The sequence below is a fragment of the Candidatus Electrothrix sp. genome (assembly GCF_052785085.1).
On sequence record NZ_JALAAI010000017.1, the window covers coordinates 1 to 43,384 of the forward strand.

At 47.5% G+C, this 43,384-nt stretch carries 41 protein-coding genes, 1 tRNA gene, 1 pseudogene and 1 riboswitch; of the genes and pseudogenes, 27 read left to right on the forward strand and 16 right to left on the reverse strand.

Features of this window, described 5'->3' with window-relative positions; translation table 11 throughout:
* Positions 1 to 207: 207 nt before the first annotated feature.
* Positions 208 to 549 (forward strand): annotated as a pseudogene (locus L2082_RS04595) (formylglycine-generating enzyme family protein); the annotation flags it as partial.
* Positions 550 to 611: 62 nt separating this feature from the next.
* On the opposite strand, the gene L2082_RS04600 reads toward L2082_RS04595, so the two are convergent.
* Entirely contained in the window at positions 612 to 773 is a 162-nt protein-coding gene (locus L2082_RS04600; protein ID WP_446008713.1) for a hypothetical protein, read from the reverse strand.
* A gap of 701 nt (positions 774 to 1,474) precedes the next feature.
* Between L2082_RS04600 and L2082_RS04605 the strand changes: the two genes are divergently transcribed.
* Both L2082_RS04605 and L2082_RS04610 read left to right on the forward strand, forming a co-directional pair.
* The gene (locus L2082_RS04605; protein WP_446008696.1) at positions 1,475 to 1,951 is read left to right on the forward strand and encodes a hypothetical protein; all 477 of its coding nucleotides are present in this window, start codon (positions 1,475 to 1,477) and stop codon (positions 1,949 to 1,951) included.
* 298 nt (positions 1,952 to 2,249) lie between these two features.
* A complete protein-coding gene (locus tag L2082_RS04610) occupies positions 2,250 to 4,334 on the forward strand; it encodes an SUMF1/EgtB/PvdO family nonheme iron enzyme (RefSeq protein WP_446008697.1) in 2,085 nt (694 codons plus the stop codon).
* Between the two features lie 84 nt (positions 4,335 to 4,418).
* Here L2082_RS04610 and trkA read toward each other — a convergent pair whose 3' ends face one another.
* Positions 4,419 to 5,846 (reverse strand): Trk system potassium transporter TrkA, encoded by a 1,428-nt coding sequence (gene trkA, locus L2082_RS04615; protein WP_446008698.1) that lies wholly within the window; start codon positions 5,844 to 5,846, stop codon positions 4,419 to 4,421.
* A 377-nt stretch (positions 5,847 to 6,223) separates the two neighbouring features.
* Here trkA and rpmH point away from each other — a divergent pair, with 377 nt between their 5' ends.
* From rpmH to hflC, 15 genes are all read left to right on the forward strand, one after another.
* Positions 6,224 to 6,361 carry a 50S ribosomal protein L34 gene (gene rpmH, locus L2082_RS04620; RefSeq protein WP_446008699.1) on the forward strand — a complete coding sequence of 46 codons (138 nt, stop codon included), beginning with the start codon at positions 6,224 to 6,226 and terminating at the stop codon, positions 6,359 to 6,361.
* A gap of 14 nt (positions 6,362 to 6,375) precedes the next feature.
* Positions 6,376 to 6,738, forward strand: coding sequence for a ribonuclease P protein component (gene rnpA / locus L2082_RS04625; protein ID WP_446008700.1), 363 nt, complete (start codon positions 6,376 to 6,378; stop codon positions 6,736 to 6,738).
* A gap of 92 nt (positions 6,739 to 6,830) precedes the next feature.
* Positions 6,831 to 7,067 (forward strand): membrane protein insertion efficiency factor YidD, encoded by a 237-nt coding sequence (yidD, locus tag L2082_RS04630; RefSeq protein ID WP_446008711.1) that lies wholly within the window; start codon positions 6,831 to 6,833, stop codon positions 7,065 to 7,067.
* Positions 7,068 to 7,134: 67 nt separating this feature from the next.
* On the forward strand, positions 7,135 to 8,871 hold the full coding sequence (yidC, locus tag L2082_RS04635) for a membrane protein insertase YidC (RefSeq protein ID WP_446008701.1): 1,737 nt from the start codon (positions 7,135 to 7,137) through the stop codon (positions 8,869 to 8,871).
* A 114-nt stretch (positions 8,872 to 8,985) separates the two neighbouring features.
* The gene (locus tag L2082_RS04640) at positions 8,986 to 9,900 is read left to right on the forward strand and encodes a Jag family protein (RefSeq protein ID WP_446008702.1); all 915 of its coding nucleotides are present in this window, start codon (positions 8,986 to 8,988) and stop codon (positions 9,898 to 9,900) included.
* A gap of 12 nt (positions 9,901 to 9,912) precedes the next feature.
* Positions 9,913 to 11,313 carry a tRNA uridine-5-carboxymethylaminomethyl(34) synthesis GTPase MnmE gene (gene mnmE / locus L2082_RS04645; protein ID WP_446008703.1) on the forward strand — a complete coding sequence of 467 codons (1,401 nt, stop codon included), beginning with the start codon at positions 9,913 to 9,915 and terminating at the stop codon, positions 11,311 to 11,313.
* A gap of 215 nt (positions 11,314 to 11,528) precedes the next feature.
* On the forward strand, positions 11,529 to 11,738 hold the full coding sequence (gene thiS, locus L2082_RS04650) for a sulfur carrier protein ThiS (RefSeq protein ID WP_446008704.1): 210 nt from the start codon (positions 11,529 to 11,531) through the stop codon (positions 11,736 to 11,738).
* Between the two features lie 147 nt (positions 11,739 to 11,885).
* The gene (locus L2082_RS04655) at positions 11,886 to 12,695 is read left to right on the forward strand and encodes a HesA/MoeB/ThiF family protein (RefSeq protein WP_446008712.1); all 810 of its coding nucleotides are present in this window, start codon (positions 11,886 to 11,888) and stop codon (positions 12,693 to 12,695) included.
* A 60-nt stretch (positions 12,696 to 12,755) separates the two neighbouring features.
* Complete coding sequence (locus tag L2082_RS04660) at positions 12,756 to 12,983, forward strand: sulfurtransferase TusA family protein (protein ID WP_446008705.1); 228 nt, start codon at positions 12,756 to 12,758, stop codon at positions 12,981 to 12,983.
* A 190-nt stretch (positions 12,984 to 13,173) separates the two neighbouring features.
* Positions 13,174 to 14,346, forward strand: a complete 1,173-nt coding sequence (gene sucC / locus L2082_RS04665) for an ADP-forming succinate--CoA ligase subunit beta (RefSeq protein ID WP_446008706.1) — start codon at positions 13,174 to 13,176, stop codon at positions 14,344 to 14,346.
* Positions 14,347 to 14,372: 26 nt separating this feature from the next.
* Positions 14,373 to 15,674: an Lcl C-terminal domain-containing protein gene (locus L2082_RS04670; protein WP_446008707.1), complete on the forward strand. Its 1,302-nt coding sequence runs from the start codon at positions 14,373 to 14,375 to the stop codon at positions 15,672 to 15,674.
* A 25-nt stretch (positions 15,675 to 15,699) separates the two neighbouring features.
* A complete protein-coding gene (sucD, locus tag L2082_RS04675) occupies positions 15,700 to 16,572 on the forward strand; it encodes a succinate--CoA ligase subunit alpha (protein WP_446008708.1) in 873 nt (290 codons plus the stop codon).
* 44 nt (positions 16,573 to 16,616) lie between these two features.
* Complete coding sequence (locus L2082_RS04680) at positions 16,617 to 17,567, forward strand: rhomboid family intramembrane serine protease (RefSeq protein WP_446008709.1); 951 nt, start codon at positions 16,617 to 16,619, stop codon at positions 17,565 to 17,567.
* A 179-nt stretch (positions 17,568 to 17,746) separates the two neighbouring features.
* Positions 17,747 to 18,856, forward strand: a complete 1,110-nt coding sequence (gene hflK, locus L2082_RS04685) for an FtsH protease activity modulator HflK (RefSeq protein WP_446011483.1) — start codon at positions 17,747 to 17,749, stop codon at positions 18,854 to 18,856.
* Between the two features lie 215 nt (positions 18,857 to 19,071).
* Entirely contained in the window at positions 19,072 to 20,010 is a 939-nt protein-coding gene (hflC, locus tag L2082_RS04690) for a protease modulator HflC (RefSeq protein WP_446008286.1), read from the forward strand.
* Positions 20,011 to 20,710: 700 nt separating this feature from the next.
* Here the strand turns inward: hflC and L2082_RS04695 are convergent.
* From L2082_RS04695 to L2082_RS04740, 10 genes are all read right to left on the reverse strand, one after another.
* Positions 20,711 to 20,992 (reverse strand): type II toxin-antitoxin system RelE/ParE family toxin, encoded by a 282-nt coding sequence (locus L2082_RS04695; protein WP_446008285.1) that lies wholly within the window; start codon positions 20,990 to 20,992, stop codon positions 20,711 to 20,713.
* A complete protein-coding gene (locus tag L2082_RS04700) occupies positions 20,989 to 21,216 on the reverse strand; it encodes an addiction module protein (RefSeq protein ID WP_446008284.1) in 228 nt (75 codons plus the stop codon). Before L2082_RS04700 ends, L2082_RS04695 begins: the two co-directional genes overlap by 4 nt.
* A 123-nt stretch (positions 21,217 to 21,339) precedes the next feature.
* Entirely contained in the window at positions 21,340 to 21,600 is a 261-nt protein-coding gene (locus L2082_RS04705; RefSeq protein ID WP_446011484.1) for a DUF2442 domain-containing protein, read from the reverse strand.
* Positions 21,601 to 21,670: 70 nt separating this feature from the next.
* On the reverse strand, positions 21,671 to 22,078 hold the full coding sequence (locus L2082_RS04710) for a PIN domain-containing protein (RefSeq protein ID WP_446008282.1): 408 nt from the start codon (positions 22,076 to 22,078) through the stop codon (positions 21,671 to 21,673).
* A complete protein-coding gene (locus L2082_RS04715) occupies positions 22,059 to 22,310 on the reverse strand; it encodes a hypothetical protein (RefSeq protein ID WP_446008281.1) in 252 nt (83 codons plus the stop codon). Before L2082_RS04715 ends, L2082_RS04710 begins: the two co-directional genes overlap by 20 nt.
* A gap of 256 nt (positions 22,311 to 22,566) precedes the next feature.
* Entirely contained in the window at positions 22,567 to 22,731 is a 165-nt protein-coding gene (locus L2082_RS04720; RefSeq protein ID WP_446008280.1) for a hypothetical protein, read from the reverse strand.
* A 93-nt stretch (positions 22,732 to 22,824) separates the two neighbouring features.
* Positions 22,825 to 25,455, reverse strand: coding sequence for an efflux RND transporter permease subunit (locus tag L2082_RS04725; RefSeq protein ID WP_446011485.1), 2,631 nt, complete (start codon positions 25,453 to 25,455; stop codon positions 22,825 to 22,827).
* A gap of 25 nt (positions 25,456 to 25,480) precedes the next feature.
* Positions 25,481 to 25,765, reverse strand: a complete 285-nt coding sequence (locus L2082_RS04730; protein ID WP_446008277.1) for an ArsR/SmtB family transcription factor — start codon at positions 25,763 to 25,765, stop codon at positions 25,481 to 25,483.
* A 177-nt stretch (positions 25,766 to 25,942) separates the two neighbouring features.
* On the reverse strand, positions 25,943 to 27,037 hold the full coding sequence (gene mqnE, locus L2082_RS04735) for an aminofutalosine synthase MqnE (RefSeq protein ID WP_446008276.1): 1,095 nt from the start codon (positions 27,035 to 27,037) through the stop codon (positions 25,943 to 25,945).
* Positions 27,038 to 27,204: 167 nt separating this feature from the next.
* Complete coding sequence (locus L2082_RS04740; RefSeq protein ID WP_446008275.1) at positions 27,205 to 28,524, reverse strand: sigma-70 family RNA polymerase sigma factor; 1,320 nt, start codon at positions 28,522 to 28,524, stop codon at positions 27,205 to 27,207.
* Between the two features lie 223 nt (positions 28,525 to 28,747).
* Between L2082_RS04740 and malQ the strand changes: the two genes are divergently transcribed.
* The 5 genes from malQ to L2082_RS04765 all read left to right on the forward strand — a co-directional run bounded on the left by malQ (position 28,748) and on the right by L2082_RS04765 (position 33,785).
* A complete protein-coding gene (gene malQ, locus L2082_RS04745; RefSeq protein WP_446011486.1) occupies positions 28,748 to 30,340 on the forward strand; it encodes a 4-alpha-glucanotransferase in 1,593 nt (530 codons plus the stop codon).
* A 41-nt stretch (positions 30,341 to 30,381) separates the two neighbouring features.
* Positions 30,382 to 30,456: transfer RNA gene (locus L2082_RS04750), tRNA-Glu, on the forward strand.
* Positions 30,457 to 30,626: 170 nt separating this feature from the next.
* A complete protein-coding gene (locus L2082_RS04755; RefSeq protein ID WP_446008274.1) occupies positions 30,627 to 31,127 on the forward strand; it encodes a hypothetical protein in 501 nt (166 codons plus the stop codon).
* 54 nt (positions 31,128 to 31,181) lie between these two features.
* A complete protein-coding gene (recJ, locus tag L2082_RS04760; RefSeq protein ID WP_446008273.1) occupies positions 31,182 to 32,981 on the forward strand; it encodes a single-stranded-DNA-specific exonuclease RecJ in 1,800 nt (599 codons plus the stop codon).
* A 75-nt stretch (positions 32,982 to 33,056) separates the two neighbouring features.
* On the forward strand, positions 33,057 to 33,785 hold the full coding sequence (locus tag L2082_RS04765) for a glutaminyl-peptide cyclotransferase (RefSeq protein ID WP_446008272.1): 729 nt from the start codon (positions 33,057 to 33,059) through the stop codon (positions 33,783 to 33,785).
* A 108-nt stretch (positions 33,786 to 33,893) separates the two neighbouring features.
* On the opposite strand, the gene L2082_RS04770 is transcribed toward L2082_RS04765, so the two are convergent.
* From L2082_RS04770 to L2082_RS04785, 4 genes are read right to left on the reverse strand one after another with little or no spacing between them, the layout of a single operon-like run.
* Positions 33,894 to 35,861, reverse strand: a complete 1,968-nt coding sequence (locus tag L2082_RS04770) for an amylosucrase (RefSeq protein ID WP_446008271.1) — start codon at positions 35,859 to 35,861, stop codon at positions 33,894 to 33,896.
* 6 nt (positions 35,862 to 35,867) lie between these two features.
* The gene (locus tag L2082_RS04775) at positions 35,868 to 36,740 is read right to left on the reverse strand and encodes a PfkB family carbohydrate kinase (protein ID WP_446008270.1); all 873 of its coding nucleotides are present in this window, start codon (positions 36,738 to 36,740) and stop codon (positions 35,868 to 35,870) included.
* A gap of 16 nt (positions 36,741 to 36,756) precedes the next feature.
* Complete coding sequence (locus L2082_RS04780) at positions 36,757 to 37,635, reverse strand: HAD-IIB family hydrolase (protein WP_446008269.1); 879 nt, start codon at positions 37,633 to 37,635, stop codon at positions 36,757 to 36,759.
* Positions 37,628 to 39,793: an HAD family hydrolase gene (locus tag L2082_RS04785; RefSeq protein ID WP_446008268.1), complete on the reverse strand. Its 2,166-nt coding sequence runs from the start codon at positions 39,791 to 39,793 to the stop codon at positions 37,628 to 37,630. The genes L2082_RS04780 and L2082_RS04785 overlap by 8 nt, the downstream gene beginning before the upstream one ends.
* A gap of 606 nt (positions 39,794 to 40,399) precedes the next feature.
* A riboswitch (cyclic di-GMP riboswitch) is annotated at positions 40,400 to 40,479 on the forward strand.
* Between the two features lie 32 nt (positions 40,480 to 40,511).
* Between L2082_RS04785 and L2082_RS04790 the strand changes: the two genes are divergently transcribed.
* The 4 genes from L2082_RS04790 to L2082_RS04805 all read left to right on the forward strand — a co-directional run bounded on the left by L2082_RS04790 (position 40,512) and on the right by L2082_RS04805 (position 43,268).
* Positions 40,512 to 41,057 (forward strand): hypothetical protein, encoded by a 546-nt coding sequence (locus L2082_RS04790; protein ID WP_446008267.1) that lies wholly within the window; start codon positions 40,512 to 40,514, stop codon positions 41,055 to 41,057.
* 253 nt (positions 41,058 to 41,310) lie between these two features.
* Positions 41,311 to 41,778 carry a tRNA (cytidine(34)-2'-O)-methyltransferase gene (locus L2082_RS04795; protein ID WP_446011487.1) on the forward strand — a complete coding sequence of 156 codons (468 nt, stop codon included), beginning with the start codon at positions 41,311 to 41,313 and terminating at the stop codon, positions 41,776 to 41,778.
* A 30-nt stretch (positions 41,779 to 41,808) separates the two neighbouring features.
* Positions 41,809 to 42,891 carry a 3-phosphoserine/phosphohydroxythreonine transaminase gene (gene serC, locus L2082_RS04800; RefSeq protein ID WP_446011488.1) on the forward strand — a complete coding sequence of 361 codons (1,083 nt, stop codon included), beginning with the start codon at positions 41,809 to 41,811 and terminating at the stop codon, positions 42,889 to 42,891.
* Between the two features lie 215 nt (positions 42,892 to 43,106).
* Entirely contained in the window at positions 43,107 to 43,268 is a 162-nt protein-coding gene (locus tag L2082_RS04805; RefSeq protein ID WP_446011489.1) for a hypothetical protein, read from the forward strand.
* Positions 43,269 to 43,384: the final 116 nt, after the last annotated feature.

Genomic DNA, 43,384 nt, shown 5'->3' on the forward strand with positions numbered 1-43,384 from the left:
GCCCGGAACCGAGACAACAAAGAATATATGACGCTCTTGGCCTGCCACATCATCCTGGCAGGATTATCAAGAGGACGATTCCGGCAAAATAAAAATTTGTAGTGCCATAGGAATAGTCAAAAAATAAGCAACTTGTTGTTTTTGCATAACTTTGACTTTTTATGTCACGAACTTGGGTTAAGTCAAGAAATCGGCCAGACCTATCGCTTGCCCACCGAAGCCGAGTGGGAATACGCCTGCCGGGCAGGGAGTGAGTCGGCATATTGTTTTGGGGACGATGAGAAGTTGCTGGGCGAGTATGCTTGGCATGAGAAGAATTCTGGGGGAAAGACACACCCGGTAGGCGAAAAGCTTGCCAATGGCTGGGGTCTGCACGATATGCACGGCAATGTCTGGGAATGGTGTCAGGATTGGTATCGCAACAAATACTATGCCCAATGTCAGAAGAGAGGGATGGTGAAGAATCCGCAGGGTGCCCGAAGGCCCGTCGAGTACCGTGTCGTACGCGGCGGCTCTTGGTTCGGCACGGCGGGGCGCTGCCGTTCCGCCTGCCGGTTCAGGTACGAGCCTGTCTCCCGCTACGTCGATTTCGGCTTTCGCTGTGCCCGAGTTCAGGGTGAGCTGGCCGGAGGGCCTGTTAAGGAGGAAAGTGCCAGACGTACTTTTCCGTCGCAGAGCAGCAGGACAGCACCGTCGCAGCACCATTCCGCCCGGCGTTGAAACACCGGGCTATTTTCTGCCGTCCCTTTGGGACTTTTGTCCCGGAGGGACATTCGATCATAGCCCAGTGATTTATCGCTGGGCAGCCTGGGGCAATTCGTGCTCTATATTGCCCTTTCAGGGCATCGAACCCTGCGATCAGCCACCAACCCGTAGGGCGCGAACCCCTGTGTTCGCCCTGAAACATTGATGCCGGAGGCCTTATCAGTATCGAATCATCATCCTACGGCATGTCAGAACGATGCTGCAACGCTGTAGAGCCTTCCTGCACCGTTGACGAATGATGCAAAGACACATAAGAACGACCCTGCGACGGTGCAGAATGATCCTGCGGAAGCTACGAACGTTCCGGTACCGATGACGGAAGCCTCGTCACCATCGCAGAATGATCCTGCAATAGGGGATAGTCTTGCGTCACAAGGGGATAATCCTTCGTACATGGGGGATAGCCTTCCGTCACAAGGGGATTGCTCTGCGTACATGGGGGATAGCCTTCCGTCACAAGGGGATTGCTTTGCGTCACAGGGGGATTGCTCTGCGTACATAGGGGATAGCCTTGCGTCACCGGGGGAGAACTCTTCGTATCCGGGGGAGCTGCACCATCCCTTAAATCCTGTTGATCAATCATCGGGAAGGATCTTGCCATCTTGCCATTGTTAAGTATTTTATGTTATGCTTTACAGCATTAATTGTCATGTTGCCGTTTGCAATTCATCTTTACTCTTCCCAAATACCAAAAAGAAGGAGAAAGTACATGAAAAAGTATCAAATGTTGTTCCGAGGAACCTCCCTGTTTATCGCAGCTGTAGTCCTGTTCTGCACCACCTCCTGTGGAACGATCATGTATCCCGAACGCCGTGGTCAGTCGGCAGGCCGGATAGATGTCGGGGTCGCAGTATTGGACGGTATAGGCCTGCTGTTCTTTTTTGTTCCCGGCGTTGTTGCCTTTGCGGTCGATTTCGCAACCGGTGCCATCTATCTGCCCTACGGCTCTTCTGATCTCGACCTCTCACCGACCGACCTGAAGAACGCAGAGGTTGTTCAGGTTGAGCCGACCTCGTTAAGCCGCTCTGAGATTGAGTCCATAGTCAAGGAGAAAATCGGCAAAGATGTGGAATTGACCTCCCCTGCAACACGAGTGGCCAAGGTCGTTCCAGGAGATGAGCTGGCCTGGACCGGCATTGCGGAAGTACTGACACCTCAGCAGCTGGCAAACTTTGAAAACAACTGAATCCTGAGAGCAACAAGGGGTTGGCAACTCTTCTTTAGCTGGCAAGGTCCGCTTGAGTGCAACGAAGTCAGGAGAGAGTCTTGCGCCACAAGGGGATAATGATAATTTGATTATCCCTTCCTATAAAAAAGAAATAACCAGTGGAGCCAAAATCCCATTCAGGTTACTCTACAAAACAGCCTGTCCTTTAAAAGGACAGGCTGTTCATCGTATACTGGGCAGGAAGGGTAAGACCCTTTTGTTCGTGCAGGCAACCAGCTTGAAATCACCCTAATCTGTTATCATGTAAAGAAAACCTATGGGACTGTGGCCGGACTCGTTTTCCTTTGTCAATATTGAGTGGACCAGGCAGCTATACAGGCAGTTGAATCAACTCACCGGAGATAAGGCACAGGAGTTGAATCGGTTAAGGGATGATTTTGCTGATCCGCTGGAGCTGGCTCGTTTCTATGTTGAACCCTGTCTTCAGGCCTGTCGTCCGGTCACGTCCCGCAACGGAGTACCCCTTCCTGTCCCCTGCCAACCAGCTTTTTCCCTGCTCAATCGTTTCTTGGCCAGTGGTCGTTCAGATAACCGGGATGGAAGCCATCAGCTGTTCCTTCTTGGGGAGCCTGGTGCTGGCAAGAGTTCCCTCCTTCTGATTATCAAACTGATGCATCTTGCCGGTTTTTGGCCCCAGGATTATGATTGCCAGCTTTTCCTTTTGGATGAACACACGCTGGATTTGGTGGAGGATATAGGGGATAAGAGGCGAACAGTGCTCCTTATTGATGCCTTGAATCAGGATAAACAGGCCAGAAATCATCCCCTGAACCGCCTGTTTCCTCTGTTGCAGGCTGGCGAGCCCTTTTACCGGGTGATTATTTCCTGCCGCAGTCATTTTTTTCCAGCAGTGATACCAGATAGTACAGGACGACTGCGGATCAGGGCCTTGGCAGGCTATAACTACCCTATTCTCTATCTCTCTCCGTTTGATTCCCAGCAAATGGACCAGGTTCTGCAAAAACGATTGGCCCGTAATATGTCAGATTTTATTGGCTTGCAGCGTTTCGGGATGGGGCAACAGCGGAAAAAGGCGGCTCTGTTTCTGACCAGGGCTGGTGAGCTGGGCCAACGGCCTCTTATTCTCCAGCATATTGCCACCCTGCTGAATATTGAAGAAAGCCGGATTCGTAATGCCTATATGATATATGAGTCCCTGATTTTCTACTGGCTGGATCGTCAACTTGAAGCCCTGAAAGACTGCGGCTGTCGTTGTTTACCAGAGCGCTATGAACTTTTCAAAGCCTATGGTCGTCTTGCCCGTTGGATGGAAAAGCGGGGTGTCAGGGAGATCAAGGAAAAGACATTGCAGGAGATTTTTTGTGAAAAGGCAGAGATTTGCCAATTTGCCCATTGTCAACCTGATCCGGCTTTGTTACGAATGACAACCCGGCATACCTATTGTTTTACCCATGCTACCTATCAGGAATTTCTTCTTGCCCATGCCCTTATTTATGACAGCATGCCTTTTACCGCCCCGTTGCGGGCTACTGATCAGGTTGTTCGTTTTCTTGATCTGGCCCATAGTATCAATGAGTATATCGGTCGCCTGAACCTGGTTGAGTTTAATCCCTTTCGTTATACTGAGACCTACAGGACCATGTTTTCATGGCATGACAGGTTAGGCCGATCTCGTAATAAGGTGCTCAGGGGACCGGAGATGATCATGGTGCCAGGGGGGCGATTCAGAATGGGAGATATTCAGGGAGACAGTTCCAGTGATGCCCGGCCAGTGCATGAGGTGGAGCTGGATGATTTTGCCTTGAGTCGTTATCCTGTAACCTTTGAAGAGTATGATCTCTTTTGCAGAGCTACCAACAGCCGCAGGCCTGCGGATAATGGTTGGGGCCGGGGGCAGCGTCCGGTGGTGGATATCAGTTGGCAGGATGCAAACAATTACTGCGATTGGCTGAGTATGGTCACCGGGCGACCCTATCGTTTGCCCACAGAGGCTGAGTGGGAGTATGCCTGTCGGGCAGGGAGTGAGACAGTGTATTTTTTTGGCAATGATGCCATTTTTTTGGGTGAATATGCCTGGTATGCAGGGAATGCTGGCAGTAGAATCCATCCGGTTGGCCGCAAAAAGCCCAATGAATGGGGGTTCTATGATATGTATGGCAATACCTGGGAGTGGTGCGCTGATAGCTATCTGGAAAATTATTACACAGAATTGCCCATGAGTAATCCTACTGGTGCTGATCAGGGGGCAGGTCGGGTCTTGCGGGGCGGATCCTGGGACAGTGGCAAGCGCTTTATCCGTTCTTCCTTTCGTTTTCGCCTTTCTCCTGGCTTGCGCATTATCCGGGTGGGTTTTCGGGTTGCCCAGGGGTATCGGGAGTAATCCCTTTGTCGGGGCTGCGTAGAGGGGCTGGTCTCTGTACCAGCCCGGTATGAAAGGTGATGCCTGTCATAATGGGTGCTGTGATTACGCCGTAAACATTTTTCGTACTTCTTTGAGGTAATCAGAATTACAGATCACAATGGCCCGATTCCCTTCCTGAATATGGGTGGATCCCACCGCAGTATGCCAGGCTCCGTCACGAAAAACACTACCAATGATGATATGACCTGTAAAAGAGGGATCCAGCTTGGCTAAGGGTTTACGGGTCACCGGAGCACCTGGAGCTGCTATCAGGTCAACGACCTCAGCATCAAACCCGTGCATATGCATCACAGAAAGCAGTTCATTACGGCTGATATAGGTGAGGATTTCGTTTCCAGCCAGGATTTTTTTATTCAGGACAATATCTGAGCCACTGGTGGAAGCTAAGACCATGTAATCCGTATTATTGACCATGCATATGGTTTTTTTCAGATTACGCAACGAGTTGTCTGTTTCCGCTGGCTCCATAAGCTGTTTTGCCAGCAGGCAGCTCATAATATTGGTTTCATTCTGGCCTGTGGTGGCAATAAAGGTATCCATGTCCGGTAAGCCAGCCTCTTCCAGAACATATTTGTCTGACCCGTTGCCGTGCAGGATTTCCGTATGGGGAAGCAGGGAAGAAAGCTCGGTGGCCCGTTGTTCATCCTGTTCAATCAGGCGGACATGGACCTCTTTGCCCAGGAGTTCTGCCAAACGGCACCCGACCAGGCCACCACCGAGAATCATGATGCGATTTCTTCGCTGTTGCTGAATGCCAGCCAGATCAATAAGGCGAGGCAGGTCATCCTTATTGGCCATAACCAGGATCTGATCATGGGGCAGAATTTCGTGTTCACCTCCAGGAATAATAGTGGTGATTCCCCGGGAGATTGCAATTACCCGAAAAGGAAATTCGTTATAGCTCTTTGCAATCTCAATAAGGGTTTTATTGGCCAGAGGAGAATCATCATGTATCCGGGCCGCCAGCACCTGCATCTGGCCCAGGGCAATGTCAATAATTTCATCACCAGCAGTCCGTTTGATCAGGCGGGCAATCTCCTGAGCAGCCAGCTCTTCCGGGTGGATGAAAAGGTCAATTTTTAAATCATCCCCTTGGAGCAGGGCATCTTTATTACCGAAATCCAGGGACCGTACCCTGGCTATTTTGCAGGCAATGCCGAATTTGTCGGCAATCATGGAGGTCATCATGTTGACCGCATCATTATCTGTTACTGCGATCATATAATCCATCTGATCAGCAGCAGCTTCCTGCCAACAGTCAATACTCATTGCACTCCCGTTGATAATACGGGCATCCAGATTATCATCAGCATGTCGAACCAGATCCGGGTCTGATTCAATGACTGTGACCGAATACTCTTCATCCAGGAGTCGGGTTGCCAGATGGTACCCAATGCCTCCCAGACCGAGAATGAGGAAGTTTTTTGATTCTGCAGGTTTTTTTTTAAGCTTTTTCAGTGCATTCAGCATGGTAAAAAGAATTTTAAAAGCAATGATTCGCGATTAATGGTTTAGCCCGTCTGGATCTTTTTACCCCAGCCCAAAGGGTTGGGAAAGAAGGTAGAGGCAGATGCTGGTACATGGAATTGACCTGCTTCTGCTGTTCCGGCGGGAAATGATTTGACAGTAAGGGGGCCTGTGATTAAAATACCTCCTTTTTGGAAATAAATGACCGGCTTTCATTTATCGCTGTTTTGTCTCTTGATGCTGCTGGAATCTGTTATACTGTCCTCTGATTTTTAATTGTCATGTCCTGAATACCAGACAGGTGAGTATAAGCAAAGGGAAAATAGAGATAATGTTACGGTTTAACTGGTTTACAATAAGAGAGATAAAGGAATTATACCATGAGTAAGAGAACATTTCAGCCCAGTAATCTGAAGCGCAAACGGAACCACGGTTTTCGGGTACGTATGAAAACCCGTTCCGGGCAGGCAATCATTAAGCGTCGTCGGGCCAAAGGACGGAAGAGCCTTTCAGCCTGATTTGCTGGATTCGTATGCAACGGTTCGGACAGAGGAACTCTGTACGTCTCAGGCAAACCAGAGACTTTAACAGGGTGTACCGAAACGGGGACCGGTTATACGGAAAAGGATTCACCCTTATCTATTTGGGGGGTGAGCAGAAAGACAGTTGTTTTACCGGGAGCCGATTAGGAATCTCTGTACCGAAAAAGGTTGGGAATGCCGTACAGCGCAACAGGATAAAACGGATTATTCGTGAGGCGTTTCGCCTGCACAGGGAGGTGTTCCCCCAAGGCAGCGATATAGTGTTTGCTGTGCGACCGGGGTTCCCTCTCACCGGGTTGCAGGCTGTCCGTGATGCGGTTGCCAGTATGACCGGGGCTGAAGGTGCTGAGTAATGTGTGGTTGTTCTCATGATCAGCATAATCAGCATAACCGGCATGAGCATTCTGAGCCATTACAGGCAGAAGACCTGGGGATGGTGGAGGTGATGCAATCCCCAAAAAAGACAGGTCTTGCGGCGTTTCTTTTGCTTTTCCTGGTAAAAGGGTACCGTTACGGTATCTCGCCGCTCTTCCCACCCAGCTGTCGCTATGTACCGACCTGTTCGGAATATGCTGTTGAGGCCATTGCCCGGTACGGTGCGCTACGTGGGGGATGGCTTTCTCTTTCCCGTATTCTGCGTTGTCATCCCTTTGTCGCTGGCGGCTATGACCCGGTTGAATAGTTTTTGTACTCTCCGTTCTCAATAATTCCTCTCTCTGGAACCTACCTATTTCAAGGAAAAATTTTTCATGGACATGCAACGGGCCTTTTTGGCTATTATTATTTCATTTGTTATCCTGATAGGGTATCAATCGTTCTTTATGCCCCCGGCGCCACCAGTTGCTCCGGGGCAGCTTGAGCAGCAGGGAAATACAGGTACAAGAGATACTACTGGTACGGTGCAACAGGGTGAGAGCGCAACCAGTGCGGTTGTATCGACTGACTCTGTTCCTGGAGGTCAGGCAGGACAAGCTTCGGTAATGCAGGCTCAGGCAACACAGAATGTTGTTGTAAATCTTGATGCCCGTGAGATTGTCGTTGAGACTCCTTTGTATACAGCTGTTTTTTTTGAGCAGGGCGGTGGTCTGAAAAGTTTTGTCCTGAAAAAATATCAGACAGCAAAGGCAGAAGATGCACCTCCGATGGAGATGATTACAACCAGTAATCCTGCTGAATTTCCTATGGTCTTTTCTCTGGACAACGGGGCAGGCCAGGATCTCTTATTTTTTCAGGCTGAGACAGATTCTGTCCGGGTTGATGAAGGAGGAACCGGCAAGTTAATCATGACTGCGGACCAGGACAACGGGATAGAGATTGAACGGCATCTCACTTTTACTTCAAACACCTATCTCATTGATAGCAGGTATGTGATCAGAAATACTGGCGCAGTACCGCTTCAGATAAGTCCGGCCCTGGCAATGACCAATGCCCCGTTTTCTTCTGGTGCTGCTGGTGGTGGCCTGGCTGGTGCTTCTGCTGGCGTGTTTAACGGACCCAGTGCCTACATTAATGGTGAACTGGAGGAGATTGATAGAGACGACCTGATTGACAGACCGTTTTTAATGCAGGGAGATCTGAGTTGGGCCGCCCATGTGGATAGTTATTTTATGTGCGCCCTGATCCCTGCCAAAGGAAATATTGGTTCTTTTACTGCTGTGGGCCAGGAAAAGGTTCGTACTGTCCTGGCAGGCGGTATTACGAAATTGCTCCCTGATGAAACCAGGGAGTTTCACTATGAGGGATATTTTGGTCCCAAAAAATTAGCATATTTAAAGGAAACCGGCTATAAGCTTGCAGAGGCAATTAATTTTGGCTGGTTTGATATTCTGGCTAAGCCAATGTTGTACCTCCTGAACTTTTTTCATTCTATTCTGGGAAACTACGGTATTGCCATTATCCTTTTAACCTGTCTGATTAAGGGCACTTTCTGGCCTATTACTCAGAAAGGGATGAAGTCCATGAAGAATATGCAGAAGTTGCAGCCCAAGGTTGCAAAGCTCCGGGAAAAACATAAGGATGATCCGGCCAGGATGAATCAGGAAATGATGGCCTTATATAAAACCTATAAGGTTAATCCCGTGGGTGGCTGTTTGCCCATGCTGATTCAGATTCCTTTTTTCTTTGCACTCTATCGGGTATTGATGGCAGCCATTGAATTACGTCATGCTCCCTTTATGCTGTGGATTAATGACCTGTCAGCACCGGATCGTTTGATGATAGGCTTTGATATTCCAGTGTTACACGGGATCCCGGTGCTGACGATTTTGATGGGTGCTTCTATGTATTTACAGCAGAAGATGACACCAACAACAGCTGATCCGACCCAGGCCAGGATTATGCAGTTCTTGCCAATTATTTTTACTGTGATGTTTATTAATTTTGCATCAGGTCTGGTTCTGTATTGGTTTGTTAATAACCTGCTTTCAATTCTTCAGCAGCAGTTGATTAATCGACAGACAGGCAAAGGAGCCGTCGCAACTGGCTAAGAGAATATTCTATTTCGCTTTTCAGTCTTACTGATTTGGGACATGAGAAGGTGAAATAAGCAGATGACGTGGTCGGGGTTTCCCAGCCATTTTCATAGAAGAGGAACCGTTTACATGGTACAAGGAAAAGATTTTTACGGCGGCACTGTTACAGATGCTATTGCCGAGGCTTGTCAACAGCTTTCGATTTCTCAGGATGCATTGGATATTGAAATCCTGGAAACCGGATCGTCAGGAATTTTTGGACTATGTCGTAAAAAAGCGCATATCCGGGTAACAAAGAGGGAAGAGCAACAGGATGTTGCTGAGCAGGAACAAGCACAAGAGGCCCGAACGCAATCTGGGCAGAAGAGCAGGCAAAAGACAGCAGAACAGGCTGAAAGTGCAGATCCCACTGTTCGTAAAGACAGTGGACGTAAAGAAAGTGGCTCGAAAGAAGATGGTAAGAAAACAGCACCACGGTCTGCACGGCATGCAGAGGCTGATCAGCCTCCGCCTGAACTTCCTTCTGAAGAACGTATGGCAGAGATTCAGGAAGACATCTCAACCATGCTGGAGCTGATGGGGTTTCCCTCAACAGTGACTGTTATTCTGAAAAAATACACTGTTGCCTGCCATATCAGTGAGGAGTATGAGGAAGAGCTTGTGGGCAGAGAGGGCAGGACCCTGGACAGCCTGCAATATTTGTTGCGCAAAATGACCTCCAGACATCTGCCAGACCGGATTATGCTCTCCCTTGATGTGGGTACCTATCGGGAGCGTCGGGCTGAGGAGCTGAAAGAATTGGCTCTGGAGCTGGCAGCACAGGTCAGGGAAGAAGGCAAGACTCAGGCTATACCGGCTTTAAATCCTTCAGAGCGACGGGTAGTGCATATGGTGCTACAGGAGGATAAGACCATTCGTAGTCGTTCTGTGGGAGCAGGCCTGTTTAAAAAAGTGCTGATTTATAAGCCTGGGAAAAAGAAATCCTTTCCTCGCAAGGGAAAGGGAAAAAAGGGACAGCAGGCTGAACGTACTTCAGAAAGCTGACGATACCGTCTGATGATACCGTCTGACGATACCATAGCAGCCATTGCCACAGCTCCTGGGGTCGGCGGTATTGGGGTGGTTCGTATCAGTGGGTCTGCTGCTGGTGCGATTTTACGCAGGCTTTTTCAGCCCCACCGGCCAGAAAATCTGCATGCTGCTGGTTCATTGCCCAGTCATAAGCTCTGTTACGGTACAGTACAAAGTCGTGATGGTGTTGTGCTTGACGAGGTCATGGCTGTTTTTATGCAAGGGCCTCATACCTATACCCGTGAAGATGTGGCTGAGATTCAATGCCATGGGAGTTATCTGGTTCAACAGACTATCCTGGCAGAGATCCTGGCAGCAGGGGCAAGGGCTGCTGAACCGGGTGAATTCACCAAACGGGCCTTTCTTGCCGGTCGCATTGATCTGACCCAGGCTGAGGCGGTTATCGACCTTTTGCAGGCCCAGAGTATGGGGGGGGTTGAGTTAGCTGTTGGGCAGCTTCAAGGTCGCTTACATGAGCGTATTACCGCAATTCGGGATGCTCTTGTTGAGGTGTTAGCAATTGTTGAGCTGGCTCTTGATTTTCCTGATGATGAGACAGATATTCTTGATGCAGATCGTTTACTTAGCCAATTACAAGAACAGGTTGAGCAGCCCCTCCAGACCCTGCTTGCCTTGGCTGATCAGGGCAGGGTGATCCGGGAAGGGGTCAAGGCGGTGATTGCGGGCCGTCCCAATGTGGGCAAATCAAGCCTGCTCAATCAGCTGCTGCAGGAAGAACGGGCCCTGGTGACTGAGATTCCCGGAACAACCCGTGATACCATTGAAGAGCTGATCTCTGTTCACGGAATCCCTGTTCATCTGGTTGATACGGCTGGCATTCGGGAGCATAAAGATGCTGTGGAAGAGTTGGGTATTGAGCGGGCCCGCCAGAAGATGGGGGAAGCGGATTTGGTACTCTTTGTGGTTGATGCCAGTCAGGGGCTGACAGAGGTTGATCAGGCCCTGTATTCTTCCCTGGGAGAGCGAAAGCGGGTTGTGGTGTTGAATAAGGTTGATATTGCGGATAAGGCTTTGCTCCAGGATCTGGGCGATTTTTTTGCCCCAGCACCTCTGGTTCAGACCGCAGCTAAGAACGCTGTCGGCATCATTCAGCTTAGGGAAACCGTGTATCAGACAATAATCGGCGAAGTAGAAGAGATGGGTGAACGGATTTCCTGTGCTCCTAACCTTCGCCATAAAATGGTCCTGGAAAAGACCTTGGCAGCCTGTGAGCAGGTTAAACAGACCTTATTGATGGCTGGCCCTGCTGATCTGCTGGCAGTCGATCTGCGGGCCGCTTTAGATTATCTTGCTGATATTGTTGGCCTGACCACACCTGATGATGTTCTTGATGTCCTCTTTACGCGCTTTTGTATTGGGAAATAACCAGGCCAGGTTGCTTTCCAGGGGGTATATTAAGGGTTAAAAAAATTGAACCAATTCTGGGTTGAAAACACTTTTCAGCTTGACATATTTACCCCTCCCATTGTACTAAGTATAGTGTGGTTCTGTATAGCTGAGCTAATAACTGCTTTGTAATTATACAGGAAATTGGGTTGATTTTTACGATAAAACCATAAGTTTTTTTTGGAGGAGAAGTTATGGAGATCAGATTAAACGGAGAATCTCGTTTTATTGATAAGGTAACGAATTTGAGCGTTGCTGGTTTGCTGGAAATGGAGCAGGTGGCATCCCCTGAGATGGTGGCAGTACAACTCAACGGCGAGATCGTTGATCGGGGCACCTACCAAAATACCATGATAGTGGACAGGAACGAGGTTGATTTCCTGTATTTTATGGCAGGTGGCTGAGAGTAATCTCTGGTAACTCTGTTGAGATTCCTGTGCTCTTTACCTTGAGGAATAATTTGGGTAAAGGGCACAGGAAAGCTGTTTATAAAAAATTTTACAGGATGTTCAATATCCTGTGTACAGCAAACTGATTATTTGAACGAATTAATGGTGCAATTAACCGACACGCAGCTGGATCGTTACAGCCGTCATATTATTCTTCAGGAAGTAGGTCCAGAGGGGCAGGAAAAACTCATGAATGCCCGGGTGCTGGTTATCGGTGCTGGTGGTTTGGGATCTCCGATTGCTCTTTATCTTGCTGCGGCCGGAGTAGGTTGCATAGGTATTGTAGATGCAGATGTTGTTGAGATATCGAATCTGCAAAGACAGGTGATTCATTTTTCAAGTGATATGCAACGTCCAAAGGTTGAGTCTGCTGCTGAAAAAATGCGTGCTATCAACCCTGATATTGAAGTAAATACCTACAAAATATATCTCAATGCTTCAAATATACAAGAAATAATAAGTGGCTACGATTTTGTTCTGGACGGTACTGATAACTTTGCCACCAAATTTTTGATTAACGATGCCTGCGTAATGGCTGGTTTGCCTTTCTCGCATGGCGGTATCTTACGTTTTGATGGTCAGACCATGACAGTTCTTCCTGGTCACTCTTCCTGCTATCGTTGTTCTTTCAGGCAGCCCCCGCCTCCTGATGCGGTTCCCAGTTGTTCACAGGCCGGGGTGCTCGGTGCCATCGCTGGTATGCTGGGAACGATTCAGGCTGCGGAAGCCCTTAAATTTATTACTGGAGCCGGAACCCTTCTCACAGATACTCTTCTTACCTTTGATGCCAAAAATATGCATTTCCGGCGGGTGAGTCTGAAAAAACGCTCCGACTGTCCTCTTTGTGGAGAAAATCCCACGCTGCATGAGCTTGAAGAAGGGGATCGGGCAACCTGTGACCTGTCAGCTTGATCGAATGTATACTCGACATCTGTCGTGGTTACACATCACACTACATCCAGCAATAACAATATGAAAGCAGATAGATTTGAAGATTTGAGTGGCGTGAGATGTCCTCTGAATTATGCGAAAACAAAGATGCTTCTAAGTAATATGGAATCAGGTCAGACCTTGGAGATTATTCTGGACGACGGGCCTCCCATCAGAAACGTACCTGGTTCCGTACAACAGGAAGGGCATGTGATTTTATGTCAGGAAAAGCAGGGCGATCAGTGGAATGTGGTGATCAAAAAGGTGTAATTTCCTGCGGATTTTCCAAGCAATTATCAGGGCAAAGCTGAGAGGGTGTACCCTTTCGCTGAAACTACGGTTTTTCTTTTTTTAACGGAAGAGGAAGATATTCTTCATGCCGTTGATCCTCTATTACCGTATTCATTCTTGAACGAGTGAAAACGGGCATTTTTTCCCTTTCTTCAAAAAATGATAAGCTATGAAGCTGCATGAATATCAGGCAAAAGAACTTTTCAGCCGTTACGACCTGCCCATCCCGGAAGGGTGGCTGGCAAAAACACCGGAAAAGGCTATGAAGTATGTGAGGGAGCATGTGGGCAAAGAGGGGTTCCCCATTGCCATTAAGGCCCAGGTACATGCTGGTGGCCGGGGGAAATCCGGGGGAATTTTGATTGCCTCGAACATGGAAGATGCCTGTAAGGCGGTTCACTCCATTCACGGGATGACACTTAAAACGCCGCAAACTGTGGGAGAAGGCACCACAGTGAATAAGCTTCTTTTAGAAAAGGGCGTTGCTATTGAGCGTGAGTTTTATCTTTCCATATTGCCGGATTCCTCAACCGGCTCTTTCCTTATCATTGCCTCAGCAGCAGGAGGCATGGATATTGAAGAGGTAGCTGCAACCCGGCCTGAAAAAATTATCCGGGTTCAGGTTGATCCCTTGGTGGGACTCCAGGCCTATCAAAAACGAAGACTTGCCTATGCGCTTGGTTTGAGCGGCGAGCTCTTTGCCTCATTTTCTTCGCTTCTCTCTGATTTGTACCGAGCTGTGATGGAAAACGATCTCCTGCTGGCAGAGATCAATCCCCTGGCCTTGACTTCTGACGAGGATTTTTTTCTGATTGATGCCAAGGCTGAGGTGGATTCCAATGCTCTGTATCGACAAAAGGCATTGCTCGCCCTGTATGACAGTTCGGAGGATGATCCGCTGGAGCTGGAAGCGCGAAAGTATGGGTTGCATTATATCAGGTTGCATGGAAATATAGGGACTATTGTTAACGGTGCAGGTCTGGCCATGGCAAGCATGGATATCATCCAACAGGCCGGAGCAGAACCTGCAAACTTCCTTGATGTGGGGGGCGGTGCCAATGAAAACATGATTGAACATGGCTTTCAGATCCTGCTCTCAGATCCCCATGTTGAAGCAATCCTGATTAATATATTTGGCGGGATTTTGCGCTGCGATATTCTGGCTGCCGGTGTTGTGGCTGCGGCCCAAAAGGTTGGCTTGCAATTACCGGTTGTGGTTCGGATGGAAGGAACCAATGCGGCTGAAGGCAGAAAAATATTAGCTGAATCCGGCCTGGATCTGATCACGGCAACAGATGTGGATGATGCATCGGCAAAATTAAAGGCATTGGGATTCGCTTGATGTCATAATAAGACTGGAAAGAATACGTGAAGAATTCTATCAATCCGGTCACAGCAGGATTACTGCTGGCAGGATTATTTATGGCAACTGACGCCTTCTGGGTTCAAGAGTTCGCAGCAGAAAATTCCGGTGCTGCCGCGTTGCAGGGGACTTTTTCTCTGCTGCTTTTGAACGGCTCTTCAACAACAGAAACAGCTCTGAGTTACCCGATTGTGGATACAGGGGTGAGTGATTATTACAGCAACAACTCTCTCTTGGCCTCCACTCCGGCGACCGGTGAAGCCTTTTACGGTCAGGATGCTCATTATAACGGCAATCAGCCTTCGTATACGGATAACGGAGACGAAACCATTACTGATAATGTCACCGGCCTGATGTGGCAACAGGACATGGGAGATAAGATGACGTGGTCAGAAGCCAACACCTTAGCATCAAGTTCAACCCTTGGTGGCTATACCGATTGGCGGTTGCCCACGATCAAAGAACTGTATTCGCTGATTTTGTTCACCGGAGCAAAAGGAGACGGCAGCGATCCAGATACCTATACCCTGTTTATTAATACCGACTATTTTGTTCAGCCCTTTGGTGATACAAGCAGCGGAGAACGGATTATGGACGCTCAAACCTGGTCGGCCACCGAATATGTGGGCACGACCATGGATGGAGATGCAACGGTCTTTGGGGTGAATTTCATTGACGGCAGGATCAAGGGATATCCGAAATACGATCCTCCTGCGAATACTGCCAGCGAAAGCACTGCGTATTTTCGTTTGGTGCGCGGAAATACTGACTACGGAACAAATAATTTTGTTGATAACGAAGACGGAACAATCTCTGACCTTGCCACGGGCCTGATGTGGCAGCAGGCCGATGATGGAAGCGCTCGTAACTGGGAAGATGCACTGGCCTATGCTGAAGCCCTTGAGCTGGCTGGTCATGATGATTGGCGGCTCCCGAATCCAAAAGAACTGCAAAGTATTGTTGATTACTCCCGTTCACCGGATGAAACCGGGACTGCTGCTATTGATCCGTTGTTTTCCACAACGCAAATTGTAGATCCGGACGGAAATCCGCAGTATCCATATTTCTGGACCGGAACTACGCATCTTGACAGTTATAATCCTCTGGTCTATGACAAGGCGGTGTATATTGCTTTTGGCGAGGCCCAGGGCAAAATTGACGATGTGCTGTACGATGTCCACGGGGCCGGAGCGCAGCGCAGTGATCCTAAATTCGGTGATTCAGAAAGTTTTCCAGATTATCTCGGCCCTCAAGGGGATGTTCGTTATATGTTGAATTATGTGCGATGTGTCCGCGATATAGATTAAAACTAAAGAAGCAGGTATCTAACCCATGAGTATTTTTGTCAATCAGGACACTCGACTTCTTGTGCAAGGAATCACCGGGAAAGAAGGTCAGTTCCATACCCTGCAATGTCAGGAATATGGAACCCAGGTGGTGGCCGGGGTTACGCCGGGTAAGGCCGGGCAGGAGGTCGCCGGGATCCCGGTTTTTAATACAGTTCATGATGCTGTGCAGGAAACCAGGGCCAATGCCTCAATGATTTTTGTGCCCCCTCCTTTTGCCGCAGATGCCATTATGGAGGCCGCAGACGCCGGGGTTGACCTGATTATCTGCATCACCGAAGGGATTCCTATTCATGATATGTTGCGGGTGCGTGCAGCTCTCCAGAGAACTTCCAGCAGATTGATCGGTCCCAATTGTCCAGGGATTATCACACCAGGGGCTTGTAAGATCGGGATTATGCCTGGTCATATCCATAAACCAGGATCCATTGGGGTGATTTCACGCTCTGGAACCCTGACTTATGAATTGGTTGACCAACTCACCAAGGCGGGGCTGGGCCAGTCCACCTGTATCGGGATTGGTGGCGATCCTGTAAACGGAACAGGTTTTATTGACTGCCTTGCTGCCTTTGCCAAGGATGAACAGACCACAGGGATTGTTATGCTGGGTGAAATTGGCGGTACAGCTGAAGAAGAGGCAGCTGCCTTTATTCAGGAGACCGTGGATAAACCAGTGGTGGGCTTTATTGCTGGACTGACAGCACCTTCAGGACGGCATATGGGCCATGCAGGTGCTATTGTTTCAGGTTCACGAGGCAGTGCAAAGGCAAAGATTCAGGCCCTGGAAGCGAGTGGTGTGCATGTCTGTCAGGACCTGGGACGATTAGGCAAATTTTGTGCAGAGATTTTTTCAGAGTAACTTTGCTCCCATTCCCTGACTTCCCTGACCTGGGATAACACAGCATGCAAGACCGTATAATGGGAGAGATGGGAGAGGATGCAGGAGCGGAAGATACCTGGGTGCTTGTGGCCAAGGGAGGGCTGGCCGATATAGAGGATTGGTCCTTGGTTCTCAGTGCTGTTGGCATTGATCAGCAGATCGACCGCCAAGCAGGTATCCTTCTCAGTCGAAAAAGAGATGCAAAGCGGGCTATGGGCGAACTCCAGGCCTTTCGGGAAGAAAATCGTTCCTGGCCTCCACCGCCTTCAGTGGTTCGTCCTGTTGTCCGCACTGATAATCCACCTACTTTGCTTATGATTGGTGGACTGATTATTTTTTATTGGTTGACTGGTCCCTGGCAGTCTGTTAATCCTTGGTTCAAGGTCGGGGCAGTGAATAGTTCTGCCATACTGGAGCAAGGGGAATGGTGGCGTTTGGTGACAGCATTAACCCTGCATGCTGACCAGATGCATCTTGTTGGTAATTGTGTGATTGGCGGGGTGATTGTTCATTTGCTCTGTAAGGCCACAGGCTATGGTATGGGCTGGTTGATCCTGCTTATTGCTGCCATGACAGGCAATTTATGCAATATCATCTTTCGTAACACCCCACATTATTCAGTGGGTTTTTCCACAGCAGTATTTGCAGCTGTTGGCATTCTCTGCGGGCGACAACTGAATAATGGCGCGTCCACAGTGATTCGGCAGCTGGTTCTTCCGCTCGGTGCCGGGGTTGGTTTATTAGCTATGCTGGGAAGCGGGGGAGAACGGACAGATTTTGGTGCCCATGTATTTGGTCTGGTCAACGGGGTACTTTATGGGGTATTGCTTCAACTCACAGATCTTGATATGCTAGGCCGTAAGCAGAAGCTTCAGCTGGTCTTATTTTTCCTTTCCTTGCTTTTGCTTGTCCTCTGCTGGCTGTTAGCTACTGGTGGAGAATACCCAAAGTTCCCTGTGGAACCTCTTCCCTGAAAAAACTGACAGGATTCTGCAACAGAATTTCATTTGCCTGCTGTAGATACTTTCGGAAAAAAAGCAAAAAACCACTTGTAAGACAATCCATTACAGTTTCTAATGTATGAATGTCTTAATCAACTATTCATACATATTTCACACATCGTTTCTTCATCCGTAAAGGTATATTTATGCCCATGAATGACCAATCCCCTTGGGGGAAAAAGAAAAAACCAGGAACTCCGGAAGATTTTCTGGCTGCCTTGATCCAGAAGATCAGAGACGCATTTAACGAAGAAGGTAAGGAAAAACCACCTTCTCAAAAAGGGGAGGGGCCAGACCCTCGCAATGTCCTTGCCGGAATCGGTAAGATAGCCTTGATTGTGCTGGCAATCATATGCTTTCAGATTATTTACTCTTCTTTTTACACCATTGAAGCCGGGTGGCAGGGCATTGTTATGCGCTTTGGTCAATATCACCGAACCACTGAGCCAGGACTCCACTTCAAACTACCCTATATCGAAGATATGGAACGGGTGGATGTTAAAACCGTACGTAAAGAAGAGTTTGGCTTCCGTACCAGGACACCAGGCCAGAACACCACATTCAGTAAGGAAGGCTTTGATCTCGAGTCTTTGATGTTAACTGGTGACAAAAACGTCATTGATGTGGCCTGGATTGTTCAGTATACGATCAGTGATCCGGTTCGTTTTCTCTTCAGGGTTCGTGATGTCCCGCAGGCAGTTCGTGATAATTCAGAGACCGTGATTCGTCGGATTGTCGGGAATATGGATTTTGATTATGTGCTGGGAAATCGTTCGATTCTTGCTGGCATGGCCATGCAGGAGTTGCAGCAGGATCTGGATAAGCTGGAATGCGGGGTGCATATCAGTACCCTTCAGCTCCTTGACATCACCCCCACAGATGCGGTTAAACCAGCCTTTAATGAGGTGAATGAGGCGGATCAGGATATGAAGCGCCTGGTGAATGAGGCAGAGGAATACTATAACAAGGTGATTCCCAAGGCTCGCGGCTCTGCAAAACAGATTATTGAGTCAGCCCACGGGTATGCTGTTCAGCGGATCAATGATGCAAAGGGTGAAACCACTCGTTTTAATGCCATTGTCCAGGAGTATATGAAAGCAGAAGAGGTCACCCGCAAGCGTATGTATCTTGAGACTATGCAGGATATTTTGCCCAAGGTGAAGCAAATCTATGTGATGGATGGGAAAGAGCAACCTGTGCTTCCTTTTTTGAATTTGACAGAGAATGGGCAGACAGGCAGGGCTACTCCTCTTGAGCAGTGATACATGCACGTACTCATAAACTTCGATCCCTTCCCTTGGGGAGGGATAACAACATATGAAAGCTACCCCTGAAGATCTCAAGGAATTAACCGGACTTTTATATAGAAATTCATCCCTCCCCTTGGGGAGGGACAACAAGATATGGAAGTTACCCCTGAAGATCTCAAGGAGTCAACCGGACTTTCATATAAAATAACAGCAGGATACAATACATCATGAAAAAGCTGATACAAATAGCCTCCCTTGTGCTTGTTGTCGCACTTATCCTCAGTATTATTGACGGTTTTTATATCCTTCGGGAAGATAAACAGGCCGTTATTACCCAGTTTGGTGCTCCGGTGGGCGAATCCAAGACCACTGCCGGCTTAAAATTTAAACTCCCGTTTATCCAGCGAGTGCGCTTTTTTGAAAAACGTATTCTGATCTGGGACGGTGATCCCAATCAGATTCCTACCAATGATAAGACCTTTATCTTTATGGATAATACAGCCAGATGGCGGATCACGGATGCTCTGCGTTATCTTCAGGCAGTAAAAAATGAAACAGGTGCTCAGACCCTGCTTGATGATATTATCAACGGTGCGGTTCGGGACCTGGTCAACCAAAATGATCTTATAGAAATTATTCGTTCTTCAGATTGGGATGAGGCATACAGTATTGCCCGCTCCAGAGACGAGGAAATGAACCGGGTTCCTGAAAAGGGCCGTGATAAGATCAGTGAGATGGTTCTGCAACAGGCATCTAAAAACACCAAGAAATATGGTATTGAGTTGATTGATGTTATGTTCAAGCGGGTCAACTACATCCAGTCTGTTCGACAAAAGGTCTATAGCCGGATGATCTCTGAGCGGAAGCGGATCGCAGCAGAAAAAAGATCCCTGGGTGAGGGGCGCAAGGCTGAGATCCTTGGTAAGGTTGAGCGTGAGCTGAAGGAGATTACCTCTGAGGCTAATCGGAAGGCCACTGAGATTCGCGGTAAGGCTGATGCAGAAGCAACTGCCCTGTACGGTACGTCCTATAACAGGCACAGGGATTTTTACTTCTTTCAGAAAAGTCTGGAAAGCTATCGTAATATTATCGGTGCGAATACCTCGCTGATTCTTTCACCAAAATCTGAGTTGTTGCAGTTTTTGGAATCTACAGCGAGTCAATAAGGGATTCAACAAGAAAAATTTTACCCATTATTGGAGTGCCGTAGGGTCGAACCTATGTGTTCGCCCTTTTATGCTGGGCAGACACGCAGGTCTGCCTCTACAACATGCACCGAAAAAAAGGCTACCAGCTTAAGCCGGGACAAAAGTTCGGATTCTGAGGTCTTCGAGACCGGCAAAAGGCACGCTATGAGCAGCTTGCGACGAACTGCGCAATTGCTTGATTTTGCAGGCTGTCCCGCCTTAAGTTGGTAGCCCGGTTCTTCAGGTCGGGGTGTTTGTTCAGCCGATCCAACAGTTTTTTATCTTCCTGTGACAGTGATAACATGATCATTTCCTCTGGAGCGATTATTATATAGATGGACAGTTAGCGTGCTGACTGCTTTTTTCGATTATCTCTAAAAACAATCACTGTAACAGAAGCATAGGCTTTCGGCTCTTCGTAGATTAGTGCGGAACATGGCGTTCCCCACTAATCTGCGAAGAGCCAAAAAAACAGCTCAGGTCGGAATCAAAAATAAACGAATCATGGCCAGTTGGGATAACGATTACTTGCTGAAAGTATTGAATGGTCTATAAATTAAATGCGTTTGCCCTGCGGGCGGCATTTCAGGCATGGTTTATTCCTTTTTGCAAGGCTTCCGGCGAGACATGAGACTGCCGGGATGGTTGCCAGATAGTCAACAGAGAAGATGGGTAAGTGTCAAGGTCTCTTCTTTGGATCCTGTCTGCTGTCAAACACGGAATGTACCACGATTTCTTCGGACTCAATTGTATAGAAAATTGAAAACGGAAATCTTCTGATAACACAGCTCCGAAAATTCGCATAACGTATCTGATACATTTCGGGATGTTCAATGACGCTCTCCAAAGCTGACTCTACACAATCAAGAAAATCGAAACCGAGGCCTCGTCTCTGTCGCTCATACCATGAAAACGCCAGTTCAAGGTCGTTTGCTGACCTGTCGGTATAGCGCAGTCTCATTTATACTTATTCCTCAAACCTTCATGAACAGTATGCCAGTCATGAAGATTCTGTTGTCCTGTTGTATACTCTTTATACCTTTTGTCTAATTCCCTTTTCTGCAAATCGGGTAAAGGGACTTCGTCATTGTCCAACGCTATGGAGTCCCATAGGTCTGCAACTAAGAGCAGTTTCTCGGCAAGTCCCAATCGAATTGCTTCCTTTCTGATTGTTTCCGATCTCATATTACATCCTCCGTTTCTATCTGCCTATTCAGCAATGTTCTTTTTGTTTCAGCCCAATCCATAGGTTCTTCAAACCCCGCCTGCCGACGGGCTTCAGTCACCTCCAGTTCTTTTTTGTGCCGGTTACTCATGCTGTTCATCCATCAATTTTCCATGCTTCCATAATTCAAATTCACTGAGATCAATTTCATCGTTCCAGGAAACGGCCCAGCCTCCCTGTTCCACCCGAACAGATTTAAACAGGGCGTTGTTTTTCAAAGGAGAAAACATCTCTTTTTCGAGCAACGGAGTCACGTCATATTGTTTCGTCTCATGATTATCAAATTCAACGATCAGGATATAGTTATCAGTCGTCTTGACTGACTGAACTTTCGGGTATTTCATGATATTACTCCAAGGGCGGCAGTTTGTGAAACTCCTGCTCAATCCACATAATGACTGCCGGGATGCACACCTATTTTTGACTCCAATCCTCAAACGTTAATTTTTTGATTCTTGCAAAATGCTTTTGATTATGGGTAACAAGAACCAAATTATGAGCAATAGCGACACCTGCAATCAGAAGGTCAATATCATCCAGCGGTTTTCCCTCCTTCCGCAATTCGGCGTATATCTCAGCGGAAATCTTTACAGATTGCTCTGTGAGCGGCAGCACGTTGTTTTTGGCAGCAAAATTGAGAAATAAAGACATCTTTTTTTGGGCATCACGGTGTATCAGGCCGCTCATGATTTCGTAATATGTTATGATACTGATGTTTATCTTTTTGTGCCGTGCAAGATAAGATGCGAAACGGGCGATCACTTCAGGATCATTCCTGAAAAACATTGAGAGGATATCCGTATCAATCAATGATGTTCTCATGAGGTACCCTCCCGGAAAATGCCTGTCGACGACGGTCTGTGATTTCCTGTGAAAAATCCTCAAATTCCTCGTCTGTCATATCCTGCCAGCAGCCCGCAAACTGCATGATATCTTCCGATTCATCCTGAACTTTCTCAAGGCCGAGCCTGAAAAAATGGATGAAATTATAAACGTCTCGCAATCTGTTTTTCGGTACAAGCCTGATTTCTTCTATTACGTCTGTCAGTTCCATATACTCAATCTCTCAAACTTAGCTTTCTCTTCAAAGGCTTCCGGTGAAACATTGATGACTGCCGGAATTGTTCCCGGATAATAGTCAACGGGGAACGTGCGTATTTTGTTTATTGGTCTTTTTCTGCGTTATACTTAAACAATAGCCAACTCTTTCGATCTTTCAGCACTGTTAGCAATATTGATCAACTCGACTTTTTCTGTGTAGAGTTTTCTAATAACTTTAAGGGTAATATCTAAACATTCCTCTCTGAAATTTATAGCTTCTTCGCAAATTGACAAAGAATTTTTTCTTTCTCTTGCGGCAGCTCAAAATCTGAGTTTAAAAGCTTTCCGGCATTCTCATTGGAAATATTGAGAATATAGGCAATCAATTTACTCCCCATATTCTTCACAAAGGGCGGTATCTCTATCTTAGCCATTTAATTCTCCTGTTTATAGAATCGTTCGACAGCACTTACATCTCCCCCGACAACACCCCACACCGAAATGTTGCCGGGAAAACCTCTACTGTATCACCCCTCCGCCTTCTCCGCAAACGCCTTCAACTCCTTCTTAAACACCCAATCCTTCATCACAGTCAACAGAGCTGGAAGAATCCAGAGGGTAGCCATGCCCGAGTAGAGCATAATCGTCGCCAGAAAGATACCCACGGTCTGATAGGGAACCAGCGGTGCCAGCAGGAGCGGGGTAAAGCCGATGGCGATAACAATGATGTTACGCAGGATAGCCCGGGCCGGATCATCAAACATATCCCGGATAGCCGCGCCCCAATCCCCGGTCTTAGCCATTGTCATCCTGGTACGCTGGAGGAAATGGATGGCAAAGTCCACAGCCAGTCCCAGAGCCAGGGAGGAGAGCACTGCCACCGGCATATCATAATCCTTGCCGATCAGGCCGATCACCCCGTAGATAAAGCCGATGGTAAAGGTCAGCGGCACCATTGCCAGCAAGCCCCAGGTCGGTGAGCGGAACAGGAAGGCCATCATCAGGAAGACCACCGCAAAACTGGAGAGAAAGGATTCCAGCATTCCGGTAACCATTTTGTCCTGCCAGACCACGTTGATGTAGGTCAATCCGGCCCAGTCATGGCTCATTTCCACCGGCGGCGGATTATCAGCAAAATACTGCTCCACTTCCTCAATCACCCGTTCCATATCTTTGTTATCACCGCTGCGTAGCTGCAACCAGATATTGGCCTTGGTGTAATCCGGGGTCACCAGATGCCAGAGGTCATCGGGTTTATGGCTGTTCTGAAAGGAAATCAGGGTCTGGGCTACAGCATTGACCGAGTCCGGAATGGTGTACCGTTCCCGATCCCCCTCAAACAGCTCCATATGCACCTTTTTTACCACATCGGCAATCGTGTTGGACTTCCCTACATCACCTGATTTGACCAAATGGTCTTCCAGAGCTGAAATATAGCGCAACACATCAGGTCGCTTGAATACCTCTTTCTGACTGCCTGTTCGCGGCAGGGTGTCCAAGGCTTTTTCCCATAAATAATAGACAGTATCATCGTCTTCCGGGGCATTGTCAAGTTCCATATTCCAGAGCTGGGCCAAGGCGTCCTTGAAGCCTGCAACGGTTCGCCTGTCCGCAACTTCCTGATCAATATCCTCCATTGCAGAGGTCAGAATTGCCGGAGATTCCTGCAAGGAGGATTGAAGTTTTTCTTTCAACTGCGCAGCCACCTGGGCAACGGTCATCTCCTGCACATTCTCCTTCAATACCAGATAGGCCTCGTAAGTGCCGCCGAAATGACTGTTCAGTACCCGGTCAGCCACCCGGATTTCATGGCCCTTTTTAAACCACTTGACCGGGTTGTCATTAACCTGAATCATAAAGATACCAATTACACCGATAACCATGATGCCGATATTCACACCGATTACCAGCCAGGGCTTGCCGGATGAAGTTTTACCGATCCAGCGCAGATGGCGGTTGAGCAGAGAATTTTCATGGGATTCTGTTGCCCCGGCACCGAAATTCTCCAGGCTTTCTTCCTTCATCATCATCACATAGGCAGGGATGAAAATAATGGTCAGGAACCAGGCCAGCAGAATACCCAGGGCCACAAAGATACCGAATGCCTGAACCGGCGGAATTGGGGTAAAGGCCAAGGATGCAAACCCGGCGGAAGAGGTTAGCGAGGTGAAGAGCATGGGCTTAAACAGATGCCTCATGACCTCAATCAGGGTCTCCTTTCTGCTTTTGCGCTGCTGATAGGCATCAAAAAATTCCGATAATATATGCACCGAATCCACCACCGCAATGGGCATGATAAAGATCGGGATCATGGAACTCATTATATGCAGGGTGTGGCCGGTGCCGATGAGCATCCCCATCGTGATGATGACCGTACACAGGGCAATGATCATCGGAGCGATAATCAGCTGGAGATTACGAAAGAAAAAGAGCATGAGCAGGAAAATCATGAGCATGGCAAGTGGTGCTGAAACCGCCATCTGAACAAACATCTCCTTGCCAAAGGTGTCTTCGGCCACAGGCAGACCAGTGATATGAAATTCATCATCACCTGCACCGATTTCAGCAATCTTGTCTTTCAGCTTCTCAGCCACGGAGTGGGCGAAATCCTTTTTGGTGATGGGCAGATAAATCCCCAGGGCTTTTCCGTCTTCCGAAACCATTGTGCCTTTGAGCAGGGGATTGTCCAGGGCGGCATCCCGGATCTTCAGGGCTTCCTCCCGGGTCTTGGGCGGCTTTTTCATCAACCACTCAAAACGAACCTGACCCAGTCCGGCCTGGATAATATTGTCCACATTATCCGGAGCAATGATATCCCGGCTCACCACCCGGCGTTCCGGGTCATCCGGGTCTGACAGGGTGGCCGCAAATTTACTCAGGGTGTAGACCCGCTGCAGGGTTTCCGGGTTAAACACACCATCCGGGTTATGTTCATTGACCACGCCCAACACCACCACATCATAGAGACCGAACTCCTTCTTGGTCTGATCATGAAAAACACGCACCGGTTCATCTTCGGAAAGCATGTTCTCCGGATCTGTATCCACATGCACCTTCACGATAAAGGCCCCGATGATCAGGGTAAGCACAACCATGATCGCAGTAACGATCTTGGGCTTATGCAGGGAAAGTTGAATCACTCTGGTTGAAAGCTTCATGACTGCCTCCTGTTTTTATCTCTTCTTAAGCAATGGAGCAAAACAGCTGCTTCATTGTCTTCATTAACTCAATAATCCGTTCATCTGCAATACGATTATAAATATAATTCGCTTCCTTGTGCGAACCGATAATACCTTGATTCCGCATTATGTTCAAATGCTGACTAATGTTCGCCCCGCTGGTTTCCACCTCTTCCCGAATTTCGCTGACCGTGAGTTCCCTGTCCTGAAGGAGACAGAGAATTTTCAGGCGAATGGGATGGGAAATTGATTTAAGCAAAACAGCCAGATCGTCAACTTGATCATCCATTATTTTCTCCAGACTGAATGTTTTAGTAATTAACTAATTAGCTATATAACTAAATACCAAACGCTCTTTTGTCAAGAAATATTTTTTTCTGTAAGGAGGGACGACCCTTGGGGTCGTCCGATCAACCTGTACAGCTGCGTTTTTTTCAGAAACCTTATTAGGGGTTTACAGAAAAAGTTAAAACCTCTCAAGCACCTCATACAGGGTGTCACGCTCCACAGGCTCCCTGCCTGCTTCTTTAATAAGTTGGATTAAGGTGTTATGCCCCATGGCCTGCTCACTCTCTCCCCCTGCCATCCGGGTGATATGTTCTTCCTTTACTGTTCCGTCCAAATCATCTGCGCCAAATGATAATGCTACTTGGGCCAGTTTGGGACCAATCATTACCCAATAGGCCTTGATATGCGGAAAATTATCCAGCATTAAGCGAGCCACAGCGATATTTTTCAGATCCTCCATGCCCGTGGTTCGGGAATGTTCTGTCATGGCGGTATTTTTTGGATGAAAGGCCAGGGGGATATAGGCCAGGAATCCTCCGGTTTCATCCTGGGCACGCCGCAGGGCATCCAGATGCTCCAGTCGTTCTTCAATGGTTTCGATGTGACCATAGAGCATGGTGGCATTGGTATGAAGGCCGTGTTGATGTGCGATCTTGGCAACCCGCAACCATCCTTCTCCATTCAGTTTATTTGGACAGGTCAGCTCACGTATGCGGGGGGTAAAAACCTCAGCCCCACCGCCGGGTAATGAACCTAAACCAGCTTTTTTCAGCTCTTCCAGAGTATCACTCACAGATTGCCCGTTGAGATCTGCAAGATGCTGAATTTCTACACAGGTGAAGGCCTGAATATGCACATCAGGACGTACTTCTTTGATACCTTGCAGTGCTTCAAGATAATAGGAATAGGGAAGGTCAGGGTGAATACCTCCCACCATGTGGATTTCGGTGATGGGTTCTTCCAGCCGCTCCTGTACTTTCGCCTTAATCTCCTCAACTGTCATTGTATACGCCTGTTCATTACCTTTTTCTTTGCCAAAGGCGCAGAATTTACAGAGATTGGTGCAGATGTTCGAGTAGTTAATATGCTGGTTATAAATAAAATAGGCCTGGTTGTGATTTTTTTGTTCCCGCACAAGGTTGGCGAGATAACCAAGCGCTAACATATCGGAACAGGCAAAAAGGCGTTGACCATCTTCCAATGAGAGACGTTCCTGATGCTTTACTTGAGCAAGAATATCGCCTAATCCTGCTTGCTGTATAAGAGATTCCATTGAAAAATATACGAAAAAGTTAATATTATAACAGAAAAAAAATAATAAAGATCTTCAATAAATACACGATAATGACCGGAAGGGCCAGTAAAAAACAAAAAAAGCCCCTTCCAACGGAAGGGGCTTGTACAATAACAACTGTATGTGCTACGGTTGTAGTGTTACGTTTAGTCGAGAAAATAGCGTAATTTTTCCCGTCGGCTTGAGTGGCGCAACCTATTCAGCGCTTTTTTCTCAATCTGACGAATACGCTCACGGGATACATTAAATTTTTTACCGATTTCTTCTAAAGTATACTCAGCCTTTTCCCCGATACCAAAACGAAGGCGAACAATCTTTTCTTCTCGGTCTGTCAGGGTGGCAAGCACTTCGGTAACCCGTCCAGCTAATTCGCGATTTTGTACGGTACCGTAGGGAGATTCCGATTCCTGATTTTCAAGAAAATCACCCAAGGTAGAATCGTCATCTCCCACAGGTGTTTCCAAAGAAATCGGCTCCCGCGAGGCCTCCAGAATTGCCAGGATTTTATCCATAGGCAAGTCTGTCATCTCAGAGATTTCAGCTGGGGTTGGCTCGCGGCCCAGTTCTTTCAGAAGCGAGTAAAAGGCTTTGAAAAACTGACTTCGCAACTCCAGGAAATGAACCGGCAAACGGATGGTTCGGGTTTTATCCAGAATTGCCCTGGTAATGGCCTGCCTGATCCACCATGAGGCATAGGTGGAAAATTTATTTCCCTTGGTATAATCAAAACGGAAAACAGCCCGCATCAGGCCCAGATTCCCTTCCTGGATCAGATCAGCCAAGGTTAAGCCTTGGTGCATATACCGCTTGGCAATGGAAACCACCAAGCGAAGATTGGCCCGGATCATACAGTCCTTTGCTGTTTCAATGGACCGATTATAGGCACCTAATCTTGTATGCAACTCGAACAACTCTCGTTGATCCTGATAGCGGGTTGCGGCTTTTTCCACGCATTTCCGCATATAATTGAGCTGTTGTTTTTTGGGCTTTAAAGTGGGGTCGCGGCGCTCCCAGAGGTCAATCCGATCCACCAGACTTTTGATCTCCGGCACATCTGAGTCAATTTCACGGACAGCACAGATGATGGCATTAAAGCCTTCCCGGATCGCTCTGGAATAGTGGGCCTCCTCTTCCGGGGTCAACAGGTCAAACTGACCCATCTCCCGCAGATAGGTTGTGGTGGTCTCTTCAGATTCGTGTTCCTCAGTGACAGCAACCGCTCCGTGGTCATCCTCACCTGGGAAGGCTGCTTTGCCAGTCCACTCTTCCCCGGAAAGCGTTCTTTTTTTCCCCGAATCTTCAATAGTCACGATTTCTATATTATGAGCATTGAGAAAGTCAAAAACCGCTTCAATAGCCCCAGGATCTTTTACATCTTCTGGTAATAATTCATTGAGGTGATTAAAGGTTATACATCCTTCGTCTCTTCCAGCCTTAAGAAGGTCTTCCTTGATACTTGCCAGCACCTGCCTGTCACCCCCTGCGCATTGAATCTAAAAAATAAGAGAAAAAATAAAAAAAACACTACTCGTCTAACTTTATAATGAACAAGAGCGTATTGTATAGTATATTTTTTTTGAAAAAGCAAACAAAGAGTTCCGGTTTCTGGTTTTCGAGTAAATAGTATGTAAGAAATCAAGAGCTTTTCCCTTATTTCTTTTTATGAACCCATTCAACAAAATTAACGCAATGCCTTCTCCGCAAAAAAACGCCTTTTTTCACAATACCAGGGGATCAGGTATTTTAATGCATATCTCTTCTCTGCCAAGCCAGTTTGGCATCGGCGACCTTGGAACAGGCTGCATTAATTTTATTGACTTTCTTGCTCACAGCGGACAGCAATACTGGCAGCTTCTCCCTCTTGGCCCAACCAGCGAAATATTTGGCAATTCACCTTATATGAGCAGTTCAGCCTTTGCCGGCAATCCTCTCTTTATCTGTCCTGAGCAACTTGTCCAGATGGGCTTACTGGCTCAGGAGGACCTGCTTGCAGGATCTTTTTCAGAGTATGCTGTTGATTTTTCCCAGGTCACGGCCTGGAAAAAAGGGGTCATCCATCGGGCTTGGCAAACCTTTCAACAGCAACTATCTGCCGCAGAGCAAAAGAGCTTTTTTGCCCGATTAACAGGCAAGCACCACTGGTTGAGAAAATTCAGCCTGTTTATGGCATTAAAAGAGCAGTTCAATCAGCAAAGCTGGATGGAGTGGCCAGAAAAGATCCGCCAATGCCATGATGAGGCTCTTCAGGAAGCAGAAAAAGAACTCCAGGAGCATATTCGCTACTTTCAATTTGAGCAATACCTCTTCTTTAACCAATGGGAAAAAATACAGAGCCATGCCCGGGAAAAAGGGATTAAACTCATTGGTGATTTGCCTATTTATGTAGCACTGGACTCTGCTGATGTCTGGGCCCATCAGGAGATATTTACTCTGACTGAGAACGGGGAACCAACGCAGGTCGCTGGTGTTCCTCCTGATTATTTTAGTAAAACAGGTCAGCTCTGGGGCAATCCTCTCTATCGCTGGGAGAGCACCGGTGCTGTGCAGGAAAAGCTTTTTTCCTGGTGGCAACAACGCCTGCAGGCCATTCTGTCCACAGTGGATATTATCCGCATTGATCATTTTCGTGGTTTTGAGTCCTATTGGTCTGTCCCGGCAGAGGAGGAAACAGCGTTACATGGTTCCTGGAAACCAGGTCCTGGCATCTCCTTTTTTCAGGAAATGGGTCACCGACTTGAAGACCTCCCCATCATTGCTGAGGATCTGGGGGTTATTACCCCGGCTGTAGAAAAATTGCGGGATGATTTAGCCTTTCCCGGCATGAAAATCCTTCTTTTTGCTTTTGATGGGGACCCTGAGAATGCCTACCTACCCCATAATATGCCCCGTAACTGTGTGGTGTATACTGGAACCCATGATAACGACACCACTGTGGGCTGGTACCTGAGCGAAGAAGTTCCTTCCTGGTCCAAGGAATTGGCAACAATCTATGCTAACTGCCAACACCCTGATGCTGCTCATTTTCACCAGCAATTGATATACCTGGCCCAGTCCTCAGTCGCTGCTCTTTGCATCTTCCCCATGCAGGATGTGCTGGGGTTTGGTAATGATTGTCGTATGAATCAACCTGGAACAGCGAGAAATAATTGGCAATGGCGCTGTGCCCCCCGTTTTCTGACAGACTCGCTGGCCCGTGAACTCAGAAAAACGACAGCATTATTTGGTCGACTGCCAAAGCAGGCTTCACAAACAAAAAACAAGAAAGATAAAAAAGAAGATTGACAAGAGGAGCTGGATAGTTTATTTACCTCCTCATACTTTATGGCCCCATCGTCTAGCGGTTAGGACGACGGCCTCTCACGCCGTAAACAGGGGTTCGATTCCCCTTGGGGTCACCATAGATTTTTCAGGCACTTAGCTGGTTTTGCTAAGTGCCTTTTTCATTTCAAATCAACTGAGAAAAGGGAGATGGGCAAGCAATCCTGTTGCCACTTTAAGGTTTCTCCTCCTACTATCACCTCCTTGTTTATTCGCTCTAATACGCTGTAATAATAAAAAGAACGAGCAAATGATTGATCCATTGGAACAAAAAATACTGGCTGAACTCAACAAAGGCCACAGTAAGCAGAATATTCTTAAAAAACTGGCAACTGATGAAAACAAGGAAGATCTGGTTTGGTATTTAAATCATTATCCGACTGAAAAGAAAAGAAAAAAAGTTCGTTTACTCAATTACCTTCTTATCCTTGTCATACTGATTGTCACGGTAAAAAAACTTTACTTTATTGCTTTGGTCCAGCTCAATGCAATTTCGATTAATCAGTTTTCTCCTCTGCTGCTGGTAGAGCTACTCGTTCCAGCGATTAATTTTTATATTATGGTAAAGATTATCCAATGGTACAGACAAGGATATCAGTTTGCAGCAGTGCTGTCGCTTCTGGCCTTGATTCGACCGGAAAACCGCATCATGCCTGATGCAATTATGTATCTTGTTATTACGGTACTGTCTGTTTTTCTGCTTTTTCAACTTTTTCCACAACAGGAAAAACTGAGAGATCCAACAGGATAAGATGATGAGCTGAACGTCAGGAAATAAAAAACAAATTTTATTCGAGTCTACACCTTGGCCCTTAGAAGAGAACAGCCCCTGTATATATTTCCCTCCTCTCTGCCCCCTGCTGAGATTGCGATCAGCCAGAAACTGGCCGGACATCTTGGGCTGCCCCAGATCATTGGCGAGCTCCTTTATCGGCGCGGCTGGACAAATCCAGAAAAGGCTGCTCTATTTCTTTCACCACAATTAGCTGAGTTACCTTCGCCCACAGGGTTAAAGGGACTGGATGGGGCTGTTGATCTACTGGCGCAAACCATTCAGGCAGGGCAGCAAGTGGTTATCCACGGGGATTACGATGTGGATGGCATCACAGCAACAGTCTTGTTGACTGATTTCCTTGCTAAGTTGGGTATTGAGGCCATCTGGCATCTTCCTAACCGGTTGACTGATGATTATGGATTGACCATAAAATCCGTGGCTGGCTTAGCAAAGAAAGTCTGTATGCCAGCCCTGATGATCACCGTAGACTGTGGCATAACCTGTGCAGAAGAGGTCGCCTATGCCAAGAAATTGGGCTTTCGGGTGATTATCACCGATCACCACCGACCACCGAGTGATCCGGCAAGAATGCCCCAGGCCGATGCCGTGATCAATCCGCAACAAACAGACTGCACCTTTGCCTATAAGGGCTTGTCTGGCGTAGGCGTTGCTTTTTTTCTGATTACAGCCTTGCGCCGTAAAATGGTGGAACAAGGGGTTTGGACTCAAAAAAACATGCCTAATCTTCGCGATTCCCTGGACTTGGTGGCTCTGGGTACGGTTGCTGATGTGATGCCCTTAACCGGATTAAACCGCATTATAGTCAGGGCTGGCCTGGAAGTACTGGCAGAACAGCGTCGACCTGGTATTCAGGCTTTGTGTAAGGTGACTAGGATCGGGCAGGGGATGGTCACTGCGGAAGATATTGCCTTTCAGCTGGCACCCAGGATTAATGCTGCTGGCCGCTTAGGCACTCCTGAGTTGGCTGCTGAACTCCTTTTATGTACGAAAAATAATGCTAAGGATCTGGCCCAGGAACTGGAACAGGCCAATCTTTACCGGAGGGAGCTGGAAGCAGCTGTCCTGGATGAGGCCACACGTCAGGCTGAAAAGCAACTGAAAAAAGGCATGGAAACCCTGGTGCTCTATGGCAGAAACTGGCATTTAGGGGTTATCGGAATTATTGCCTCCCGTATGGTGGATCGTTTTCAATTACCAGCCTTGGTTTTCACCGGTGATACCCTGCCCTCTTCCACTGAAGAAGGAGAAATAACGGTACTGAAAGGATCTGGTCGTTCTGTACCTGGTTTGAATCTTCATCAGGCTCTGGAATTATGCCAGGAGCAGATTCTTCGCTTTGGTGGTCATGCCATGGCAGCAGGGCTGACTGTACGCCAGGATGCTTTTGCGGATTTCCGGGATCTGTTTGATCAACAGGTGCAGACAATGGAGCGCAATGAACAGGATCAGGGTATCAAAGTGGATGCAGTGCTTGATGATCAGCAAAATTGCCGTGATATCCTCCGTGGATTGCAACAAATGGAACCCTTTGGTGAGGGCAATCCAGAACCGGTTTTTCTTGCCCGGAATATCCAGCTTGAAGATGTGCATTGCCTGCGTGAACATCTCAAGTTTTCAGTTCGACTCAATGGCACGCAGCTCGGCGGCATTGGTTTTTTTATGGCTGAGCAACAGGCTCCTGCTGTTGCAGGTCGGGTTGACTTGGCGTTTCGACTCAAGGAATCCTGTTTTCGAGGGAAAAAAAGGATTGATGTGCGTGCTGTTGCTGTCAGTCCAGCAGATTGCAAAGTGGATTACTCCTCTAGATAAGCGACACCAGGTATAATGAACCTTTATTTTTTGCCTCAGATTGGTCTCATTCTTCTGACTTTTTGGGGAAGTACAGTGTCTGTAGGAGCACAGATCCCGCAGCCAAGTCAGTATACCTATTCCATGGTTCAGCAATATCCCCATGATCCCAAGGCGTTTACTCAGGGACTTGCCTGGAATGCAGGGCAGGTATATGAGGGCACAGGCCTGTACGGTCGCTCCTCCTTACGAAGAGTGGACCTGAAAACCGGCTTGATCCATCGGCAACGAAAGTATACCCGGAAATATTTTGGCGAAGGAATCACGATTTTTCAGGGGAAGATCTATCAACTCACCTGGAAAAACAACAAGGTCTTTCTCTTTGATAAAAAAGATTTCTCTTTGCTCAGAACCTGGTCGTATCCCCGTCAAGGATGGGGAATCACGCATAATGGCAGGGAGCTGATTACCAGTGATGGAACAGCACAACTCTATTTCCTTGATCCAGAGACCCTGGAGGAACAACGACGGATCCTTGTTCAGGATGATCAGGGGCCTGTGGCCCGGCTGAATGAGTTGGAATATGTCCGTGGAGCCATTTATGCCAATGTCTGGAAGACAAATCAGATTGCGATAATTCGTCCTCAGGATGGTATAATTTTGGCCTGGCTTGACCTGACACGTCTTTCGCAGCAAGTGCAGAGCATATGGAAAGGAAAAGCAGATGTGCTCAACGGGATCATGTATGACCCTGAAGATGACCGTCTTTTTGTGACAGGTAAATTATGGCCTGCTCTCTTTGAGATCAAGGTGGCCCCCAGGTAGGTCAATGATTGCTTTCCACATTTTCTTGTTGCTTAAACATCCGCTTCCACCGTAGCCCAGGCTGGCAACAGGCATATAATGCGCAACACCTCTTTATGAAGATGAGATTTAACTGTTCTGTAGCCAATAAAATTGATAAGGAGAAAGAATCAGCTCATTACGAAAACAGTGGGGAGGACGTCCTGTGAAGATGTCCAGCCATGACTTGGTATCACCGAATCCGTGCTCCTTGAGAACAGCCAGGTCTGCGGCCTGGGGATGACGATCAAAATTGACCAGAACGAAAACCGGTTCTACTGGATGCTGATGGTAATGCGGGTGACTGGAACGAATAAAGGCAAAGAGATGATCATTACCCAGATCAACAATCTCTCGGTTATTGAAATCCGCAAATGACTCTGTCTGTTTTCGGACAGATATCATCTTCCGCAATTCCTGAAAAATGCTGTATTCAATTGTGCCAGGCTCTTCTCTTTGGGCCAGAGTATCCCAGTCCAGCTTGGGGCGATGCATCCAGCGACTGTCGTCAGCCCTGTTTTCATCTTCCAGGTAGCGAAGATCGTTAAAGGTGCCGACTTCGTCCCCGTAATAAAGCATGGGGAGTCCGCCAAAGGAAAGGATCAGGCTGTGCAGGAGCAGGATTCGCCGGACCGCAAAGTCAATCTCCTGAGCGTCTTCCTGTTGCATAGCAGATTCCAGTCCGGCCAGCGAGGCCAAAGTACCGGACACACGGGCATCACCGTTTTTTTGATTAAAGGCAAAGAGTTTCCCGGAAGCGTAGGAACCTTCAAATTCACCGGTCATATACTGCATAAGAAATCTGCGATGTTCTCCAGGGTTGTAGCCAGCCCGGTGGATATCCTCATCATCAAAGCCAAACCCTATATCATCATGACAGCGGATATAGTTGAGCCAGGTGGCCCGATCCAACTTGTTGGGTAAATTTTTAATAGCAAGAAGCAGCAGTTTGCTGTTATGAGTGGCAACGGCCTCCCAGAGCAGGGCCATGAAGGTGGCGTTGTAGGCTATCTCGCATTCCTTGGCCACAACCGCATCTTCGCCAAAATATTTGATCACTTCCAGTGGGGCTACAATAGCCTCAGCAATAAAGAGCAGGCCCGGTGCTGTGACCTGACAGCAGTCCTTAAAGAGCTGCAGGAGCAGATGGGCTTCAGGACGATTTTGGCAGCTTGTTCCCAATTCTTTCCAGAGAAAGGCTACTGCGTCCAGACGGACAATATCAGCTCCCTGATTGGCCCAGAAAAGAATCACATCCAACATTTCCAGAAAAACCTGCGGATTGCCGTAGTTGAGATCCCATTGATAGTTGTGAAAGACCGTCATCACCCATTTTTGCATGGTTTCATCCCAGGTGAAATTGCCAGGATCAGTATCAGGAAAGACCTCAGGCATGGTCTGTTCAAACATATCCGGGAGATTGCGATCTTCAAAAATGAAGAAATAATCCTGGTACTGGAGATCACCCTGTCGGGTTTTTTCAGCCCATTCATGTTGATTCGAGGTATGATTGAGTACGACATCCAGGGTCAGCAGAATGTCGTGTTCCCGAAAGGCTGCAGCCAGCTCACGGATATCTTCCAGTGTACCGGCTTTTTCGTTTATTTTTCGGAAGTCACTTACTGCATAGCCACCATCGCTTTTTCCGACAGGGCTCTGCAACATAGGCATGATATGGACCAGATTGATTCCCAGATCAAGGAGATATGGTATCTTCTCCTTGAGACCCTGAAGATTTCCTGCAAATCCATCCAGATACAGGGCCATTCCTACCCACTGCTGATGCAGAAACCAATTATGATCCTCTTCTCTGGAGTTATCCACTTCCTGAAGTTCATTTGGACGATCCAGATAGTTTTTAGCCAGTACCTCAACCAGTTTGAGCATATATTCTTCAAAGTCCGGTCGGTTGCCGTAGAGTTGACTGAAAAGTGAATGGATAGAATAAAAATTTGCCCCCAGACGGGTATAAAAATGGCGTAGATCCCGTTTCTGAAAATAGGGCTTCATATTATTGAGGATCCGGTTCAAAAGAGAATGGGAGACCTGCTCGTACATAATAAGTTACCAGGATTGGAGATATGTTTGATAAAATTCAGGGGTTGTGCTCACCGCACCCTGAATGCTTACAACAGCTGAAGCAAAGTTCTGAGCACGGGTTAAGGTATCTTGGAGACTCCAGGAACGCTGGAGGCCAAGGAGCAGGACTGAAGCAAATGCGTCACCTGCCCCTACAGTGTCTTGTACTTCCTGTATCTGTTTGGGTTTTACCCGGATGACGTGGTTGTCTGGACCAAGGGCAAAGGCTCCTTTACTGCCGCAGGTCACTACAATTCCTTCCATGCTGTATTGGGCTTTGAGCTGTTGGGCAGCAGCCTCTGCATTGTTTTCTGCGCTAAGCTGCGTCAGCTCGTCTTCATTGAGTTTAAGCCAATGCACGCCGTTAAGCAGCTCCATAATTCTGTCCTTGTTCCAGAACGGTGACCGGAGATTAATATCAACAAAGAATTTGCCCTGATGCTTTTTTTTCAGCAGGGCAAGCACTTCACGATTATGAACCGTGCGCAGGGCCAGGGAGCCAAAATAGAGAAAGCCGTCTGTGCGTTCCGGCAGGCAGTTCATGGGAATATTGTCGTAGGCCTGATTTTCTTCAATAGAATATGAGGGCTCACCGTTATTCAGGTTCACTGTCACTTTCCCGGTGGGATATCCACGAACAACTGCGAGATACTCCCGACTCATCTTCCAGCTGTCCATCCTCTCCTGAATCTCTCGCCCCTGAGAATCGTCCCCCACTGCTGTGATTATCTTCGGACCAGCCTCAAAGGCGGCCAAATTCCACGCCACGTTAAAGGGAGCACCGCCCAAAACAGCGGTATTGTCAGGAAAGGAGTCAAACAGCACTTCCCCAAATATCCATATATCTGTTTTTTTCATTTTGTTCTCTCTATTGTCAATGTATTCCCATCTTATCAAGGCAGGTGCTCTGGATAAGTTTTGTGTAATAATGATTGACTCCTTCGAGAATTCCGGCACTGTAACAACCATTCATCCCCTGATACCCACCTTTGGCGAGATACAGACTCGTTGCATTCCCGGCTGCTGCTGCCATTTCCTTGGCCTTTCTTGCTACCTCTTGCCGGGCATTGGCAACCAGTACAGCCGGAATCTCGCTTGCCAGTACTTCCAGGTCATTGCCGCTGTCACCGGAAAAGAGCATTTCATCCAGCTCGTACCCTAACTGTTGGCGAAGAAACTGAAGGGCCTGATATTTATCTGCGCAGGCAGGGAGAATATCCAGCAGTTCCTGGTCAGCCACCTCGTCATGGCTCCAGATCAACGAGGCATGGATGCCCTGTTCTGCCAAAAGAGAATTGATAGAGCGAGCAAGAGAAGCCCTGTCCGTATCAGCGTCCACATAATAACTGCATTTGAACCGGGTCAGCCGATCCTCTTCCTGAAGCCGAAGACCTGATAGACCCTGCAACAAGCTGGCCAATCCATTGCTGTCGATCTGATGCCAGTCCTTGCCCTGCTGGGCATCCCATTCCTGATTACGATGCCAGTCATCTGGGTTACAATGATAAATGCTTGTGCCAACATCAGCAATCAAAATATCTGGAACAGGTATACAGTATTCCTGTATAGCCGCTTCAGTCAACTGAAGACTGCGACCGGTCACATAGGCAATGCAAACACGCGGATCTGCTGCCAGGGAGGCAAAGGCGGGGCGTGCTTCCGGCGATTCAGGCTGGGGCCCATTGGGCAGCAGGGTCCTGTCAAGGTCAGTAGATAAGAGTAGCTTCATGCGTTCTTCTCTATTCTTATTCATCAGCTGGTTCCTTTTGCTGTTCTGGCTGTTCAGCAAGAAAATCATAATGCTCAATCCCTTCAATAATACCATGCGCATATGATTTCTGAGCAAAATAAACCCCTTTGAGTTCATCAATATCTGACAACTCCTCGTGATGTCGGTTGCCGACCACCACAGCACAGGTCTTACCGCGCATCATATCTTCATCTGCTCCGGAACCCCCTGCAACCAAAATATCTTCCAGCTGGATTTCCAGACGATGGGCAATATAACGCAGAGCAAGTCCCTTTGAGGCCCGCACTGGCAAAATATCCAGATATTGCCCAAAAGACAGCGTCATATTCACTGATTGGTCGTGCTGACGGAGGTAGACATTCAGTTCATCAACACTGGGGGCTTTTTCCTCATCATAAAAATAGGAGACTTTAAATTTCCCCTGTTGATCTCTTGCCTGAAGCCGGAGTCCTGGTATATCAGTCAACAGGCGTTTCAGGGTGGATGGTGTCCAGAGATAATCCAGATGATGTTGCCAGGTCAGATCAGGAATCAGGTTACGTCCGTAGTAAACAGAGGTTCCCAGACCGGTAATCAGGATATCTGGTTTGGGTATTTTCTTTTGCGCCATGATCGTCAAGGCTGAATCCCTGGAACGACCAGTGACTATCCCGAACAGGAGTTTCTTCCGATTATTACGGAGCAGTTCAATAAGTTCTTTTCGACCATCAGAGCTACCGATCAGGTTTTGATCAAGGTCGGAAAAAGCAGCCTTATGTGTTGACCTGACTTTTTTCTGATACGGTTCCCGTTGGTCAAGTATTTGCCTTTTGCCGATTAACGGATCAATCTGATGTAGATATTTTTTAACATGGGCCTGCCAGGAATAGTGTTTGCGCACACCTTCCAGCCCATTCCGTTGCAAAGATCTCCAAAAGGAGCGATCACCGAGAACCCGAATCAATTGATCTGTGAGCTGTTCTTCGTTAAGCGGATCAAAAAGAAGGCCGTTTTGGCAATTTTGGACAATATCAACAGGTCCGCCGTTTTCAGTGGCCAGTAAGGGACAACCAGTGGCAGCTGCTTCAAGCAAAGTCAGCCCAAAAGGTTCGGTCAGGGCCGGATTGACAAAGACGCCGCCTGAGGCAGAGCACATTCTGTAAATACTTGGTACATCATCAGCACTATGGTGTTTTGGCAAGGCCACCTTACCGTAAAGATCATACAGATCAATAAGAAGGAGTAATTCCTGAATAACCTGCTGCGATCCTTCATCCATATCCCGGATATCGTCACGATTACCCGCCACAATCACCAGATTTGCCAGTTTGCGCAGTCGGGTGGATTTTCCGTATGCATGAAGGAGTGTTTTTATATTTTTTCGTTCGTCAGGCCGTGACAGGGCAAGGATCATCGGTTTTTTTACTTTGCGCAGAAAAGGACGAACGTTTTTCAAAAAGCGTGATTTTTTCCCAGGCTCAGGAGGATGGAACTGTTCTAAATCCGCTCCTGGCGGAATAACCACCATTTTTTCGGGCTGATAAAAGTCGTAAGATTCATATTGGTCTTCAATTTCATTCCCGGTGCTGGTCACCACCAGTTCTGCTGTTGCCAGCACTTCCTCTTCAGCATCAATACGATGAGCAATGTTATAGCGGGATTCAATCTCATCTTTTTTCATGCCAGCAGCCAGCAGCCGCATTTTTTTGTCGCGGCCTAATGAATGCCCCGTATGAACCAACGGAATACCAGTCAGGTGGGACAGGCGGGAGGCAACAAGACCTGCATCCGCATAATGCGAGTGGAGAATATCAGGAAACCGTTGCTGATTTTGAAAAAAAGCCAGCAGGTTGTCGGCAAAGATATCCAGATACTCCCAGAGTTTTTCCTTACAGGTATATTTTTCTGTTCCAATATCAATACGTACAATCTGCGAATGTGCATTCAGGGGTTCCAGTGCAACTGCATAATCCTTACTCACCTCATCATCCACAACCAGTTGTGTGATCAGGTCAACCCGCTCTACAGCTTGGTTTTCGCCTAAAGCCTGAGCCAGGTCACGGACATAGCGCGTTTGTCCGCCAGTGTCAGGATCTCGTCCCAATTCCAGATTATTGGCTCTGATTAAACCGTGAATACTGATCAAAGCAATATAGAGCCCATCTTTATCTTGTTTCGTCATGAAACCGTTACCTCACCTGTAAATACTTTTCTCTCTGTACAGCCTGTTTGATCCGACCTGCCAGCAGTATGATCGGCCTGGTCTGTTTCCATGCCTTTACATCAATGGCCTCAATTTTCTGGGAATCAGCCTTTTGATTTCAATGCCTTTCCACCCTGCCAGGCGTTCCATCTTAGACGAGTAAAATTTGTCTGTATTCCCTTGTCGTGTTGAGAACCAAAACAAGAGTATAGCTTTTTTGCTTCCTGAAAAAAAGGAATATTTTTTGCGCGGACTTTACCCCAAGTTATCTTCCCCATCTTTAGCCGGCAAATGAGGAACAATATTTTTTCTTAATTACCACAAAGTGTTACGGGAAGATTGCCAGTCTCTTTTTTAAAAAATATAAAATATTGTAATCAGAGGATTGTCGTACCGAGCAATATGATTTGACCTGCTGACCAAGAAAAAAAATGGGAGTTTTATTGCTCTCTATCATTCTCGTTTAATTAAAAAAAGTTGACATAAAACTCGTTTTTATTTAAAATATTGATCAGTGCCTCTATGCTTACACAGCGGGTACCTGACTTTCTGGGCAAAACAGGAGAACAAATTCCTGTACTGGAAAGTTGATAAAGCCACAACCGTCGTGAGGCGGTGTCGGAAAGCCACGGATCTCTGATGGGAGAGACAGCCGGGTTACCTGCTTTTTAGTTTCCAATACCAGGAGGGTGGTATAATGAGAGCAAGAGATTCTCTGGTGATCGCCAGTGTGGCAGGATTAGCGATGTTGTTATTGATCGTTATTCCTCTTGCCGGACAAGCCGGTGTACCAAAAAACGTTGTTGTTGATGGTCAATATGATGACTGGGACCTGAACAAAGATTGTTTGACCCCTATGCATAGAGATCAAGGATGTGCCGGAGAGGCATTGCCAAAAGTGTATCTGCATTATGACAACATAATCAACACGGTCTTTGTCCTTGTCTTACAAAAAGGCGGCATAAAGGAGGGAAGTAATGCTCCTGTGGTGAATATATATTCGCTGGGTCATAATCTTCCGAATAATTTAAAGAGTGCTGATAGCATTTCAAATTTTTCCTGGATCATGGAGGGAGCTACCCGGATAGGCTGGGAAGGGGCCTTTCAAATGACTCCGGGTGCCTCCTATCAATGTGACGCACCAGTACATACAAAGGAACGTTCTCAGTCAGCACGCAAGAAAAAAAACGCATCAGAAGTGGAGGTCATTGATACAGACAAACTTATGTTTGATTGCCATTGACCCTCTTGTTTATCAATGAGTTGAGCTGGTAATAATAATGTTTGCTCAAAGGGGTGCCTGGTCAAGGCTCCTCTTTGTTTCCCTCTCCTGATCTTCCCGGCAATGTATAATATTTGCCTTTCCAGCTTGTTTGCTGTATATCCTTTTCCACGGAAAAAATCACGTCTGTCTTGAAACAACGGGTTCTTTATTGCACCGTAAAAATTCGCTCCCTCTGAGGGTGATTATTTATTATCAACAACAGCCTCCTGTAATGCAAACTGCTCCTTTTCATATTGTTCTGGTTGAACCGGAAATTCCTCCCAACACCGGCTCCATTGCCCGACTCTGTGGAGCAACAGATGCTGTTTTAGACCTGGTGCATCCATTAGGATTCAGCACAGATGATAAGCACCTGAAACGAGCAGGGCTTGATTATTGGCCCCATGTAACTGTCCGGCACTGGGAAAATTTTGATGCATTTCTTGAGCAGCACGATGAGCGCAGGCTCTTCTTTTTTACAACCAAGACCGAGCGCTCATATTTTCAGGCCATGTTTACCCCTGGAGACTGCTTTATTTTCGGTCGAGAAACCAAAGGGCTGTCCAAAGAAATCCTTGCGCTCTACCCAGACCGTTGTTATACCATTCCCATGACAAATCCTCATATCCGCAGCCTCAACCTGGCCATGAGTGCCGGGGTTGTTTTGTACGAGGCCCTGCGTCAGATACAATCTACGTAAACCCTTTTTACCAAAGGAGTACTCCATACAATGCCAGAGAGAATTTATAATTTCAGTCCCGGACCAGCTACCCTGCCGTATGCAGTTCTTGAACAAGCAGCTCAAGATATTGTCAACTTTAAGGACAAGGGCATCGGGCTGATCGAAATGAGCCATAGGTCCAAGGAATTCATGGCTGTTGCCGATGAAACCGAGGCCTTGGTGCGTGAACTGCTTGAGGTACCGGATAACTACAAAGTGCTTTTTCTTCAGGGCGGGGCCTCGTCGCAGTTTTTTATGGTTCCCATGAACCTGCTCAATGCAGGCAAAAAGGCAACCTATCTGAATACCGGCACCTGGTCTAAGAAGGCAATCAAAGAGGCCCAGCTGCTCGGGGATATTGATGTGGCCTATTCCAGTGAAGAAAGCAGCTTTAACCGGGTTCCTGAAGAAGATGAGTATACTGTGGATCGGGCTTCAGAATACCTCTATCTTTGTTCTAACAATACCATTTATGGTACCCAGTTTGCCCGCTTTCCTGGCAAGGGAAAAATGCTGGTCTGCGACATGTCTTCAGATATCTTTTCACGACCCCTTGATGTGTCCCGCTTTGGTGTGCTCTTTGCTGGTGCGCAAAAGAACATGGGACCTGCTGGCGTGACCCTGGTTATTATTCGGGAAGACCTGCTGGATAATACCCCGGACAATATCCCCACCATGCTCCGTTACAAGACCCATGCGGATAAAGGGTCCATGTTCAACACCCCGCCCACCTTTGCTATCTACTGCGTGGGCCAGGTACTGAACTGGCTCAAAGAGCAGGGCGGAGTTGCAGCCATGCAGCAGCTGAATGAGGAAAAAGCAGCTCTCTTATATGAGGCCATTGATGGTAATGTTTTTTACCGTGGACATGCGGAGAAAAGCTCCCGCTCCCTGATGAACGTGACCTTTAATCTCCCTACCCCTGAACTGGAAGCCCAATTCATCGCTGAGGCTGCTGCTCTTGGTTTGGATGGTTTAAAAGGGCATCGCTCCATTGGCGGCTGCCGGGCCTCCATCTACAATGCCTTTCCCAAAGAAGGTGTTGAACAACTGGTGGCCTTTATGGCGGAGTTTGCTGCAAAGAACGGTTGATGTTCAGTCAGCTGTCCTGATCCATTGCATCAGGAGAGAAAACACAAGGGGGTGGGCGGTTGATCTGCTCTCCCCCTTTTTTTAGAAACTGGAAAACCTGTAAGAGGGTGGCGACAAGTTTATCTTGCTTTTTTTGTGCATAATGGTACGGTTTATTTCTGCGAAAGAGAGGAGAAATACACAACAAAAAAAGAGAATACGCAAGGAGGTAAAGCATGATATCACGAAAAAATGCTGTAAAGGCCTTAGAGGACTTTGGTATCACAGGAGAACAAGTTTATCTGATTGATCTTATTCCGCTCATAGAGATTATGTGGGCAGATGGACAAATTCAGAAGGGCGAGATTGCTGTACTTGAAGATTATACAGGCCCCTGACAGCCTTTCTGTAAAATGGACATAAGGCGCAATAACCCGACAGCCCTCAGGTTGGAGGCTCTCTCAGGCTCACGTTAATCAGCTTACCGTTACGTTGTATACCCAGAGCTGTTAAC

Coding starts and splice junctions, on each gene's coding strand:
- trkA (WP_446008698.1), bottom strand. CDS start 5,846: ATGCTGAATGCACTGAAAAAGCTTAAAAAAAAACCTGCAGAATCAAAA.
- L2082_RS04715 (WP_446008281.1), bottom strand. CDS start 22,310: ATGGAACTGACAGACGTAATAGAAGAAATCAGGCTTGTACCGAAAAAC.
- L2082_RS04660 (WP_446008705.1), top strand. CDS start 12,756: ATGAAAGCAGATAGATTTGAAGATTTGAGTGGCGTGAGATGTCCTCTG.
- yidD (WP_446008711.1), top strand. CDS start 6,831: ATGCAATCCCCAAAAAAGACAGGTCTTGCGGCGTTTCTTTTGCTTTTC.
- rnpA (WP_446008700.1), top strand. CDS start 6,376: ATGCAACGGTTCGGACAGAGGAACTCTGTACGTCTCAGGCAAACCAGA.
- mnmE (WP_446008703.1), top strand. CDS start 9,913: ATGATACCGTCTGACGATACCATAGCAGCCATTGCCACAGCTCCTGGG.
- L2082_RS04775 (WP_446008270.1), bottom strand. CDS start 36,740: ATGAAAAAAACAGATATATGGATATTTGGGGAAGTGCTGTTTGACTCC.
- L2082_RS04705 (WP_446011484.1), bottom strand. CDS start 21,600: ATGAAATACCCGAAAGTTCAGTCAGTCAAGACGACTGATAACTATATC.
- L2082_RS04790 (WP_446008267.1), top strand. CDS start 40,512: ATGAGAGCAAGAGATTCTCTGGTGATCGCCAGTGTGGCAGGATTAGCG.
- thiS (WP_446008704.1), top strand. CDS start 11,529: ATGGAGATCAGATTAAACGGAGAATCTCGTTTTATTGATAAGGTAACG.
- L2082_RS04680 (WP_446008709.1), top strand. CDS start 16,617: ATGCAAGACCGTATAATGGGAGAGATGGGAGAGGATGCAGGAGCGGAA.
- L2082_RS04695 (WP_446008285.1), bottom strand. CDS start 20,992: ATGAGACTGCGCTATACCGACAGGTCAGCAAACGACCTTGAACTGGCG.
- L2082_RS04780 (WP_446008269.1), bottom strand. CDS start 37,635: ATGAATAAGAATAGAGAAGAACGCATGAAGCTACTCTTATCTACTGAC.
- hflK (WP_446011483.1), top strand. CDS start 17,747: ATGAATGACCAATCCCCTTGGGGGAAAAAGAAAAAACCAGGAACTCCG.
- L2082_RS04640 (WP_446008702.1), top strand. CDS start 8,986: ATGGTACAAGGAAAAGATTTTTACGGCGGCACTGTTACAGATGCTATT.
- yidC (WP_446008701.1), top strand. CDS start 7,135: ATGGACATGCAACGGGCCTTTTTGGCTATTATTATTTCATTTGTTATC.
- L2082_RS04805 (WP_446011489.1), top strand. CDS start 43,107: ATGATATCACGAAAAAATGCTGTAAAGGCCTTAGAGGACTTTGGTATC.
- L2082_RS04610 (WP_446008697.1), top strand. CDS start 2,250: ATGGGACTGTGGCCGGACTCGTTTTCCTTTGTCAATATTGAGTGGACC.
- sucC (WP_446008706.1), top strand. CDS start 13,174: ATGAAGCTGCATGAATATCAGGCAAAAGAACTTTTCAGCCGTTACGAC.
- L2082_RS04655 (WP_446008712.1), top strand. CDS start 11,886: ATGGTGCAATTAACCGACACGCAGCTGGATCGTTACAGCCGTCATATT.
- mqnE (WP_446008276.1), bottom strand. CDS start 27,037: ATGGAATCTCTTATACAGCAAGCAGGATTAGGCGATATTCTTGCTCAA.
- serC (WP_446011488.1), top strand. CDS start 41,809: ATGCCAGAGAGAATTTATAATTTCAGTCCCGGACCAGCTACCCTGCCG.
- sucD (WP_446008708.1), top strand. CDS start 15,700: ATGAGTATTTTTGTCAATCAGGACACTCGACTTCTTGTGCAAGGAATC.
- L2082_RS04720 (WP_446008280.1), bottom strand. CDS start 22,731: ATGGCTAAGATAGAGATACCGCCCTTTGTGAAGAATATGGGGAGTAAA.
- L2082_RS04785 (WP_446008268.1), bottom strand. CDS start 39,793: ATGACGAAACAAGATAAAGATGGGCTCTATATTGCTTTGATCAGTATT.
- L2082_RS04730 (WP_446008277.1), bottom strand. CDS start 25,765: ATGGATGATCAAGTTGACGATCTGGCTGTTTTGCTTAAATCAATTTCC.
- L2082_RS04755 (WP_446008274.1), top strand. CDS start 30,627: ATGATTGATCCATTGGAACAAAAAATACTGGCTGAACTCAACAAAGGC.
- hflC (WP_446008286.1), top strand. CDS start 19,072: ATGAAAAAGCTGATACAAATAGCCTCCCTTGTGCTTGTTGTCGCACTT.
- L2082_RS04710 (WP_446008282.1), bottom strand. CDS start 22,078: ATGAGAACATCATTGATTGATACGGATATCCTCTCAATGTTTTTCAGG.
- L2082_RS04725 (WP_446011485.1), bottom strand. CDS start 25,455: ATGAAGCTTTCAACCAGAGTGATTCAACTTTCCCTGCATAAGCCCAAG.
- malQ (WP_446011486.1), top strand. CDS start 28,748: ATGCCTTCTCCGCAAAAAAACGCCTTTTTTCACAATACCAGGGGATCA.
- L2082_RS04700 (WP_446008284.1), bottom strand. CDS start 21,216: ATGAGATCGGAAACAATCAGAAAGGAAGCAATTCGATTGGGACTTGCC.
- L2082_RS04600 (WP_446008713.1), bottom strand. CDS start 773: ATGTCCCTCCGGGACAAAAGTCCCAAAGGGACGGCAGAAAATAGCCCG.
- L2082_RS04795 (WP_446011487.1), top strand. CDS start 41,311: ATGCAAACTGCTCCTTTTCATATTGTTCTGGTTGAACCGGAAATTCCT.
- L2082_RS04605 (WP_446008696.1), top strand. CDS start 1,475: ATGAAAAAGTATCAAATGTTGTTCCGAGGAACCTCCCTGTTTATCGCA.
- L2082_RS04770 (WP_446008271.1), bottom strand. CDS start 35,861: ATGTACGAGCAGGTCTCCCATTCTCTTTTGAACCGGATCCTCAATAAT.
- rpmH (WP_446008699.1), top strand. CDS start 6,224: ATGAGTAAGAGAACATTTCAGCCCAGTAATCTGAAGCGCAAACGGAAC.